Source organism: Neobacillus sp. Soil_C_43, from assembly GCF_057656715.1.
Genome location: NZ_JBDGJV010000008.1, coordinates 173,015 through 213,390 on the forward strand (window position 1 = coordinate 173,015; position 40,376 = coordinate 213,390).

General features: G+C 40.4%; 41 protein-coding genes. 27 read left to right on the plus strand and 14 right to left on the minus strand.

The features are described 5' to 3' along the window. The first annotated feature begins 199 nt into the window (after nt 1-199). The 3 genes from AC3A54_RS12885 (at nt 200) to AC3A54_RS12895 (ending at nt 2,632) form a co-directional block, all read left to right on the plus strand. Nucleotides 200-1,219 carry a polysaccharide deacetylase family protein gene (locus AC3A54_RS12885; RefSeq protein WP_335547831.1) on the plus strand — a complete coding sequence of 340 codons (1,020 nt, stop codon included), beginning with the start codon at nt 200-202 and terminating at the stop codon, nt 1,217-1,219. Between the two features lie 84 nt (nt 1,220-1,303). Further along, nucleotides 1,304-2,317 carry an AI-2E family transporter gene (locus AC3A54_RS12890; RefSeq protein ID WP_335547829.1) on the plus strand — a complete coding sequence of 338 codons (1,014 nt, stop codon included), beginning with the start codon at nt 1,304-1,306 and terminating at the stop codon, nt 2,315-2,317. Nucleotides 2,318-2,398: 81 nt separating this feature from the next. After that, the gene (locus AC3A54_RS12895; RefSeq protein WP_487654746.1) at nt 2,399-2,632 is read left to right on the plus strand and encodes a hypothetical protein; all 234 of its coding nucleotides are present in this window, start codon (nt 2,399-2,401) and stop codon (nt 2,630-2,632) included. Nucleotides 2,633-3,167: 535 nt separating this feature from the next. Here the strand turns inward: AC3A54_RS12895 and AC3A54_RS12900 are convergent. Continuing rightward, nucleotides 3,168-3,875 (minus strand): DNA alkylation repair protein, encoded by a 708-nt coding sequence (locus AC3A54_RS12900; protein ID WP_487654747.1) that lies wholly within the window; start codon nt 3,873-3,875, stop codon nt 3,168-3,170. A 153-nt stretch (nt 3,876-4,028) separates the two neighbouring features. On the opposite strand from AC3A54_RS12900, the gene AC3A54_RS12905 reads away from it, so the two are divergent. Next, a complete protein-coding gene (locus AC3A54_RS12905) occupies nt 4,029-5,003 on the plus strand; it encodes a cation diffusion facilitator family transporter (RefSeq protein WP_487654748.1) in 975 nt (324 codons plus the stop codon). A 43-nt stretch (nt 5,004-5,046) separates the two neighbouring features. Here the strand turns inward: AC3A54_RS12905 and AC3A54_RS12910 are convergent, their stop codons facing one another. Together AC3A54_RS12910 and AC3A54_RS12915 are read right to left on the minus strand one after the other, a co-directional pair. Next, on the minus strand, nt 5,047-5,559 hold the full coding sequence (locus tag AC3A54_RS12910; RefSeq protein ID WP_487654749.1) for an acyl-CoA thioesterase: 513 nt from the start codon (nt 5,557-5,559) through the stop codon (nt 5,047-5,049). Between the two features lie 120 nt (nt 5,560-5,679). Further along, nucleotides 5,680-5,883 carry a spore germination protein gene (locus AC3A54_RS12915; RefSeq protein WP_487654750.1) on the minus strand — a complete coding sequence of 68 codons (204 nt, stop codon included), beginning with the start codon at nt 5,881-5,883 and terminating at the stop codon, nt 5,680-5,682. 334 nt (nt 5,884-6,217) lie between these two features. On the opposite strand from AC3A54_RS12915, the gene nadE reads away from it, so the two are divergent. The 8 genes from nadE (at nt 6,218) to floT (ending at nt 14,708) form a co-directional block, all read left to right on the plus strand. Beyond that, nucleotides 6,218-7,039, plus strand: coding sequence for an NAD(+) synthase (gene nadE, locus AC3A54_RS12920; protein ID WP_487654751.1), 822 nt, complete (start codon nt 6,218-6,220; stop codon nt 7,037-7,039). 229 nt (nt 7,040-7,268) lie between these two features. After that, complete coding sequence (locus AC3A54_RS12925; protein WP_335544713.1) at nt 7,269-8,117, plus strand: membrane-associated sensor domain-containing protein; 849 nt, start codon at nt 7,269-7,271, stop codon at nt 8,115-8,117. Between the two features lie 304 nt (nt 8,118-8,421). Beyond that, nucleotides 8,422-9,843 (plus strand): amino acid permease, encoded by a 1,422-nt coding sequence (locus tag AC3A54_RS12930; protein WP_487654752.1) that lies wholly within the window; start codon nt 8,422-8,424, stop codon nt 9,841-9,843. A gap of 156 nt (nt 9,844-9,999) precedes the next feature. Then, nucleotides 10,000-10,833, plus strand: coding sequence for an amino acid ABC transporter substrate-binding protein (locus tag AC3A54_RS12935; RefSeq protein ID WP_487654753.1), 834 nt, complete (start codon nt 10,000-10,002; stop codon nt 10,831-10,833). Continuing rightward, complete coding sequence (locus AC3A54_RS12940; RefSeq protein WP_487654754.1) at nt 10,820-11,518, plus strand: amino acid ABC transporter permease; 699 nt, start codon at nt 10,820-10,822, stop codon at nt 11,516-11,518. Before AC3A54_RS12935 ends, AC3A54_RS12940 begins: the two co-directional genes overlap by 14 nt. Nucleotides 11,519-11,551: 33 nt before the next feature. Continuing rightward, nucleotides 11,552-12,286 carry an amino acid ABC transporter ATP-binding protein gene (locus AC3A54_RS12945; protein WP_487654755.1) on the plus strand — a complete coding sequence of 245 codons (735 nt, stop codon included), beginning with the start codon at nt 11,552-11,554 and terminating at the stop codon, nt 12,284-12,286. Between the two features lie 340 nt (nt 12,287-12,626). After that, nucleotides 12,627-13,172: an NfeD family protein gene (locus AC3A54_RS12950; protein WP_487654777.1), complete on the plus strand. Its 546-nt coding sequence runs from the start codon at nt 12,627-12,629 to the stop codon at nt 13,170-13,172. A 15-nt stretch (nt 13,173-13,187) separates the two neighbouring features. Continuing rightward, nucleotides 13,188-14,708 carry a flotillin lipid rafts scaffold protein FloT gene (gene floT / locus AC3A54_RS12955; protein WP_487654756.1) on the plus strand — a complete coding sequence of 507 codons (1,521 nt, stop codon included), beginning with the start codon at nt 13,188-13,190 and terminating at the stop codon, nt 14,706-14,708. 235 nt (nt 14,709-14,943) lie between these two features. Here floT and AC3A54_RS12960 read toward each other — a convergent pair whose 3' ends face one another. Then, a complete protein-coding gene (locus tag AC3A54_RS12960; protein WP_487654757.1) occupies nt 14,944-16,305 on the minus strand; it encodes a sensor histidine kinase in 1,362 nt (453 codons plus the stop codon). Nucleotides 16,306-16,478: 173 nt separating this feature from the next. Between AC3A54_RS12960 and AC3A54_RS12965 the strand changes: the two genes are divergently transcribed. Together AC3A54_RS12965 and AC3A54_RS12970 are read left to right on the plus strand one after the other, a co-directional pair. Beyond that, nucleotides 16,479-17,189, plus strand: coding sequence for a response regulator transcription factor (locus AC3A54_RS12965; RefSeq protein WP_308082596.1), 711 nt, complete (start codon nt 16,479-16,481; stop codon nt 17,187-17,189). Next, nucleotides 17,167-18,540 carry a HAMP domain-containing sensor histidine kinase gene (locus AC3A54_RS12970; RefSeq protein WP_308082597.1) on the plus strand — a complete coding sequence of 458 codons (1,374 nt, stop codon included), beginning with the start codon at nt 17,167-17,169 and terminating at the stop codon, nt 18,538-18,540. Before AC3A54_RS12965 ends, AC3A54_RS12970 begins: the two co-directional genes overlap by 23 nt. A 33-nt stretch (nt 18,541-18,573) precedes the next feature. Here the strand turns inward: AC3A54_RS12970 and AC3A54_RS12975 are convergent, their stop codons facing one another. The 5 genes from AC3A54_RS12975 to AC3A54_RS12995 all read right to left on the minus strand — a co-directional run bounded on the left by AC3A54_RS12975 (nt 18,574) and on the right by AC3A54_RS12995 (nt 22,771). Next, nucleotides 18,574-19,332, minus strand: coding sequence for a (S)-benzoin forming benzil reductase (locus AC3A54_RS12975; protein ID WP_487654758.1), 759 nt, complete (start codon nt 19,330-19,332; stop codon nt 18,574-18,576). A 123-nt stretch (nt 19,333-19,455) separates the two neighbouring features. Continuing rightward, a complete protein-coding gene (locus AC3A54_RS12980; protein ID WP_487654759.1) occupies nt 19,456-20,199 on the minus strand; it encodes an ABC transporter ATP-binding protein in 744 nt (247 codons plus the stop codon). Next, a complete protein-coding gene (locus tag AC3A54_RS12985; protein ID WP_487654760.1) occupies nt 20,196-20,894 on the minus strand; it encodes an ABC transporter permease in 699 nt (232 codons plus the stop codon). The genes AC3A54_RS12980 and AC3A54_RS12985 overlap by 4 nt, the downstream gene beginning before the upstream one ends. 72 nt (nt 20,895-20,966) lie before the next feature. Further along, the gene (locus AC3A54_RS12990; protein WP_335544701.1) at nt 20,967-21,833 is read right to left on the minus strand and encodes an ABC transporter substrate-binding protein; all 867 of its coding nucleotides are present in this window, start codon (nt 21,831-21,833) and stop codon (nt 20,967-20,969) included. Next, complete coding sequence (locus AC3A54_RS12995) at nt 21,827-22,771, minus strand: helix-turn-helix transcriptional regulator (protein ID WP_487654761.1); 945 nt, start codon at nt 22,769-22,771, stop codon at nt 21,827-21,829. Before AC3A54_RS12995 ends, AC3A54_RS12990 begins: the two co-directional genes overlap by 7 nt. A 244-nt stretch (nt 22,772-23,015) precedes the next feature. Between AC3A54_RS12995 and AC3A54_RS13000 the strand changes: the two genes are divergently transcribed. Then, complete coding sequence (locus AC3A54_RS13000) at nt 23,016-23,678, plus strand: FMN-dependent NADH-azoreductase (RefSeq protein WP_335544699.1); 663 nt, start codon at nt 23,016-23,018, stop codon at nt 23,676-23,678. A gap of 119 nt (nt 23,679-23,797) precedes the next feature. Here AC3A54_RS13000 and AC3A54_RS13005 read toward each other — a convergent pair whose 3' ends face one another. Further along, nucleotides 23,798-24,580, minus strand: coding sequence for an undecaprenyl-diphosphate phosphatase (locus AC3A54_RS13005; RefSeq protein WP_308082604.1), 783 nt, complete (start codon nt 24,578-24,580; stop codon nt 23,798-23,800). Between the two features lie 203 nt (nt 24,581-24,783). Here AC3A54_RS13005 and AC3A54_RS13010 point away from each other — a divergent pair, with 203 nt between their 5' ends. Together AC3A54_RS13010 and AC3A54_RS13015 are read left to right on the plus strand one after the other, a co-directional pair. After that, on the plus strand, nt 24,784-25,545 hold the full coding sequence (locus tag AC3A54_RS13010; RefSeq protein ID WP_335544698.1) for a DUF4931 domain-containing protein: 762 nt from the start codon (nt 24,784-24,786) through the stop codon (nt 25,543-25,545). 187 nt (nt 25,546-25,732) lie between these two features. Beyond that, nucleotides 25,733-26,902, plus strand: coding sequence for an FtsW/RodA/SpoVE family cell cycle protein (locus tag AC3A54_RS13015; RefSeq protein ID WP_308082606.1), 1,170 nt, complete (start codon nt 25,733-25,735; stop codon nt 26,900-26,902). A gap of 225 nt (nt 26,903-27,127) precedes the next feature. Here the strand turns inward: AC3A54_RS13015 and AC3A54_RS13020 are convergent, their stop codons facing one another. After that, complete coding sequence (locus tag AC3A54_RS13020; protein ID WP_487654762.1) at nt 27,128-28,096, minus strand: ABC transporter substrate-binding protein; 969 nt, start codon at nt 28,094-28,096, stop codon at nt 27,128-27,130. Between the two features lie 246 nt (nt 28,097-28,342). On the opposite strand from AC3A54_RS13020, the gene AC3A54_RS13025 reads away from it, so the two are divergent. Genes AC3A54_RS13025 through AC3A54_RS13045 form a run of 5 tightly spaced genes read left to right on the plus strand, consistent with a single transcriptional unit; the run spans nt 28,343 to nt 32,249 of the window. Further along, complete coding sequence (locus tag AC3A54_RS13025; RefSeq protein WP_487654763.1) at nt 28,343-29,347, plus strand: FecCD family ABC transporter permease; 1,005 nt, start codon at nt 28,343-28,345, stop codon at nt 29,345-29,347. Further along, a complete protein-coding gene (locus AC3A54_RS13030; RefSeq protein WP_487654764.1) occupies nt 29,344-30,399 on the plus strand; it encodes a FecCD family ABC transporter permease in 1,056 nt (351 codons plus the stop codon). The genes AC3A54_RS13025 and AC3A54_RS13030 overlap by 4 nt, the downstream gene beginning before the upstream one ends. Before the next feature lie 36 nt (nt 30,400-30,435). Beyond that, entirely contained in the window at nt 30,436-31,254 is an 819-nt protein-coding gene (locus AC3A54_RS13035; RefSeq protein WP_487654765.1) for an ABC transporter ATP-binding protein, read from the plus strand. Then, on the plus strand, nt 31,247-32,041 hold the full coding sequence (gene fhuF / locus AC3A54_RS13040; protein WP_487654766.1) for a siderophore-iron reductase FhuF: 795 nt from the start codon (nt 31,247-31,249) through the stop codon (nt 32,039-32,041). The genes AC3A54_RS13035 and fhuF overlap by 8 nt, the downstream gene beginning before the upstream one ends. Continuing rightward, the gene (locus tag AC3A54_RS13045) at nt 32,001-32,249 is read left to right on the plus strand and encodes a DUF2573 family protein (RefSeq protein WP_335544719.1); all 249 of its coding nucleotides are present in this window, start codon (nt 32,001-32,003) and stop codon (nt 32,247-32,249) included. Before fhuF ends, AC3A54_RS13045 begins: the two co-directional genes overlap by 41 nt. Before the next feature lie 199 nt (nt 32,250-32,448). Here the strand turns inward: AC3A54_RS13045 and AC3A54_RS13050 are convergent, their stop codons facing one another. The 3 genes from AC3A54_RS13050 to AC3A54_RS13060 form a co-directional block, all read right to left on the minus strand. Beyond that, the gene (locus AC3A54_RS13050; RefSeq protein ID WP_487654767.1) at nt 32,449-32,805 is read right to left on the minus strand and encodes a spore coat protein; all 357 of its coding nucleotides are present in this window, start codon (nt 32,803-32,805) and stop codon (nt 32,449-32,451) included. 16 nt (nt 32,806-32,821) lie between these two features. Next, on the minus strand, nt 32,822-33,100 hold the full coding sequence (locus tag AC3A54_RS13055) for a hypothetical protein (RefSeq protein ID WP_308082613.1): 279 nt from the start codon (nt 33,098-33,100) through the stop codon (nt 32,822-32,824). Between the two features lie 223 nt (nt 33,101-33,323). Then, nucleotides 33,324-33,455, minus strand: coding sequence for a YuzL family protein (locus AC3A54_RS13060; RefSeq protein ID WP_307285483.1), 132 nt, complete (start codon nt 33,453-33,455; stop codon nt 33,324-33,326). A gap of 208 nt (nt 33,456-33,663) precedes the next feature. Here AC3A54_RS13060 and AC3A54_RS13065 point away from each other — a divergent pair, with 208 nt between their 5' ends. From AC3A54_RS13065 to gcvH, 5 genes are all read left to right on the plus strand, one after another. Then, nucleotides 33,664-36,048: a 3-hydroxyacyl-CoA dehydrogenase/enoyl-CoA hydratase family protein gene (locus AC3A54_RS13065; RefSeq protein ID WP_487654768.1), complete on the plus strand. Its 2,385-nt coding sequence runs from the start codon at nt 33,664-33,666 to the stop codon at nt 36,046-36,048. Between the two features lie 177 nt (nt 36,049-36,225). Next, nucleotides 36,226-37,401, plus strand: a complete 1,176-nt coding sequence (locus tag AC3A54_RS13070) for an acetyl-CoA C-acetyltransferase (RefSeq protein ID WP_487654769.1) — start codon at nt 36,226-36,228, stop codon at nt 37,399-37,401. Nucleotides 37,402-37,465: 64 nt separating this feature from the next. After that, complete coding sequence (locus tag AC3A54_RS13075; protein ID WP_487654770.1) at nt 37,466-39,250, plus strand: acyl-CoA dehydrogenase family protein; 1,785 nt, start codon at nt 37,466-37,468, stop codon at nt 39,248-39,250. Between the two features lie 200 nt (nt 39,251-39,450). After that, nucleotides 39,451-39,807 (plus strand): arsenate reductase family protein, encoded by a 357-nt coding sequence (locus AC3A54_RS13080; protein ID WP_335532783.1) that lies wholly within the window; start codon nt 39,451-39,453, stop codon nt 39,805-39,807. A gap of 83 nt (nt 39,808-39,890) precedes the next feature. Then, nucleotides 39,891-40,274, plus strand: coding sequence for a glycine cleavage system protein GcvH (gene gcvH, locus AC3A54_RS13085; RefSeq protein WP_308082618.1), 384 nt, complete (start codon nt 39,891-39,893; stop codon nt 40,272-40,274). Nucleotides 40,275-40,376: the final 102 nt, after the last annotated feature.

Sequence of the window (40,376 nt, forward strand, 5' to 3'; positions counted from 1 at the left end):
TACCTGTTATAATAGATTGGTAAAAAGTGGGGTATATAAGAAATGGGGAAATTTATCAGCTCAAGACTTTTGGAGGATGTGCTGATATAAAAGTTATATTTTAATAGAATTGTAATATTTTTAATAGAATAGTAACAATTCAAGAGAAGCTTCGTCTATAATGAAGAAAGACATAAAACATCAAAGAGGGTAATGAAACATGGGGGATCAAAAGCAAGGATGGACCAAAGGGACAATAGTTATTGTCATTTTTGCAATTGGGTTCTTGTTTGCAGGGGTATTTGTGAACAACTATTTTAAGGCAAAAGCCGCCAGTAAACCTATTACTCAAGAAAAAAATGAATTTATGAATCATCCTGGTCAAACCTCAGAAACTATTGTTCAGAATACCAATGATTTACGGATTGAGAAAGAAATGATTCACAAGAAACAAGAGCAAGCGATGGTTGGGAGAAATAAACAAGAGCGAGAGGCAACTAAGGCTCCTGAAAAAACAACTACTGATACTGCCACAACACAGCCTTCAACACAGCCTACAACACCAAAGGACCAAGAAAAAACAAAACCGCCATCAACGGAAACGAAACCAGCTAATGCACAGCCAGCTGCAGCAGGTAAGAAAACGATATACTTAACATTCGATGATGGTCCAGCTGCGTTTTCTGGGGAAATTATCGCGCTTTTAGAAAAATTCCACTACAAAGCGACCTTCTTTATGATTGACGGCAATATAAGAAGATATCCAAACGCGGTAAAATTGATGGTCCAATCTGGAGAGACAGTGGCACTTCATAGTGTCTCCCACAATCAAAAGGTTTTCTATGCATCTGCCACATCGGTAATCAATGAATTAACCCAAAACCGAAATACACTAAAAGAAGTTTCGGGGGTCGATTCGTATATTATGAGAACACCTTATGGTAGTGTACCAGGCATGACTGCAGAGTACCGGAAAGCGGTTACCGATAATGGCTACTTAATGTGGGATTGGAATATTGACAGCAAAGATTGGTATTATAAAGATGCACGCTATGTGGAGAGTGTCAAACAACAATTAGCAAAGTTAGCTAACCATAATGGACCGATCGTCATTCTTATGCACGAAAGAAAGGAGACGCTGGCTCATTTACCAGCCTTACTTGACTATTTAAGTAAACAGGGGTACGAAGGTAAAGCGATCGATAGCTCCATGACGCCGGTCCAATTTACGGTTAGATAGCATTTAGGTAGGACAAAATGCTTCAGGGTTTGATATAATTAACATGCAGTTAATAGTATAAATAATGGGGTCCGATAATTTCCTATGATAAATAAAATTTTGAACAGCAGTGGTTTTAAGAGAATATCAATTTTTGTCCTAATTGCACTTGTTTTGTATGCGATGCAATCGATGATTAATTTAATCTTACTTACGTTTATTTTTACCTTTCTAATGGATCGGTTAGTTCAATTCATTGAGAGAAAAATACCTCTCAATCGTAAATTGATTGTGGTTACATCTTATGCGTGTATTGTCGGGTTGCTATCCTATGGTTTGGTGATGTACCTGCCAATGATTGCCGGTGAGATTACGGCGTTAATTAAGCAGCTAACCGCTTTTTACACATCAAAGCATGATAATATCTTTTTAAATTATGTAGTCAAGCGAATTGAAGAAATTCAGATCTCTAGTTATCTGGAACAAGGCTTTCAGTTTGTATTAAAATATTTTACTGATATTAGTAAAATTACGTTACAAGTGTTGTTAGCTTTATTAATGAGTTTATTTTTCTTATTAGAAAAACCACGCTTAATCGAATTTACGAAGAAATTCAAGACGAGTAAAATTGCACCGTTTTATGCGGAAATTGAATTCTTCGCTCAGAAATTTGTTCGTACTTTTGGTAAAGTCATTGAGGCACAATTAATTATTGCCGTGGTTAACTGTACTTTAACGACGATTTCCCTATGGCTGCTTGACTTTCCGCAATTAGGCGGATTGTCCATTATGATTTTCATATTGGGATTAATCCCTGTTGCCGGTGTCATTATTTCACTTATACCGCTTGTCATTATTGCCTATAGTATAGGCGGTATGATGAAGGTATTGTATGTGGGTATTGCCATTATGATCATTCATGGTGTGGAAGCTTATATCTTAAATCCAAATTTAATGAGTTCAAAGACGAATCTTCCTGTTTTCTATACGTTCATTGTGCTGATTTTTTCAGAACACTTCTTTGGAATATGGGGTCTGATTATCGGGATTCCAGTGTTCGTCTTCCTATTGGATGTATTAGAAGTGACCGAAACGAAGACGGATGCGAAGAAAACGTAAAAAGGCCCTTGTGTGGGCTTTTTTATTTGTCCTTTTTTCTGATATGCTAGGGGTATGATGTAGTTTTGAGGAGGATGTAAGTTGGGCGAGTGTAAGTTGAACCATACACAAGAAGATGTGAAAAGTAAGTACGAGTCTCAGGCTGAATTTTTACCGGAGGGCATGAAGCAATTATTTGATCAGTTCTTTGCAGGTGAGCATTCTCAGGAGCTTTTGAACGAAGTGTTCCATTTGCTGAAGAAGTATGATTTAGCAACGGCGGACGAGCAAAATACAAGAAATGAGCGCTTGTATTTGGTTTTAAGGAACGTTTAATAGATGGAACATTGGGTCGCGTAGAATTATAAAGCTAAGCGACCCTTTTTAATTTGATTTTTTTGCTCAAAAAGTGTCTACATCGATTTTAGCTCACATTTTTAAGGGAAAAGTAAAAGTAGAACGTATCTACATCGACTATAGCTCGCTTTTTCGAAGGAAAAGTAAAAGTAGAGCGAGTCTAGATCGACTTTAGCCCGTTTTTTTAAAGGAAAAGTAAAAGTAGAGCGAGTCTAGATCGACTTTAGCCAGTTTTTTTAAAGGAAAAGTAAAAGTAGAGCGAGTCTACATCGACTTTAGCCCGTTTTTTGAAGGAAAAGTAAAAGTAGAGCGTGTCTACATCGACTTTAACTCGCTTTTTTGAAGGAAAAGTAAAAGTAGAACGAGTCTACATCGACTTTAGCTCGTTTTTTTGAAGAGAAAGTAAAAGTAGAGCGAATCTACATCGACTTTAGCTCGCGTTTTTGAAGGAAAAGTAAAAGTAGAACAAGTCTACATCGACTTTAGCTCACTTTTTTTAAAATTCCCACTCCACTTAACAGATACAAGTCTTCCGCTTGACCCCAATTTTATCACGCTGCTCAATCTTTTTAATATAATCGGTAGCCAGCGGTACCTTACAGGCAGTGTTTCCAACATCTACATGGACTTTCCCAATTACTCCGGCAACCCGGATTGCTTCTTCGTAAAGATCCAAAACATAAGCTCCAACACAAATGACAAAATTATTCATCACATAACGAACACGATTCTTTTCTGAGTGGATCGTTGTTTCAACCTGTTTCAAGAGCGTGCGTATTTCCGCAAGGTCCAGCTTTTCATCAGGTGTAATCGATAAATAATTAGAATATGTACTCCACCCGGCAACGGCGGTCATCTCTCCTTCTGATTTCATCCATTCCCTTGCCAGTTCCATGGCGAAATTACTTTCAGCCGCCACGCTTGCCACCGTATATTCCGCAAGCATATACCAGTTGGCGTTCTTCACCCACTCCTGAAGCGTTTCTTTTTCTACCAGCTTTGGATTTACAGAAAGTCCTGCTAAATACATAGCGTCATGATTACCTGTGTTGTAAAGTGCCAAAGCTAATTCTTGATCCTTTTTCACGTATTTTATAAGCTTTTTTAAATCTCCCACTTTCACACCAAAGAAAGTTCCCTTCGCACCATGATTCATAAATGTTTTCTTTGTCTGTTCGGATCCAAGTTCCTCGAGCTTTTGCATTAATTCATCTAAGTTCATCTAGCGACCTCAACTTCCTGTCATTTTTATCCATAATAACATTAATTTTAAAAAATTTCCTTTTCCTGAAAAGTCCATCAAGTTATTTATCATGAAATATGTTATTTTTGAAAATAGTAAGAGTACATACTTTAGCAAAGAAAAGAGGATACGATGGGAGAAATATTTCAATTATTAAAGCGTGGAAATAAGTCAGCCATGCTCGCAGCTATTATTAATTCGGTCATTTCAATTATTAAAGGTGTAGCCTTTATGTATACTGGAAATGTCGCGATGTTTGCTGAAACGATGCACAGTTTAGGGGATGCCGCCAATCAGTTCTTTGTTTTTATCGGCTCCGCTTTAAGTAAAAAGGCACCTACAGAAAAATATCCAAATGGATTTGGCCGTTTAGTCAATCTTGTCCTTTTAGGGGCTGTCCTAATCGTTGGAATCATGGCCTTTGAAACAATAAAAGAAGGCTATCACCATGTGGTACATCCAACCGAGTCTGGTGGTTTCGCCATTAATATTATAGTTCTTGCGGTGGCAACGCTTTTGGAAACGTTTGTCCTGTTTAAGGCGATGAAGGAAATCTTGCATGAAATTGAGGTGGAAGCAAGCGGTCTAAGTGTGTTTGGAAAAAGCTTTGCTAATTTGGGTAGAGCGAAGCCTGCCACAAAGCTCGTATTCATGGAGGATTTGGTTGCAACGTTGGGTGGTTTGTTAGCGATAATTGCGGTTGTTATATCTCATTACACCGATTTGCACCAACTAGAGGGAATCGCTTCTATGATCATCGGGGCGATGATGTTTTTCGTGGTGGGTAAGGTGTTTTTAGATAATGCTGCAGGTGTCATAGGACAAGCAGATGAAGAGATGGAGAATAAAATAGGAGCACTTGTTATGGCTGACCCTGATGTGAAGGATATTCAAGGGATTACGGTCATCAAAGAGGGAGAAGACCTTCACGTTGAATTGGAAATTGAAGTGGATCCGAAATTAACTGTTGCAGCTGCCGATGATATTAAGGACCGTTTAGAAGAAAAAATCATGGCTGAAAAAGGGGTCGTGGATGTAACAATCGAGATTGATGAAGAAGATGGAGTCATGACCTGGAAGAGCAAGAGTGAATTAAATCCGGAGTAGGGTTCCTAATAAAAAAGGTTCGCGAAAATTTCGCGAACTTTTTTTATTCCCAAGGCTTGATCGTGGTAAAAACCCCGGCCAGTTCCTTACTGCTCTTTCGATGTTCTTTCCGCTTTTCCGCCCGATCTTTCCCCGTTTCAAATAGCTTCTTCTCTTCCTCTGTTTCAGGAATAATAGAAGGGACCTTTGTTGGCTTACCATTGTCATCTAACGCAACAAACGTTAAAAAGGCGGTGGCTGCAATTTTTCTATCACCTGACATCAGGTTCTCGGCAATGACTTTGACGAAAATCTCCATTGACGAAGTTCCTGTATAGGAAACAAACGTCTCAATGCATACCGAGTCCTTCGGCGTAATTGGGCTGAGGAAATCGACCGAATCAATCGACGCCGTTACGCATTCAGCCCGGGAATGTCTAACCGCTGAAATCGAAGCAATCATATCAATATCACTGATTAACTTACCGCCAAACAACGTATTATGGTTGTTGACATCATTAGGGAAAATCCTGCTCGTTCTTACTACTCTAGATTCATTACAAGTCTTTGCTTCCATTATCATAACTCCTCACTTTTGCACCCCTACAACATAATTAGTAGATGGTCACGGGCATATTTTTTGTTAGTATGGCCACGATAGTAATAGATTATAAACCTATTACCCTTCGATGTGGAATTATTTGTTTACTTCAAAATCCTTGCTTACACTTTGGAATACATGTTTGGATACAATTGTGCAGTGGTCACCAAAGTTAATCGTACAGCCAACTTGTTTACTATTTGCCGTATTACTGTCTTGAACTGTTGGTCCCACATTAATATTTGCATTATTATTGATAGAATTTACTTTGAAACAGCCGATACTTATTGAAAACGACATGCTCATCACTGTCCTATTTTTAATTTATATTTGGCTTTGTTAAACTTGTGTGTTGATATGCGCTCCAGGCGCTTCGCTTTCCGTGGGCGTTTCGGCGAGCCTCCTCGGCGCTTGCGCCTGCGGGGTCTCCCCTGAACCGTACTCCCACAGGAGTCTTCGCGCCTTCCGCTCCAATCAACAGGGTATAAAAATCAGCAATGTTCCTTAACATAGCTTATTTTTAAAAATGAAAGATGATTGTCCGCATACCCAGAACAAGCAGTTAAATAATAAGCGAATGAAACGTAGTTGTGGTACATTACATATATCAATATCTGGTCAGGAGGTACAATCAATGGATTTACAGGCACAAATTATGAAGGATTTACATGTTACTCCGAACATTGAACCAAAAGAGGAGATTCGTAAGAGAATCGACTTTTTGAAAAATTACCTGCTACAAACCAAGGCTAAGGGATATGTACTAGGGATTAGCGGTGGTCAAGATTCTACACTCGCTGGAAGATTGGCACAGTTGGCAGTGGAAGAATTGCGAAGTGAAGGAAAAGATGCTTTGTTTATTGCTGTTCGTCTTCCATATGGCTTGCAAAAAGATGAGGAGGATGCACAGCGTTCATTAGCCTTTATCCGTGCAGACCGTGAGCATGTTTTTAATATAAAAACAGCCGTGGACGAGGTTCAAAATGAATATAACGCTAGCATTGATGGGGAGCCATTAAGTGATTATCATAAAGGAAATGTAAAAGCGAGAATGAGAATGATTGCCCAATATGCAATCGGCGGTATGGAGGGGCTGCTTGTTATTGGGACCGATCATGCAGCAGAAGCAGTGACTGGTTTTTATACCAAGTATGGAGACGGTGGAGCGGACATCCTGCCGTTGACTGGATTAAGCAAACGCCAAGGGAAGGCCTTGCTAATAGAACTTGGTGCAGATGAGCGTCTTTATTTAAAAGTTCCAACGGCAGACCTCCTCGATCAAAAACCTGGTCAGGCAGATGAAACAGAATTAGGAATCACTTATGATGAATTGGATGACTATCTAGAAGGAAAACCTGTCTCCAAAGAAGTGGCTGAAAAAGTGGAAAAACGATATCTCATGACGGAGCACAAGCGTCAGATGCCTGCTACTATGTTTGACGACTGGTGGAAATAAACCAAAAGAGGCTGACTCAAAAACAAAGGTGTCAGACCCCACAATTCAATATCTAGTTAAAACCTAGTGAAATCTAGTCTAGATATTGCATTTTTAGTGGTGTCAGACCCCTTATGAGTCAGCCTCTTTTTTTGTAAAATTCATAAAACAGCTACAAGTATGACCGTCATTTGTAGTCAACTGCTTTTATAATAAAGTAAAACAAGATGTCAAAGGTGGTGTAACCGGTGTGAAAATAACGGAAGGGAGATTTCTAATCTTTTCGGTTTTGGCCATCGTTTTACTAATGATGATTCATGTATTTCAAGCGCAAATTGCTGTCTTTTATAACCCCGCGAACTATGTTGGTTTTCATACGCTTTTAGAGAGCTTTAGCATCGCTATTTCTGCAGCTATACTTTTGTATGGATTGAAAAGCTTTGAGAAGAATCAGTCCAGTCGAATGCTCCTCTTATCTTTTACATTCTTTATAGTAGGGACACTTGACCTGCTCCACACCTTATCCTTTAAAGGGATGCCTTATTTTTTTACTGAAAGCTCTGTCGCGAAAGCCACCTGGTTTTGGGTTTCTGCACGAACTTTTCAGTCACTATTCATTTTAGCTACCCTATTCATTCCTGAACGAAAATTATCAAGGGATTACCGCCCGCTGACTTTACTAGCTGGAATAATCATTGCACTAACTGTCAGCTTCTTAGTTATTTATTATGAAAAAAACTTGCCTATCTTGATGGTAGAAGGTAAAGGAACCACCCTATTGAAAAATGGAATCGAATATGGGATCAGTTTTATTCTTTTTGTCTCTTTAATTAGGACATTGTATCAATATCATCTAGAAAAAAGTGAAGCGATACTTGCGCTGGCGCTTGCTTTTGTTTACTTACTGTTAACCGAGCTAGTTTTTACCATCTATCAAAGTGTATTTGATCTGGATAATTTTTTGGGCCATATTTTTAAAACACTTGGTTTCTATTTCATCTTAAAGAGTTTTTATTTTTCAAATCGGAAGATCGCTGAAGAAGAATACGATGAGGAAGATAAGGATGAAGAAGAGCCGAAAATGATGAGATGGATATAATGGCGAAAACTATCCTATTTTCCATTAACCTCATATTTGATAAACAACATATTGAAGATATAATGGAACTGTTCTATAGAGCATATTCAAATAGTAATGTGATCACGACGTTTGATTACTTACTATTTTTTTTTGGTATTTTCAACGATTTAACACTTTACTAAGATAAAATTTCCTATTGACATAAAGTCTGAATCATCCTATATTAGAAACCGTTGATTATTAATATTTATACAATGAATTGTCGACTTCAAAAATTATTGCACAATAAAAATATACATTTCATCGGAGAGGTGTTAACAGCATGGGGAAAGCAAATAAGTTAGGTTTCTGGGTACTAACCGCACTGGTTGTTGGTAACATGGTTGGTTCGGGTATTTTTATGCTTCCACGTTCTTTATCAGAATCAGCAAGTCCTGCTGGCGTTATTGCTGCATGGCTTGTAACTGGTCTTGGTGTATTAATGACTGCGCTCGTATTCGGAAACTTGGCGGTACGTAAACCTAAATTACAAGGCGGACCGCAAATATATGCAAAAGATTTGTTTAAACAAGGTTCACATGCATCTACTTTATCAGGGTTTATGTCTACTTGGGGTTATTGGATCGGGAACTTAGCAGGGAACGTAGCTATGATTACTACCTTTGCTGGATATTTATCTACTTTTTTCCCGATTTTAACAAGCCAGGCAGACTGGTTCACCATTGGTAACTTTACACTTAAGGTGGGGAATGGTTTAACCTTTATCGTATGTTCTATTCTATTATGGGGAACACACACCATTATTCTTCGCGGGATGGAAAGTGCCGGTAAATTAAACTTTTTAGCTACGGCAGCTAAGGTTGCAGGATTTATCTTATTTATTATCGTTGGTTTGTTTGCGTTTGAAAAAAGTAACATGCTTCCATTCATGGCAGAAAGACTCGATGACGCTGGTCACTCGATTAGTATGATGAAACAAATTAACAACGCAGCAGTTAATACCTTATGGGCATTTATTGGTGTGGAATCAGCAGTCGTTTTTGCCTCACGTGCGAGAAAACAGACAGACGTCAAACGTGCGACAATACTTGGATTAATTATTGCGCTTGGAATATACATCGGAATCAGTACTTTAGTGATGGGGATGTTAGACCAAAACACACTTATTCACTCGGATAAGCCATTAATTGATGCGATTTCTACTGTACTAGGACCAATTGGTGGGAAAGTGTTAGCAGCAGTGGGACTAATCAGCTTATTTGGATCAACGATTGGTTGGTTAATGTTAAGTGCAGAGGTTCCGTATCAAGCAGCAAAACAGGGCTTGTTCCTTCCAGCTTTCTTAAAAGAAAATAAAAAAGGTATACCAGTCTTTTCAATGATTGTTTCAAACGGTTTAGGTCAATTGTTCATTTTCTCTACGATTTCAAAATCAATCTCAGGTGCATTTGATTTTGTTATTGTCATTGCCACTTTATCGTATTTAGTTCCATACTTTATCTCGTCTGTCTATCAACTGAAATTAGTTGTTACAGGAGATACCTATAATGGGGATAAATCCAGAATCACAGATGGAATCATCGCTCTGCTTTCAACCATTTATTCGGTTTGGGTCATCATCGCAGGAACGGCGGATATGAAAACATTCATGTACGGAATGATCCTATTAGCAAGCGGAATACTATTCTACGGACCACTCTTGAAAAAGACAAGGACGAATAAGGCGCAACAAAAGGCCGCATAAATAACTAACCTATCAGGGATTCTCTGATAGGTTTTTTTTATATAAAAAGGGCAAAATAATTTTGATTCCTAACAATTATTTCTTTTGACAGATAGGAATGGATGTAATATGATAATTAAATCCTACAATAACTATCAGGATTAGGGGGTTTTAAGATTGAAAAAGTTAACTGTACTATTTGCACTCTTATTAAGCTTTATGTTTGTTCTATCAGCATGTGGTAAAGACGAGAATGCTGATAAAGATAAAAAGGATTCAGATAAAAAGACAGCTGAAAAAGCTGACGGGGACTTATTGAAAAAAATAAAAGCTGATGGAACGATTACTATTGGTACTGAGGGTACATATCCACCATTTACCTTCCATGATACAAGTGGAAACTTAACTGGATTTGATGTGGAACTTGCACAAGAAGTCGCTAAGCGTCTGGGTGTTAAGGCTGAATTCAAAGAAACACAGTGGGATGCGATGTTCGCCGGACTGGATGCCAAGCGTTTTGATATGATTGCAAACCAAGTAGGAATTCGCCCAGACCGTCAGGAAAAATATAATTTCTCTGATCCGTACATTACGTCATCTGCCGTATTAATTGTAAGCAAGGACAATGATAAGGTAAAAGCCTTTGAAGACATCAAAGGATTAAATTCTGCTCAGTCCTTGACAAGTAACTATGCAGATATGGCGAAAAAACTGGGAGCTAATATTGTTGGTGTAGAAGGCTTCCAACAAGCGGTTGAACTGCTTGCTCAAAAACGTGTCGATGTAACCATCAATGATAAGCTAACATTCTTAGATTTTAAAAAGAGTAAGCCAGATGCACCGGTTAAGGTCGCTGCAACTAGTGATGATGCTTCAACTAGCGGATTTATGTTTAGAAAGAAAAGCGATACGCTTGTGGATGAAGTGAATAAGGTGTTAAAAGATATCATCGATGATGGTACGTATAAAAAAATCTCAGAGAAATGGTTTGGTGAAGATGTACTTAAATAGTATTTTTACTGACCCAGAAAGAGCACAAAAGTTATTTGATATCGCTAAAAGTTCCCTTCAGCCTATGCTGGAGGGAGCTATTTTAAATACGATACCGTTGACCATTATTAGCTTTATTTGCGGATTAACCTTGGCTGTGCTGACAGCATTAGCTAGGATTTCTCATGTAAAGGTATTGCAAAGTATTGCTAGGGTCTATGTTTCAGCGATTCGAGGAACACCGTTGTTAGTGCAATTATTTATTATTTTTTATGGACTTCCTAATCTAGGTGTTACCCTTAATCCATTTATTTCTGCGGTCATTGGATTTTCTCTTAGTGTAGGTGCATATGCATCAGAAATTATCCGGGCAGCGATTCTTTCTATTCCGAAAGGGCAGTGGGAAGCGGGGTATTCCATTGGCATGTCCTATACGCAAGCATTAAGAAGAATTATTCTGCCACAGGCAGCCAAAGTTTCCATTCCGCCTTTATCGAATACCTTTATCAGTCTTGTAAAGGATACATCACTTGCTTCACTTGTGCTCGTAACTGAAATGTTTCGCCGCGCTCAGGAGATTGCTTCAACCAATTATGAATTTTTATTGGTCTATTCCGAAGCGGCACTCCTTTATTGGGTCATTTGCTTTTTCCTTTCCGTCCTTCAAGGTTTTATGGAAAGAAGACTGGATCGATATGGAGCTTAGCATGGGGATTAACGGAAAAAAGGGAGTTTTACGATGATTTCAATTAAAGGTCTATATAAACAATTTGGTCAATTAGAAGTGTTAAAGGGAATTGACCTTGAGGTGGAGAAGGGAAAAGTGGTGGTTGTCATCGGGCCGTCCGGTTCCGGAAAGACGACTATGCTTCGCTGCTTGAATGTGCTGGAAACTCCTACAAAAGGGATTATTTCCATCGAAGGTCAGAGTCTTGATTTTTCAAAGCCAGTTGCGAAAAAAAATATATCCTCGTTCCGGCGATTAACCGGAATGGTGTTTCAAAATTATAATCTTTTCCCACATAAAACGGCCCTTGAGAACGTGATGGAAGGACCAGTGGTGGTGAAGGGTGAAAGTAAAGAGGCTGCTCGAAAAAAGGCTCTGTCTCTATTAGAGAAGGTGGGTCTTGGGGATAAGGTGGACTATTACCCTGCACAGCTTTCAGGCGGCCAGCAACAGCGCGTCGGGATTGCCAGGGCGCTCGCAATGGAGCCAGAGGTCATGCTATTTGATGAACCAACATCTGCGCTTGACCCCGAGCTTGTCGGTGAAGTTTTAAAGGTTATGAAGGATCTTGCCGCAGAAGGTATGACAATGATTGTGGTCACCCATGAAATGCGATTTGCCCGTGAAGCGGCAGATGAGGTCATTTTTATGGACCAAGGTGTAGTGGTCGAAAGAGATAAGCCAGAGGTCATCTTCACCCAGCCAAAAGAAGAACGAACCAGGAAGTTTTTGAATATGATTCAGTAAGGTGCTGTAGCTCGGGGAGCTATGGCACTTTTTTGTTGTTGATATTTCTAGTATTTGGAAAAATAGCCATTACCCTTTGAAAATGAGCCAATCCGATTCAAAAATGAGCCAATCTCCCACAAAATGAGCCAATCTACCCAAAATATAAGCCAATGTTTCCCCAAAATGAGCCAATCGCAAAATTGGCAGGAAAATTGTTCATAATATCTCCTCATCCTACTGCAGGATACTAAGTTTCAATGTTGAATTTATAATTATTAGGTAAATATTTGAAGAAAAATGAAACTTTTTCCACATTCAAACGTAAATATGGTACCTACATAAGAAGGGACTGATGCCTTTGGAACCTTTTAGCATTTCTTTGGAAACCATTTATTTGTATGGCTTGATTATCTCGGGAGTATTAACCATTCTGTATGTCTTGTTTGCAGATGTCTTTCATTTCCACGGAGCGGGTGATGGGGGACTTCACTTTCTCAATCCAGTCTTAATCTTTGCCTTTATCACGGTCTTATCTGCTAGCGGCTATTTGTTTGAAAAGCTATCATCCCTACATTATTTACTCATTTTAGGAATCTCAGCAGTTGCCGCTTTTATGATCGTCACCTTATTAAATGTATTTGTACTCGTACCATTATCCTCTGCGGAGGAGTCTCTGGTCTATAAAGAATCAGACTTAAGGGGACGAATAGGGACCGTAATCACACCTATCCCTGCTGATGGCTTTGGGGAAGTAATGATTGATAGTACAAGTGGAAGAATTGCCAAACCAGCATCAAGCTTTGATGGAGAGCAAATCCCGAATGGAACAACTGTACTTGTCGTGCAGGTAAATAATGGGGTACTTGAAGTCACTGTTCATCAAGAATTAGAGAGTTTTATTTAGAGGGGGTTTTAAGAGATGGAATTTAGCATTATCTGGGTTATTATCGGTATTGTCGCACTTATTCTTATTGCTTTAATTGGCGTGTTTATCACAAAGTATAGAACAGCTGGACCTGACGAGGCACTTATCATAACAGGTAGCTTCCTCGGTAACGGGAGTGTACATGTCGACGAATCAGGAAACAAAATCAAGATTATCCGCGGCGGAGGTAGTTTTATTTTACCAGTATTTCAACAAGCAAAGCCGATTAGCTTGCTTTCTAGTAAACTCGAGGTAACCACTCCTGAGGTCTATACAGAGCAAGGTGTGCCGGTTATGGCTGATGGTGTCGCAATTATTAAAATTGGCGGTTCTATTAGTGAAATCGCAACGGCTGCTGAACAGTTTCTTGGCAAGCCGAAGGAAGATCGTGAAAACGAAGCAAGAGAAGTCCTTGAGGGTCATTTACGGTCGATTCTTGGCTCGATGACGGTGGAAGAAATTTATAAAAACCGTGACAAGTTTTCGCAGGAGGTCCAAAGGGTGGCATCACAGGATCTAGCGAAAATGGGGTTAGTCATTGTCTCGTTCACTATTAAAGATGTTCGTGATAAAAATGGCTACCTCGACTCACTTGGTAAGCCGCGTATTGCGCAAGTAAAAAGGGATGCCGATATTGCTACTGCCGAGGCGGAGAAAGAAACACGGATTAAAAAAGCGGAAGCCGCTAAGGAAGCAAAACGCAGTGAACTGGAGCGGGCAACAGAAATCGCTGAAGCAGAGAAAACGAATCAGCTGAAAGTCGCTGATTTCCGCCGTGAGCAAGATATTGCCAAAGCCCGTGCAGACCAAGCGTATGATCTTGAAAGTGCACGTTCGAAGCAAGAGGTAATGGAGCAAGAAATGCAAATCAAGATTATAGAAAGACAAAAGCAAATTGAACTGGAAGAGAAAGAAATTCAGCGTCGCGAACGCCAATATGATTCCGAAGTGAAGAAGAAGGCCGATGCTGACCGTTACTCTGTTGAGCAATCAGCAGCAGCGGATAAAGCGAAGCAAATGGCGGAAGCAGAAGCAAATAAATACCGGATTGAAGCCATGGCAAAGGCGGAAGCAGAGAGAATCCGCTTAGATGGTTTGGCGAAAGCAGAAGCACAAAAGGCACAGGGTTCAACGGAAGCCGAAATTATCCGCTTAAAAGGTTTGGCAGAAGCAGAAGCGAAAGAAAAAATTGCCGAAGCGTTCGAGCAATTCGGGCAAGCGGCAATCTTGGATATGGTCATTAAAATGCTCCCAGAATATGCGAAGCAAGTGGCTGCTCCATTAGCTAATATCGATAAAATTACGGTTGTGGATACGGGCGGTGGCTCAGGTGAAAACGGCGGTGCCAATAAAATCACCAGCTACGCCACGAATCTAATGGCGAGCCTTCAGGAATCCTTAAAGGCTTCAAGCGGAATTGATGTGAAAGAACTTATTGAAAACTATTCAGGTAAAGGCAATGTGAGAAAAAGTATTGAGGAATTAACAGACGAAGTGAAAAAGAAAGTAGAATAAACAACAAAAACTCCTTATCAATCAGCTTGATAAGGAGTTTTTATTTAGGCTTTGTTAAACTTGTCTGTTGATTTCCGCTCCAGGCGCTTCGCTTTCCGTGGGCGTTTCGGCGAGCCTCCTCGGCGCTCACGCCTGCGGGGTCTCCCCTGAACCGTACTCCCACAGGAGTCTTCGCGCCTTCCGCTCCATTCAACAGGGTATAAAAATCAACAATGTTCTTTTACACAGCTTTTATTTAAATGATTATTTCAAATGTCGTCCCTTCATTCGGGCTGCTAGTTACCTCCACAGTTCCACCATGGGCCTCGACCAACTGTTTCACAATGGCGAGTCCAAGCCCCGATCCGCCAAGAGCCCGGGTTCTTGATTTATCCACACGATAGAAGCGTTCAAAGATGCGAGGTAAATCTTTTTCAGGAATACCTTTCCCTTCATCTTGTAATCGTATATGAATTTTTCCACTAATCTGTTTCGCCCCAAGTCTAATTTTGGTATGAGGCTCCGAATATTTCCGCGCATTATCCAGCAGATTTAGAATGACCTGTTCAAATCGGATCTGGTCAATCGATAAATAAAGATCATCCGGGCAATCAAGAAAAAGGTCCATATGCTGTTCTTTCAGTGCTGGAGAAACTTTTTCAATGATTCCTTGGAAATAGGGACGTAGATGAACCTCTTCCTTTTCAATAGAGAATGTATTTTCATCCATTTTCGCCAAATTAAAAAGTTCCTTTACTAGGTTGGATAACTTCAGTGACTCTTCATGGATAATGTTTAAATACTGTTTCCGATCCTGTTCATTCGTTTCCTTACGTCGAGCGATATCTGCATAGCCCTTAATATAAGTTAATGGCGTTCGCAGCTCGTGTGAGATACTTGCTAGGAATTCATTTCGTTCATTCTTTAAAATTTCTAGATCACTCGCTAAGACTTGAATGGACTCCCCCAGATCCCCGATTTCGTCCTTCCCCAACTTTGGCAAAGAGACGCTGAGGTCACCTTTACTGATTCGTTTGGTCGCCTCACTCATTTTAATTAGCGGATGTGTGACCACTCGGGTCAAAAACACAATGATGATAATCATAAATAATAGAGAAAGCAGTCCTGCAAGCAGAAAATGCTGGTTAAGTCCGGAGATTAAGTCTTTAATTTTTTGTGTATTTTGGAACATGTATACATAGCCATCAATCTGTTGATCAATGACAACAGGACTAATTGAAGCAATATACGTAGCATTTTTCCAATTGTCTTCTAAGATCAGTCCTTCATGTGGTATCTTCTTCGGTGTATTACGGAGAATTTGCTTCATTTCATCCGTTACTTTATTTGATGACATATAAATGGCGCCATCTGGTTTCGTAAGGATTACCTGTGTATCTGTCTGGGCTTCCATCATAGCAATATGTCTAATTGTTTCATCATGGAAGGAAGCCTCTAATACTTCCCGATGGTTATTCCCCCTGGTCTGGAGCGCAGACAATTCCTCATGCACGCGGGAATGAATAATATTATTATGCAAAAAGAACATCGAAATCGTTTCTAGTAGAAAAATGGCTAAGAAGAAAAGCAAGCCTATTTTAAATGATATTTTATTCATTCTATTCAGCACCTCACTCCCCTTAGAATACTACAACATTAGAATAGAAGGGGACTCTTATTGTAGCTAATTTTTAAAAATTGAAGATGTTTTGACTAAGTTGTAGCGAATTTGTGAAGTTACAAAAATCACAGACCCAAGATGATATAGTAAAGATATGGGGAGTGATTATAATGAAAATATTATTAGTGGATGACGAACGTAGAATTATAGAAGTTCTCGAGGCCTACTTAGAGAGAGAAGGCTATGAAATTCACAGTGCTGATAATGGAATAGATGCTTTAAAGAAGGCAAAAAGCATAAACCCTGACTTAATTATATTAGACCTTATGCTGCCCGATATTTCTGGGGAAGAGGTTTGCCGGCTCGTACGGAAAGAATCAGATGTTCCCATTCTGATGCTTACGGCCAAATCGGCAGAGGATGACCGAATCAACGGAATTGTTATGGGTGCAGATGACTACTTAACGAAGCCATTTAGTCCTCGGGAAGTGGTTGTACGCGTTCAGGCAATTTTAAGGCGTGTCAAAAAGACGGAGAAAGTACAACTCCTTGAATTCAACGAAAAAAAACTAGTGGTAGACATTATAAAGAAAGAAGTCAAAGTAAACGGAGAATATGTGACATTAACACCAATCGAATACAAGCTATTAACGAATATGGCGGAAAATCCAGGTCGTGTATACAGTCGAATGGACTTATTAGAGAAAATTCAGGACGAGGGCATGTACTATGAAGGCTATGAACGCAGTGTGGATACACATATTAAAAACCTCCGCAAAAAAATAGAGCAAGATACACGACAGCCGGATTTCATCGTTACTGTTTTTGGGATGGGCTATAAATTTGGAGGGGTACTAGATGCTGCAAACACTCCGGTCTAAAATCCTTTTTTATTTAGTTTTGATTTCTATGATCGGAATCTTAATCGTCAGCTTTTTTATTCAATATGGATTTGAAGAGAGCTTTAATAGTTATTTAGACCACAACAGAGAAAAGAAGATTGATCGGATTATCACGGAAATTGAGAAGGATTATAGGAAGAATGGACATTTTACCAGTGATCCTGTGTATGGTCTGTTGCATGAGCATGCAATGACTGATCAGCTTTATTTTCAATTATATGATCGGTTTGGACAACTGCAGATGGATTCTTCTAACATTCGGAGCATGCTGAATAGCTTCGGTTTGACTGAACCAGCACCGGATGGGGAGGAGTGGCATTCCAAATCCTATACACTGAAGGTGAATAATACCATCATTGGAAAACTGGTGGCCATTTATCCTAAAGGCTTAATTGATGATGAATATACGTTTATCCAATCTATCCAACTCTATATTTACGCAGCGGTATGTTTAACGATTGTTCTAGCCATCGTCTTCAGCATGCTTTTTTCAAAAAAGCTGACATCTGGTTTAAAGAAGCTATCTTTTGCCGCAAATGAACTTCAGCAGCATAATTTGGACATTCGAATCCCATTGTCAGGTCTGCCTACAGAAGTGAAACAAATTGCTATCTCATTTAATAACCTTGCAGAATCCTTGGCGAGGGAAGAAATGCTTCGGAAGCAGTTTACGGGTGATTTGGCCCATGAATTAAGGACGCCCTTAGCGACTTTAAGAAGTCAAATTGAAGCCTTTCAGGACGGAATTTGGGAGCCAACACCACAGCGTTTACAGGTAAGTCACGAAGAGCTGATGCGGTTAGTAAGACTAGTGAATGAACTAGAAAAATTACTCGCTGCTGAAAATCCGCAAATTAGGCTGGAAAAAATAGAATTAGAGGCTGGTAGTGTATTAGAGGCATTGTACGAAATGTTTATGCCTATTTTTAAGGAAAAGGGTGTTCATCTTCACATCGAGGAACCGAAACAAGAGGAATTGTTTGAGGCGGACAAAGACAAGCTCATGCAAATCCTTTCAAACATACTTAATAATGCATTGAAATATACACCAGAAGGGAAGAATGTTACCCTTTCTGTGCAAACGGATAAGGAAGGCTATGTTGGCTTCAAAATTCAAGATGAAGGCTCTGGCATGGCCGAAGATGATATCCCGCATATATTCGAACGGTTCTATCGCGGCGACAAATCACGAGACCGCAAAACAGGCGGGGTCGGCATTGGTCTCTCCATTGTGAAGGCCTTAATGGATGCCCACAAAGGATTAATCAAAGTAAAAAGTAAACTAAATAAGGGAACCAGCATAACCTTATGGTTTCCACAAGAAGACTAAAAGAGGCCTTTGCTAGATGCAAGGCCTCTTTGCTTACTTTAATAGTTCATTAATATTGTACACTTTTCCACTTTCAATATTCCCGCTTAACAGTAAGTCTACTAATGCATTGGCCACGGTGTCTGCCTGTAAGAGAGTATTTTTTTCCTTGAATTCCTTGAAGCGCTCCAAATCTTTAAACGCATCTTTTGAGGAAGAGCGAATGGTAGCTTGCATGTTGGTATCCATGACTCCTGGACTAAAGGCAATGATTTTGTTGTTAGTCTTCAGTTCAGCTTGTTCGAGTGCTGCTGTCTGTGTAAACATATTAATGCCCGCTTTAGAACTGCAGTACACACTCCAGCCTTCGATTGAACGAACGGCTGCCCCGGAGGTTACATTGATGACCTGTACTGCTGTATTTGTGACCTGCGCTTTATTAAAAAAGAGATTGGTTATAATGATCGGTGCAATTAAATTAACTTGGATATTACGGATAATCGGCGTTTGATCTAAATTTCCGACAGTCTGGATCGGTTCGATAACGCCTGCGTTGTTAAAAAGAAGAATCTCTTTAGGATTCTTTTCAAAAATCCAGTGGGCAATCTCCATAAATACTTCCTGTACTTCTTTTTCCAAAGAGAGATTGCAGACATAGTGCTGATAAAATAGGCCATTTTCGGCCGCCAATTGTTTCATTTCCTCGTTTTCTGTTCTAGAAACAGAAACGACGGCAATTTGTTCTTGAATGAGGCGTTTTGCAATCGCTTCGCCTAGCCCCTTTGATGCACCGGTTATAATTGCATATTTCATGGAATGAACTCCCCCTTTAAACCACAGGTTAATATGTATCTGTAAAAAGTTAACTTCTACCATATTTTATTCCTCTCGTCGTTTTTAATCAAACGAAAAAGGCAGCCCTCATGGAGCTGCCGTTTAACGTGCGACGGGAAAGAATTTTTTCCATTCATTTAAGAAGGGAGCGGTGGCGGCATTCGGATGTTCGAGGACCCGAGAAGTGGGGCCGGTTTGCTTCACTTCACCGTTGGCAATAATGGTAAGCTGTTTGGTAAGATAGTGAATCTCCATTAAGTCATGGCTGACAAACACTGCCGTGGTTTTTGCTTCTTCAATAATTCGCTTGAAATCCTCCATTAACCTTATTTTTGTCGGAAAATCTAAAGCGGAAAAAGGTTCATCGAGAAAAAGAATTTCGGGTTCCACAATCATAGCACGTGCTAAATTCACCCTTTGCGCCTCGCCTCCGGATAAATAGAGTGCATTTTTTTTCGTGAGATGCGTGATACCGAATACCTCCATCCAATAAGCCACTTTTTCCTTAATGTCGCTTTTTGGAACCTTTCGTAAGGTTAAGCCAATGGCGATGTTGTGAAAAACAGTTGCATCTAAAAGTAAGGATTGCTGGAGGGCAATTGAGAATTTCCTTCGTAATTCTAGCGGAACATTTCCTTTCGGGATGGACTGTCCACGGTAAAGAATCTCACCGTTCGTTTGATTATCAAGAAAAGCGAGTACCTTTAGCAGTGTACTTTTTCCCGCCCCATTCGGTCCCATAATGCCGACGAATTCCCCTTCATGAATGTGAAACTCAGGAATATTGAGAATGGTTCTACCATGGGCTGTAAAGGTGAGGTTTTTCAGCTCGATTAATGGGCTCATGAAAATCGCTTCCTTTGCTGTAAAAAGGTTAAAATCGCTGTAATCAATAGGGCAACGGTTAATAAAATAAACGAGAGAGCGAGGGCAATATCAAAATTTCCTTTCGACACTTCCATCACAATCGAAGTGGTTAATATACGGGTGTCGCCTTGGATATTACCACCTACCATCATGGCGGCACCCACCTCAGCAATGACCCGGCCAAAGCCAGCCATTACCGCAGCTAAAATTGCAATTTTAGATTGTTTGACGAGGATGACTAATGTTTGCCATTTCGTTGCTCCGAGCGCTTTAATTTGCAGAAGCATTTTATCATTAATTTGCTGAAAAGCAGAACAGGTTAAGCTTGTAATAATGGGTAAAGAGACTAATACTTGGGCCATGACAATGGCTGTGGGTGAATACAGCAGGGACCAATCACCTAACGGGCCGGAGCGCCATAAAAACATGGTAATCCAAAGTCCTGCAACAACAGGGGGGAGACCCATTCCCATATTAATAAATAATAGAAGTAATTTGCGGCCTCTAAATCTAGTTAATCCAAGTAGAATACCAAGGGGAAGACCAAGCAGGGTGCTAAATAGGATGGAAATTAAACAGACCTTTAGAGTCAGCCAAGTAATTTCAAATACCTCAGGGTCACCTGAGAAGATCATTTCAAATGCTTTCTTAAGCCCATCTATTAATAGTTCCATCCTAAGTTGCCCTCCAGGTCTTAAAAGGAGGCTGACCTCAGTGTTTTTAGTCAGCCTCCTCTCTATTAAAATCTACTCAGTATATTTATAAAACAATGATTGACCATAGTCTTTCTTTCCAAAGTTTTCAATGACGTCTTGTGTTTTTGGATCTACCATAAATTCTACAAATTTTTCGGCATCTTTGCTATTAATTTTATCATGCTTTTCAGGATTTACTTGCATTACGTGATAAATGTTCATTAAATCCTTGCCGCCTTCAACAACGATTTTAAGAGTATCTAAGTTTTTTTCCTGAGCAAGCCACGTTGCACGGTCAGTTAGGACGTATCCTTTTTTCTCAGCAGCGACCTGTAAGGTTTGACCCATTCCTTGTCCGGTTGAAACATACCAATTACCTTCAGGCTTAATGTTATCTAATGCCCAAATGCCAAGTTCTTTTTTGTTTGTACCAGAGTCATCACCACGTGAAACAAAAGTTGCTTTAGCAACAGCTAATTTTTTGAATGCTGCAGCAATGTCGTCACCGCTGACACCCGCCGGATTTTCTTTTGGACCAACAAGAATGAAGTCATTATACATGACACGTTTGTAGTTAATGGCGTCACCAGCATCAACAACAGCTTTTTCAGCAGCAGGGGCATGCACAAGAAGGGCATCGGCTTCGCCTTTTGTTCCCATCTCTAACGCTTGTCCAGTACCAACCGCAATGGTTTTTACTTTTACATTATTTTGCTTTTCAAACATAGGGATAAGGACATCTAATAAACCGCTGTCCTGTGTACTTGTTGTTGTGGCAAGAATCATCTCGGTTGGTGCTGCCTTAGGTTCTACTTTCTTCTCCTTAGCAGCAGCATCATTTGTTTCGGATTTTCCGCAAGCGGAAAGGACTAAAAGCATGAAAGCAAATAAAACGATTATGTAGCGGTTTTTTAACATGTGGTTTCCTCCGGTAAACTAGTTTGATAGATCACTTTTCCTAAATCTCCAATAGAGTAACCTTCTAAATCAGTTAAACTATCTTTGAACTCAGGGGATTGTAGGTATTGAATTAACTCCGTCAAGCTTTGTTTGTTTTCATCCGTAAAGCGAAACACAAGATCAAAATTTTCTTGGGCAACTGGAATAAAATCAAGTCCTAAATGACTGGCAGCGGACTGAATTCCAAAGGCAACATCTGCGATCCCTCTACTTATATAGGAAGCTGCAGAAAGATGATTCCATTCTTCATTGTCGTACCCGTTAATTTTACTAGGATTAATCCCATAGCTTGAGAGCTTAGAGTCAAGTAAGAATCTTGTTCCTGCTCCTTTTTGACGGTTGATGAATTGTACATCTTTTCTTACAAGGTCAGGGAAATCAAGAATGCTTTTTGGATTGCCCTTTGCAACGATAAAGCCTTGCTGTCTTGCCGCTAATCGAAGGACAAGGATTGATTCATAGACAAAAAGTTGATGAATAAATGGCAGATTATATTCTTGTGATGTCGGATCTAATAGATGAATGGCGGCGATATCGCATTGACCGCGGTAAAGCATCATAAGACCTTCTAGACTACCTATGTAAGAAGGCTGAATTTGTAGATTTAATGCAGTGCCAGCCTGTTTAGCAAAATGTTCGACAAGAAAATCGTGACTTCCAGATAGTCGAATAGAGAGGGAATGATTACTGAATGTGTTAGATAGACCAGCTTGACTTTTCTTAGCCGGAGCTTTCGTATTCTCTTTATACCTTTCAAGCTCGGCATGTTCAATTCTCATTTTGTTTCCTATTTTAAATGCCTGCAGTTCACCTCTTTTAATTAACTCATAAACCGTATGTTTAGAGATTTGAAAGATTTGGGCCACTTCATCGGGCGTATATGCCTTTTCTTCCATTCGTCACCCTCCTTTTCCAATTCCAAGTTTACTTTATTAAAAGATTATCATAATAGCTGTGATTTTTGTTAAGTTTTGTTAAGTTTTGTTTGGTTTCGTGTAGAATTGTCACGATATGTTCAAAGGGAGCTGTAAATTTCACATAAATATCACAAACTTCACTTTTTGTTCAATGGTGAGCATGGAAGTTTGTTGTAGTATAGTAGTAGAAATATTAAATTGTGGGATAAGGGAAGGGATGTACATGTCGAAGCTTTTGTATATTACGGCTAATCCGAAAAACGATATAAAGCTTTCAAAAGGAATGCAGATTGGGGAAGTATTTTTAGAGGAGTTTAAAAAGGAACAGCCGGATGTTGAAATTGAACATATGCACTTATATAGCATGGATATCCCCCAGATTGACATGGATTTACTATATGCACGTGCAAAATTATCCTTTATGGGATATACAAAAGATCAGCTTACAGAAGAAGAGCTGACAAAAATCGAGAAAATGCATGCACTTGCTGAGCGATTTATTGATGCGGACTACTATGTATTTGTTACGCCTATCTGGAACCTTGGTGCACCGGCCATTTTAAAATCCTTTATGGATTGTTTATTTATTGCAGGAAAAACATTTACCTACTCTGAACACGGTGCAGAGGGCCTTCTTACCGGAAGAAAGGCAATTCACATTCAAACACGCGGAGGCATTTATTCAACTGGAAAAATGGTTGATTTTGAAATGGGCGACCGTTATTTAAGCAAAGCCCTTGAATTCCTTGGCTTTGAATTGATGGAAACCGTTTTTGCAGAAGGAATGGATCATTTTCCAAAAATGATCCCGGAAATTATGGCAAAAGCGAAAGAACAGGCTGCAGAGGCTGCTCGTGAAATGGCAAAACAGACTGAAACAGTATAAAAAAAGGCGGCTCGAGTCATCTCGAGCTGCTTTTTTGTGATTATTATTTATTCTATTTGAGATAATCCATGTTTTATTTGCGATAACAGACCTTTTATTTGCGAAACCGCTCCACCTGATTAAAACTTCCCTGTAAATTGGAAAAACAAGACGATAATTCCTAATGCCCATACATAAATAGCAAACGGTTTTAATGAATTCTTTTTCAAATAACCAATCATCCATTTAACGGCAATATAGCCAAAAATGGCAGAAGAGATAATCCCCACGAGCAAAGCAGACAAGGAGATTTCCTCACCAGCGCCGCCCAACAAATCCTTCGTTTGTAGCACAATCGCACCAGCAATAGCGGGGGTTGATAAGAGAAAGGAGAAATAGGCCGCTGTTTCTCGATCTAATTTCCGCCACAGTGCTGCTACTATCGTCATACCTGAACGAGAGATGGCCGGCATAATGGCTACCGCTTGAAAAGTCCCAATAATCAACGCATCTTTATAGCTAATATCGTCCATTTTCTTATAACCATTTTTTGCTGAATCTGCGAGCCACAGGAATAATCCTGTAACGAGAAACTCCCAGCCAATCGTAACGCCTGTCTTGGAAATTTCATCAATGTAATCCTTTAAAGTAAGACCGAAAATAACCGCAGGGATCGTACCTACAATCAACAAAAAGGTTAACTTACTAAAGGGATTTTTGATGATTTTAATAAATTCATCCTTATAAAAAACGAAAACAGCGAGTAAGGTACCGATATGGAGCATGGTATCGAGTAAAAGCCCCGCTTCCTGTAGCCCAAATAAATTTCTTCCTAAATAAAGATGGCCTGTACTGCTAATGGGCAAAAATTCCGTTAAACCTTGGATAATTCCGAGAATAAGTGCTTCCAGTTTTGTTAACATAGGTCCCCTCTCATTTCTACATATTAATAAGCCTGTACATTTAAAAGATATGCATAGAAAAGCAACTTCATGAAATCCACCTTTATTTTAGGTTTATTTTACCAATTAGGTCAATTGAATTCTCCGACATTTAAACAAAATAAGTGCAAATGAAGGGTCGACTCCCATAAAATAGAACTATAACGTTCGAGAGGAGAAACGCTTTGGAACATACACATCTGCATTTTAATACTTCTATCGGAGTCAAAAAGCCAGAAAATATCCGGAACAAACAACAGGCCTGCCCTTTTTGCGAACGCGACCAACTGACGGACCTTCTAGCGGTGGATGGACCCATCATTCTATTGAAAAATAAATACCCGGTTTTAGAAAATGCATATCAGACCGTCTTGATTGAAACGGACGATTGCCATGCAGAGCTGTCAACTTATTCAAAAGATCATTTGCATCGGTTAATAAAGTTCGGAATCAAGCATTGGCTTGAAATGGAGGAAACTGGCCGCTATCGTTCGGTGATATTTTTCAAAAATCATGGCCCATTATCAGGAGGAACACTAGCCCATCCGCATATGCAGATCGTTGGCTTAAATGATATTGATTATAAAGAAAAAGTTACCCATGAAATGTTTGAAGGGCTTGTGATTGCAGAAGAGGAGGGCACTCGATTTACGCTTTCCACCAAACCACGTGTGGGATTTTATGAATTTAATATCGAGATGAATGATTCGAGGTACCAGGAACCATTTTCGGATTATCTGCAAATAGCGGTTCATTATATCCTGAATCATTTTCCATTCAAGGCAACGAGCTACAATGTGTTTTTTCATCATATTGATGATAAAATTTACGCCAAGGTTGTCTCACGTTTCGTCACCACTCCACTCTACATCGGCTACGGCCTTCCACAAGTCCCAAGCAACCTAGAATGGATGGCAAACGAAGTAAAGCGGATTTACTTTAAATGATAGGTTAAAGCAAAATCTTTAATTGACACTCTGTTGATTGAAGCTTCTTGAGCGGAAATCAACAGACAAGTTTAATGTAGGAAAATAGTATGTAAATAAAACCATTGTCGTTTAGAAGTTGTGATTTGTCCTCTTTAAAAATATAATGGAGGAATGGACAAGTTTTAATATAAGGTGGAGACCTAGTATGACTTCAAATAATAATACAACTTCTAAACTTGATTATAATCTCGTTTTTATACTGATATTACTTTTTCTAGCGAGCTGTTTAGCGATTTATAGCGCCCAGGCAAGCGGTCAATATAAGGAGAACTTCCTATTAAAGCAAATCGTTTGGTACGTCGTTGGTGGGGGAATTATTGCGAGTGTAATGACACTTGACTCGGATCAATTACGAAAGCTAACCTGGTATGCGTATGGATTCGGACTTTTCCTGCTGGCATTCCTGATTGTCGCGCCACCAAGTATTGCACCGGTTATCAACGGAGCAAAAAACTGGTTTAAGGTTCCTGGATTGGGTACCATCCAGCCGTCAGAGTTTGTTAAAATTTTCATTATTTTAGCTCTTTCCCGGACGATTGAGGACCACCATCAGAAAAATCTAATCAAAACGATGCAATCCGATTTTTGGTTGTTAGTGAAGCTTGGAATGGTAACAATGGCACCGTTGATTCTAATCATTAAACAGGACTTAGGAACTTCCCTCGTTTTCCTTGCCATCCTATTAGGTATGATCTTTATTTCGGGGATTTCCTGGAAGCTGCTCACACCGTTGTTTTCAGTCGGTGTCTTGCTTATTGGAACGATTTTTTACTTCGTTCTCTGGAATCCAGAACTACTTGAAAAATATCTTGGAGTAAAGCAATACCAGTTCAATCGGATTTATTCCTGGCTTGACCCGTATAGCTATCAAGGCTCAGATGCCTATCAATTGACCAAATCGTTACTTGCGATTGGATCAGGGCAGACTGGGGGAAAAGGAACAGGTAACCGTGAAGTGTATTTACCGGAAAGCCAAACTGATTTCATTTTTAGTGTCGTCGGGGAGGAATATGGCTTCATTGGAGCGAGTGTGTTAATCAGTTTATTTTTCTTATTGATTTATCACATTACTAAGGTTGGAATGGAAACGAAGAATAACTTCTATACCTATATCTGCGTAGGAGTAATCAGTATGATTACCTTCCACGTGTTTCAAAATATCGGAATGACTATTGGTGTTCTGCCAATTACCGGTATTCCATTGCCATTCATTAGCTATGGAGGAAGTGCCCTTATGGGGAATATGCTCGGACTGGGTCTAATCTTCTCCATACGGTACCATTATAAAAAATACATGTTTTCAACAACAGCATAAAACAGAAGAGAGCGGGGTCATTTTATGGCAGCCCGCTCTCTTTTTTTGTGGCTTCAAAATAGGGGTTTGGCGGAATATAATGAAAGGTTGGCGGAATTCTAGCCCAAGTCGGCGGAATAATTTCAAAAGTTGGCGGAATACCGACCCAAGTTGGCGGAATCTCGCAGCCAGCTATCAAATACAAGAAAAAGACCGCCTACATTCCAGGCGGTCCAAACATTCATGTTATTTTTTAAGGAAGATTTTCTCCACATCATCGAGCATTAGATTTGCAGCAATTACACCACCAGCTGTGTTCCAGATCGCATCGTTTACTTCGTGTACTTCCCCTTTTTTTGCTACCTCTAGGTTTTTGAATAATGGATCAGCAAGCCATTCTTTTGCAAGCGTATTGCCTTTTCCATCACCTGTATCATAAGTGAAATAGAAGAGAATGTCCCCATCCATCGCTGGAATACGCTCTTTCGTTACATTCTTTTCAGCAAAATCATCCACGTTTTGGCTCTCAGGACGAGCAAACCCAAGGTCATTTAAGATCACACCTGAGAAGGTATCTTTATGGTAAATACGAACTTCTCCAGACATAAAACGAACCATAGAAACCTTCATATTCTTTTTGTCACCAAGCTTTTCCTTGATGTCTGAAATTCGGGCATTGTACTTTTCTAATACTTCATTCCCTTTATCTACTTTATTAACAGCTTTTGCATAAAGAGAATAGTTCGCTTTCCAGTCGCCACGTAAAGTTTCGGCAAAAACAGTCGGTGCAATCGCACTTAATTGCTCATAAATTTTTTCTTGACGTATTTTATTTCCGATAATTAAATCAGGCTTCAATGCAGCAATTGCTTCAACGTTTACTTCACTCTCAGTACCCACAACTTTTGTGTCCTTTAACTGGTCGGCGATATGCTCATACCAAGGGTCACCCGTCCAAGATTTAACCGCACCAACAGGAGTGACTCCCATAGATAAAAGGGCTTCTGTTCCTTCGTTTGTAAGAATAACTACGCGTTTTGGTGTACTCTTGATAGTCGTCGATCCCATTGCATGTTCGACCGTATAGCTTTTTTCAGCCGCTGTCTTTGGTGTTTCTTTCTTTTCAGTTGTTTTTTCCTCTGCACCGCCACAAGCTGCAAGTAAGAAAATAGCTAGGATGGAGAAGATAGATAAAAAAGATTTTGTCATTTTCATATGTGTATGTATCCTCCTTGTTAAATGTAAATGATAATCATTTTCAATGACATCTTTATCATAAAATGAACGAATGGAAGATGTCAACGGTTTAATTGAAAATGATTTTCATAATCATTTACGATTTTGTGAACAAACTTTAAAAGGTAAATGAAAATGATTTTCATAGTCATTGACAATCATTATCATTTAGAGATAGACTTAAATTAATTACTACTATAAACATGTTAGAAGGGTTTCAATCACATGCTGTTAAAAAGTACACCATTAAAATGGCTGGGACTAATCACTGCCATTTTGCTAATGCTGTTATTAATGTGTGCCAGTGTCATCTATGGTTATACAGACACTAGCTGGCGGACAGCAATCGAGTCCTATACGAATTATAATGGGTCAAACGAACATATTATTATTCAGACTGTTAGATTCCCGAGAGCATTAATTGCTTCTGCAGTGGGGGCAAGCCTTGCCATAGCTGGAGTTCTCATGCAAACATTAACCAAAAACCCATTGGCATCGCCAGGAATCTTTGGGATTAATGCGGGAGCAGGGTTTGCTGTTGTTGTGGCCATTACTATATTTTCAGTGACAGATCTCCAAGCTTTCAACGGTCTCGCCTTCTTAGGTGCAGCAGTAGCCGCTGTCAGTGTATATGCCATCGGTTCCTTTGGCCGTGAAGGCCTGACACCGATGAAGCTTACCTTAGCTGGAGCGGCAATGTCGGCCATGTTTTCATCTTTTACACAAGGCCTGCTTGTAGTAGATGAAGCGGCACTGGAGCAGGTATTATTTTGGCTTGCAGGGTCTGTTCAAGGAAGAAAATTGGAGACCTTTTTTAATGTCTTACCTTATATTGGTGTTGGCTGGGTAGGAGCCGTGCTTATTTCTGGAAAAATGAATATCTTGTCCATGGGGGAAGATGTGGCTAAGGGGCTTGGGCTAAACACAGGCCTAGTCAAACTAGCCATCGGAGTCATTGTGATCCTACTTGCGGGCGGTTCAGTAGCAGTCGCTGGTCCGATTGGCTTTGTGGGGATTGTTGTTCCTCATATTACAAGATCCATTATTGGAATTGATCATCGTTGGGTGATTCCCTTATCCGGTATTTTGGGAGCCATCCTCTTATTGGCTGCAGATATCGCTGCAAGATATGTCTTAATGCCATCTGAAGTGCCTGTCGGTGTCATGACAGCGGTTATTGGGACTCCATTCTTTATTTTTATTGCAAGAAGGGGGTTCAACGGACGATGAGCAAATATAAAAACTTTCGCTTATTCAATGATAAAATCTCTTTTTTAATCGATAAGAAAGCAGCTACCACTTTTATCATCCTGCTTATTGCAGCCTTCATTGTCTTTGTTATTAGTACAGGGACGGGGGAAATGAAAATTAACCCACTCACGGTGGTACAAGTATTGTTCGGCGGCGGTCCTGAAATGGAAAAGCTTATTATTACCTCCTTTCGATTGCCAAGAATCATTGTTGCCCTAATGGTTGGTATTTCATTAGCGGTGGCCGGTGGTATTTTACAAGGGATGATTCGAAATCCGCTGGCATCGCCTGATGTCCTTGGAATTACTGGCGGCGCGGCTGTTGCAGTGGTTGGATTTTTAGCCTTCTTTAGTGATAAAAATAATGCTTTAACAGTCAGTCTTGCGTGGCTTCCATTAGCCGCCTTTTTGGGTGCTGGGATTGTTGCCTTTTTAGTGTACATCCTTGCTTGGAAAAATGGAATATCGCCTATACGTCTTGTTTTAATCGGGATTGGGATATCCACTTTGATGCAAGCACTAACGACATTGATGATGATCATGGGACCGATCTATCAGGCAAGTCAGGCAAACATATGGATTACAGGTACGGTTTACGGCTCTAACTGGAAAAATGTTGCTACATTGGTTCCTTGGACGATTACGTTCCTCTTAATTGCTTTCTTTGCAGCGAGAACCATTAATATTCAAGAACTAGGCGATGAAGTGGCAACGGGGTTAGGTGGAAAGGTCCAAAAACAACGATTTTTATTATTGATGATTAGCACCGCTTTGATTGGAAGTTCGGTAGCTTTTGCTGGAGGAATTGGTTTCGTTGGTTTGATGGCACCGCATATGGCAAGGCGGTTAGTAGGCTCTTCATTTGGTGCACTGCTTCCGGCTTCTGCACTAATTGGTGGTATCCTTGTTATGACAGCCGATTTGATTGGAAGAACAATGTTTTCACCTATGGAGGTACCTGCGGGTGTGTTTACAGCCGGTATTGGGGCACCATATTTTATCTACTTACTTTTTAAAACAAGAAATGCATAATGGAAGACAAACGTTAACGAAGGAGCTGGCATGAGAATGAATGCGATTGAAACGAAGAATTTATCACTTTCATATGGGGAGACCCTCATTATTAATGAGTTGAATTTGAAAATTCCAAAGGGTGAGATCACCGTTTTTATTGGAGCAAACGGGTGCGGGAAATCTACCCTTCTTCGTTCAATCGCCCGCCTCTTGAAGCCAACTTCTGGCAGTGTGTTGCTCGAAGGAAAAGCCATCGCAAAGCTTTCAACTAAGGAAATCGCCAAAAAGATGGCCATACTACCACAGTCTCCTTCAGCACCAGAAGGGCTAACCGTACTTCAACTTGTTAAACAGGGGCGCTACCCTCATCAATCCTGGTTAAAACAATGGTCGGAGGAAGATGAAAAAAAGGTCAATGAAGCCTTAAAGGCAACCCGTTTAGAGGAGTTAAAAGAAAGAACAGTAGACTCACTTTCAGGCGGACAAAGACAGCGTGCCTGGATTGCCATGACATTGGCTCAGGATACAGATGTTATTCTATTAGACGAACCAACTACTTACTTGGATATGACACATCAAATCGAAATTCTCGATTTACTGTTTGAATTGAATGAAAAGAAAAAGCGGACGGTTGTGATGGTCCTTCATGACCTTAACCTTGCCTGCCGCTATGCTCATAACGTGGTAGCTATTAAAGAAAAAAAGGTGTATGCCCAGGGGAAGCCTGAGCATGTCATCAATTGTGGTCTTGTGAAAAATGTGTTTGGAATGGACTGTGAGGTCACGATGGATCCATTATTCGGAACACCATTATGCATTCCTTATGGCAGGGGAAGATGTATTATCGATAAGGCGGTGGCGATGAATGGATAAAGAGCTGACAGAAAATGAACTTCTTGTATTGGAGAAATACAGGCTGGGCAGTAAAAGTGCAGATTCTTTTCCTATTGCCTCCCTGCTTGATGAGTCATTCCTTAAAGATTTTCTTGAAAAGTTAGCTTTGACCATCGGAGCACCTTCCACAAAGGTTGCTGCATCCATTTTTATTAAAAGATATGCTTTTTTAGCGGTAACGGTCCTTTATAGTATGAGTGTTTGGAATAAAAAGCTGAATGTATCAGTAGATAATGTATCAATGGAGTCTCCTGAACAGGGGAAAGCCTGGCTCCCGTCTTTTTCGTTGAAGGAGATGACTACACAGGATTGGAATGGAGAAAATCGCACTCAATGGCGTGATACCGTGCTCCGTGACCTGTTCGCCAACAACATTTATCCAATCATTATGGCATTAGAAAAAGCTGTTGGTATATCCAAGTTAATTCTGTGGGAAAATATTGCTGTTTACTTGTTTTGGCTCTATGAAAAAGAATTAAAAGACAACGAGAATAGTAATGTAGCAGACGACTTCCGTTATTTGTTACTAGAAGCAGAAGGTTCTTTATTTGGCCAATATAACTTGAATCCCCTGCAGCGATATGATGCTGAAAAGACCTATGTAGAAGAAATGAATGAAGAGATTCGTCTACGAAAAACGTGCTGTTTCTCTTATCAACTGCCAGCAGGAAAACGCTGTAAAGTTTGCCCATGTACGCATGTAGCTAAGGATGGAAGGTGTCATGATGGAGAAAGTATTTGTTCAGCAGTTCGAAGCTTTGCTTGAAAAGTACAGCGAGCTTTTGGTGGGAGAATCCACCGAAGAGGTTAAGGAAAAAGTGAAGGCGTGGGCCTTGTATACCCATATTGCAAAGTCTATGCCTGCTTTAGCTAAGCATTGGAATGAATTGTACCCTGATGGGAAAGAAGAAATAAAACAGATTGTTGGCGAAATTAAGCAGATGAACGAAAAGCATCGGAAATCAGCTCAATAAGTACATAAAAAACCCGGAGGCGGCGCCTTCGGGTTTTTGCTTAAATAATAATAATGTTTAAAATTCGACTTCGAGAATTGTCCAGCTCCAGCGCCTAGCCCCTCGGGTCAAATAACCTTCTGCAATAAAAGTCAAAGAACGACTTTTTTTGCAGAAGAACATTTGCCTGTCGGGGCTGACCAAGGCGCTTGCGCTTTTCTTATTGCATAGTGGTATTGCCGCCGCCATGCTGTGGCAACTGGTTGGTATAACCTTGGAACTGCTGGTACGATTGCTGAAGCTTTTGTTGATCGGCAGCTTCAATTGCATACCAGCCTTTTCTAAACATAAGGTCGTAAAGGTCGCGCTGACATTGCTGTGTTTCAGTAAAAATCTGCATAACATCCTGATACAAGCCTTCGTGGCTAGCTTCATGCAGTGCCATAGTGTAAGCCGTAGTCATATATTTTTCCGTAGACAGGATATCATTAATAAAATCACGATCGTTCATTTGTGGAGTCTTCGGCACCTGTGATTCAGGGTTTTGAATTTTTTGCTGGTTTTGGTTTTGATTCATCAGTCTGTCCTCCTTCTTATTGCATATTATTTAATGGCTGTTGCTGGCCTGAATGCATGCCTAGGTGGCCCAAAAGCTGTTGATAGTGACGCTCATGCATTTGACAAACCTTTTCTGCTTCCGCTTTAATTTCAGGGTCTTGGCACTGTCCGGCAAAGAAGTGCGCTTTCTTCGCTGAGAGCAAATTCCATGACATCATATCGGTTAAATAAAGAGCATCCTTTGTAGATACTACACCTGGAGGCTGTTGCATGGTCGCTTGTTGGTTTTGCATGTTCATATTTTGTTGCTGCATTGAGAATCCTCCTATTAGTTTTGTTATTTACTTACTTTTTTGTTCTTTTGAACTTGTCTGTTGATTTCCGCTCCAGGCGCTGCGCTTTCCGTGGGTGTTTCGGCGAGCCTCCTCGGCGCTATCGCCTGCGGGGTCTCCCCTGAACCATACTCCCACAGGAGTCTTCGCGCCTTCCGCTCCAATCAACAGGGGATAAAAATCAACAATGTTCTTTAAACAAAGCCTACCTTTTAAACTGATTGTTCTGGCTGTTTTTTTTGTCTAGGTGGGCTTCTTCATTTCCTGGCCCGCCATTTCCCTTGACACTAGCCGCACTAACTCCAGCTTTGGAAGGGTTCTTCTTCATTTTCGCCATCTTTATCACCTCAAGAATAGGATGCCCAGTGCTTAGAAATTATGTAAGAGGAGACAAATGTTCAAAAAAATTTCAAATTTCCGCTATTATTGATTGCACAAATTTTCTAAATATTTTATTATAAATAATAACAAAGCTCATTCAGAAATATTTTTTTTGACTAAAAAATGAATGAGTATTCATTCAAAGTTTGAAGGGGGAGACAGTGTTGAACCAATTAATTAAGAAAGCAGCTGTCCTAGGATCAGGAGTAATGGGCTCAGGGATTGCAGCACATCTAGCGAATATCGGAATTCCTACACTATTATTGGATATTGTGCCACGTGAATTAACGAAAGAGGAAGAAGCTAAAGGACTTACATTACAAAATAAACAAGTTCGCAACCGAATCAGTGCGACTGCTATTCAAAAGCTATTAAAGCAAAAGCCGGCCCCACTGACCTCCAAGAAAAATCTTGCTCTCATTGAAGCAGGAAACCTTGAAGACGATTTAGTGAAATTGAAAGATGTCGACTGGGTCATCGAGGTAGTCGTTGAAAACTTAAAGGTTAAACAGCAGGTTTTTGAAAAAGTGGATCAATTCCGTAAACCTGGAAGTATCATTAGTTCGAATACATCTGGTATCTCTGTCGAGGCGATGGTTGAAGGCCGCTCAGAAGATTTCCAAAAGCATTTCTTAGGAACACATTTCTTTAATCCACCTCGTTATTTAAAGTTACTCGAAGTTATTCCAACTCAGTACACGGATCCAGAAATTCTTTCCTTTATGAAAACTTTCGGTGAGGATGTACTTGGAAAAGGCGTGGTAGTGGCTAAGGATACGCCTAATTTTATTGCCAACCGTATCGGTACGTATGGTCTTCTAGTCACTGTTCAAGAAATGTTAAAGGGCGGCTTAAGTGTTGGAGAAGTTGATTCCATCACAGGTCCGCTGATTGGCCGGGCGAAAAGTGCAACTTTCCGTACATTAGATGTAGTCGGATTAGATACCTTCTATCATGTTGCCAACAACGTCTATGAGAAAGTGGATGGCCATGAGAAAGAAGTGTTTGAAATTCCTACTTTTCTTAAGGCGATGGTGGAAAAAGGCTGGCTTGGCAGCAAGTCCGGACAAGGGTTTTTCCTGAAAAAAGGAAAAGAAATTCTTGAGCTTGATCCAAGCACATTGGAATATGGACCACGTAAAAAGCTGACAACTCCATCTGTTGAATTAGCAAAACAGGAAAAAGGCTCAGGGAATAAATTGAAAGCGCTTGTTTACGCCAATGACAAGGCGGGGCAATTTTTATGGAATACGACCAAGCAATCGCTTTTGTACTCAGCGAAGCTATTAGGTGAAATTGCCGATGATATCGTAGCCATTGACCGTGCCATGAAATGGGGCTTTGGCTGGGATAAAGGACCGTTTGAGACATGGGATGCGATTGGTGTTGAAAAATCGGTTAAAAAGATGCAGGAAGAAGGAATGGAAGTACCTGCTTGGGTGACGGAAATGCTTGAAAAAGGCTTTACCTCTTTCTATATCGAGGAAAACGGTGAGTCATTTTTCTATCATAACGGTCAATATCGTTTAGTAGAATTTAATCCGAAGGTAATTGACCTTAAAAAGATTAAAAACCAAAAAGGTGTCATTAAGAAGAATAGTGGGGCGAGCCTAATTGACATTGGCGACGGTGTAGCACTCCTAGAGTTCCATTCACCGAATAATGCCATTGGTCTTGATATCGTGCAAATGATCAACTTTGCTGTGGATGAGGTGGAGAAGAATTATAAGGGCCTTGTCATCGGTAACCAAGGAAAGAACTTCTGTGTAGGTGCGAACCTCGCCATGATGCTGATGGAAGCACAGGATGACAATATCTATGAGCTTGATTTAGTGGTCCGTCATCTCCATAGCGCATTATTAAAAGTGAAATACAGCTCGAAGCCAGTGGTAGCAGCGCCATTTGGTATGACACTTGGCGGCGGTGCAGAGGTTTGTCTGCCAACGGCACATATTCAAGCATCATCAGAAACCTATATGGGGCTTGTTGAAGTCGGTGTCGGCCTGCTTCCAGGCGGTGGCGGAAACAAAGAGCTTTATATTAAGCACTTAGAAAATCTTCCAAGCGGTGTTCCGTTTGATTTGCAAAACGTCGCAAACAAAGTGTTTGAAACGATTGCAATGGCTAAGGTTTCTACATCCGCTGAAGAAGCACGCGAAACGAATTTCTTAGACGGATCTGATGGCATCAGCTTTAATGGGGATCACCTGTTGTATGATGCGAAGCAAGCCGTTCTTGCCTTACATGAGCAGGGCTATAAGCCAAGAGTACGTAAAAAGGTTCCGGTAGTAGGTGAAACCGGTTATGCAACTCTTTTACTAGGTGCAGAAGCGATGCGCTTATCAGGCTATATCTCCGAGCATGATCTGAAAATAGCTAAGAAAGTTGCCTATGTGATCGCCGGTGGAAGAGTGCCATTTGGAACGGAAGTAGATGAGCAATACCTGTTAGATTTAGAAAGAGAAGCGTTCTTAAGTCTAATCGCAGAGCCAAAATCACAACAACGTATGCAGCACATGCTGGTAAAAGGAAAACCGTTACGTAACTAGAAAAGCGGAAGCGTCTTGTTCAGCCCCGACAGGCAAATGTTCTTCGGTGAGAAAAGTCCGCCTTTTGACTTTTCTTGCCGAAGGTTATTTGACCCCGAGGGGCTAGGCGCTGCAGCTGGACAGTAATCAAAGTTAAGTAGATATTTTTCTAATTCGATAGAAAGCGAGGGAACTTGCATGAGAGAAGCGGTAATCGTGGCAGGAGCCAGAACCCCGGTGGGTAAGGCAAAGAAAGGAACGCTTGCCCATGTTCGTCCTGATGATTTGGGAGCATTGGTGGTAAAAGAAACATTAAGACGTGCAGGAAACTATGAAGGAAATATTGATGATTTAATCATTGGCTGTGCCATGCCTGAAGCAGAACAAGGCAATAACATGGCTCGTAATATCGGGGCACTTGCAGGTCTTTCGCATACGGTCCCTGCCATCACAATCAATCGCTTCTGTTCTTCAGGACTACAAGCGGTTGCCTATGCAGCGCAGGGCATTATGACCGGCCAAATTGACACAGCAATCGCTGGCGGAGCTGAGTCAATGAGTATGATCCCTATGATGGGGCATGTGGTTCGACCAAACATTAAGCTTGCAGAAACGGCACCGCAATATTACATGGGAATGGGCCATACAGCAGAAGAAGTGGCTAAGAAATATGGCATTAGCCGTGAAGACCAGGATGCCTTTGCGGTAAGAAGTCATCAGCGTGCAGCCAAGGCAATTGCTGAAGGAAAATTCGTCGATGAAATCGTACCAGTAGATGTGACCATTCGTACTGTTGGTCATGACAATAAACTAGTTGAAAAAACAATCCAATTTTCACAAGATGAGGGCGTTCGTCCAGAAACAAACCTAGAAACCTTAGGTAAACTACGTCCTGCGTTTTCTGTAACAGGAAGCGTAACAGCAGGTAATGCTTCACAAACAAGTGACGGAGCTGCTGCATTAATGGTCATGGACCGTGAAAAAGCGGAATCACTTGGTTTGAAGCCATTAGCTAAATTCAGATCGTTTGCAGTTGGAGGCGTGCCACCTGAAATTATGGGTGTTGGCCCAGTGGTCGCTATTCCAAAAGCAGTGAAGCTAGCTGGATTGGAATTATCCGATATTAACTTGTTCGAATTGAACGAAGCGTTTGCTTCCCAATCGTTGCAAGTCATTCGTGAGCTAGGCTTAAATGAAGAGATTGTGAATGTAAATGGTGGTGCGATTGCTCTTGGACATCCGCTTGGATGTACAGGTGCGAAACTAACCCTTTCACTGATTCACGAATTAAGACGCAGAAACGAGCAATTCGGTGTAGTAACCATGTGTATCGGTGGCGGTATGGGCGCTGCTGGAGTATTTGAACTCTTGTAATGAAAAAGGACCAGGGGGAAGAGAGACTTAGCCCCTGGCTAATCAAAGATTAGGAGGAATAGAGATGGCAAATCAAACAGAAAAGATTATTAAAGGCGGAAGCTTTTTAATTGAGGATGTATCTTATAATCAAGTATTTACACCGGAAGATTTTTCAGATGAGCACAAAATGATTGCTAAAACAGCAGAAGACTTTGTGGAAAACAAAGTACTACCACAAATTGAACACTTAGAAAACCATGAGTTTGATCGTACAGTAAAGCTTCTAAAGGAAATGGGGGAGCTTGGTCTTTTAGCGGCTGACGTACCAGAAGAATTTGATGGTCTAGGTCTAGATAAAATTACTTCTTCATTAATTACTGAAAAAATGTCTAGGGCTGGCGGATTCTCACTTTCTTATGGTGCCCACGTTGGTATTGGGTCCTTGCCAATCGTATTATTCGGTAACGATGACCAAAAGGGCAGATATTTACCTGGCCTTGCTTCAGGTGAAACGCTTGCAGCTTACGCATTAACTGAGCCAGGATCTGGTTCTGATGCCCTTGGTGCTAAAACAACAGCGAAGCTTAATGCTGAAGGCACACACTATATCTTAAACGGTGAAAAACAATGGATTACAAACGCTGGTTTTGCAGATGTATTCGTCGTGTATGCAAAGGTGGATGGTGAACACTTCACTGCATTCATAGTGGAAAGAAACTTCCCAGGCGTTTCAACCGGCGCTGAAGAGAAGAAAATGGGGATCAAGAGTTCTTCCACTCGTACTCTTATTTTAGAAGATGTTCCTGTACCAGTTGAAAACCTATTAGGTGATTTTGGTAAGGGCCACGTCATTGCCTTTAATATTTTAAATATCGGCCGCTATAAATTAGCTGTTGGCGGTGTAGGCGGATCGAAGAGTGCCTTTGAAATGACTGTAAAGTATGCAAATGGCCGCAAGCAGTTTAAAACGCCAATCGCTCAGTTCAACTTAACAAAAGAGAAATTTGGTACAATGGCATCCAAAATTTATGCAGCAGAAAGTGCTGTTTACCGTACAATCGGATTATATGAGGATAACCAAGGTAAGCTGACTGATGAGGAAGCGAAAGACATTAAAAAGGTGGCCAATTCAATTGCAGAGTATGCGATTGAGTGTTCATTAAACAAATTTTTTAACAGTGAAGTGTTAGATTATGTCGTTGATGAAGGCGTTCAAATTCATGGCGGATATGGTTTCATGCAAGAGTACCCAATCGAGAGAGCATACCGTGATTCTCGTATTAACCGCATTTTCGAAGGTACCAACGAAATCAACCGTTTGTTAGTATTAGGCACGTATCTGCGTAAAGCTATGAAGGGTGAGCTTCCATTATTCCAAAAAGCAATGGCACTTCAAGAAGAACTTATGATGCTTATGCCTGAGGAGCCAGGTGATGAGCCGTTAGCACAAGAAAAATATTTGGTGAAAAATGCGAAGAAAATTGGTTTACTTGCAGCCGGTTTAGCCGCACAAAAATACGGCAAGGCGATTGAAAAAGAACAAGAAATATTCGTAAACATTGCTGATATTGTTTCTAATGCGTATGCTATGGAATCTGTCGTATTACGTACAGAAAAAGCAATCGCTAAAGACGGTGTGGAGAAGAGCAAACAAAAGCTTCTTTACACACAAATTTTCTGTCAAGAAGCATTTAATAAAATCGAAGCAGATGCGAAAGAAACATTGGTGGCCGTTGAACACGGTGATACTCTTCGCATGATGTTATCTTCCCTTCGCAAATTTACTCGCCATACGCCAATTAACGTGATTGCGAAAAAGCGTGAAGCAGCAGACGTGCTTATCGAAGCAGAACGCTATATCGTTTAAAATGAAATCAGGGCTCCCTTTTTCTCAAGGGGGCTTTTTATTTTTTAAAATAATATATAGATAAAGAAGGAGTATTTACGAAATTAGTCGAATTTTTATTTGGAACATATTTTTTGCATTAGGATTTTGAAAAACGTTATGATAATATTCAAATGACGTGAATACGTCATTGAATGAAGTGGGAAAAGGCGGTGAAACTTATGTCGATGACTTTTTACTGGTATCCAAAATGCGGCACATGTCGAAACGCTAAGAAATGGCTGGATGCCCATCAACTTTCCTATGAAGAAGTACATATTGTGGAACATCCCCCAAGTCGTGAGCAACTGCAGGATCTTTATCAAAAAAGCGGACTAGAACTTAAAAAATTCTTTAATACGAGCGGTATGAAATATCGTGAATTAGGTATAAAGGATAAGATGAAGTCAGCAACTGACGAAGAGCTGCTAGACCTACTTGCCTCCGATGGGATGTTAATCAAGCGGCCGATTTTAACTGATGGCGAACGAGTCACCGTAGGCTTTAAAGAAGAAGAGTATGAAAAAATGTGGCAATAAGCCTGCTCTTCCTTTCCTGACTCATGGTAATCGATTTTATTCGATGATAGATTTTAGAAAAAACAATGGAGGGATTTAAGCGAATGAGTACACCAAAAGAGTTACGTTATTCAGAAGAACATGAATGGGTAAAAGTTGAAGGGGAAAAGGTGCGCGTTGGTATCACTGACTTTGCACAGCATGAATTAGGAGATATCGTATTCGTAGAACTACCTGAAGTTGGTACTGAAGTATCAGCTGACGAGCCATTCGGAAGCGTTGAATCTGTTAAAACAGTTTCTGAGCTATATGCTCCTGTAAGCGGAAAAGTGGTAGAAGTAAACGAAGACTTAAATGACAGTCCTGAATTTGTAAATGAATCTCCATATGAAAAAGCATGGATGATTGTCATCGAACTTTCTGATAGCAGCGAAGTAGATAAGCTAATGACTGCTGAACAGTACGAAGAAATGGTTAAAGAAGACTAATCATCATCATTAGAAAAGCACCTTTTGATCTGACCCAATAAAGTTAGACAAAATATTTCTATGCAACTTTTAAGACTTGAGTTCGGTACTCCACCGGACTCA

Coding starts and splice junctions, on each gene's coding strand:
- AC3A54_RS12995 (WP_487654761.1), bottom strand. CDS start 22,771: ATGGAAGAAAAGGCATATACGCCCGATGAAGTGGCCCAAATCTTTCAA.
- AC3A54_RS12890 (WP_335547829.1), top strand. CDS start 1,304: ATGATAAATAAAATTTTGAACAGCAGTGGTTTTAAGAGAATATCAATT.
- AC3A54_RS12945 (WP_487654755.1), top strand. CDS start 11,552: ATGATTTCAATTAAAGGTCTATATAAACAATTTGGTCAATTAGAAGTG.
- AC3A54_RS12980 (WP_487654759.1), bottom strand. CDS start 20,199: ATGAGCCCATTAATCGAGCTGAAAAACCTCACCTTTACAGCCCATGGT.
- AC3A54_RS13075 (WP_487654770.1), top strand. CDS start 37,466: ATGGCAAATCAAACAGAAAAGATTATTAAAGGCGGAAGCTTTTTAATT.
- AC3A54_RS12975 (WP_487654758.1), bottom strand. CDS start 19,332: ATGAAATATGCAATTATAACCGGTGCATCAAAGGGGCTAGGCGAAGCG.
- AC3A54_RS12965 (WP_308082596.1), top strand. CDS start 16,479: ATGAAAATATTATTAGTGGATGACGAACGTAGAATTATAGAAGTTCTC.
- gcvH (WP_308082618.1), top strand. CDS start 39,891: ATGAGTACACCAAAAGAGTTACGTTATTCAGAAGAACATGAATGGGTA.
- AC3A54_RS13060 (WP_307285483.1), bottom strand. CDS start 33,455: ATGGCGAAAATGAAGAAGAACCCTTCCAAAGCTGGAGTTAGTGCGGCT.
- AC3A54_RS12970 (WP_308082597.1), top strand. CDS start 17,167: ATGCTGCAAACACTCCGGTCTAAAATCCTTTTTTATTTAGTTTTGATT.
- fhuF (WP_487654766.1), top strand. CDS start 31,247: ATGGATAAAGAGCTGACAGAAAATGAACTTCTTGTATTGGAGAAATAC.
- AC3A54_RS13045 (WP_335544719.1), top strand. CDS start 32,001: ATGGAGAAAGTATTTGTTCAGCAGTTCGAAGCTTTGCTTGAAAAGTAC.
- nadE (WP_487654751.1), top strand. CDS start 6,218: ATGGATTTACAGGCACAAATTATGAAGGATTTACATGTTACTCCGAAC.
- AC3A54_RS13030 (WP_487654764.1), top strand. CDS start 29,344: ATGAGCAAATATAAAAACTTTCGCTTATTCAATGATAAAATCTCTTTT.
- AC3A54_RS13070 (WP_487654769.1), top strand. CDS start 36,226: ATGAGAGAAGCGGTAATCGTGGCAGGAGCCAGAACCCCGGTGGGTAAG.
- AC3A54_RS12900 (WP_487654747.1), bottom strand. CDS start 3,875: ATGAACTTAGATGAATTAATGCAAAAGCTCGAGGAACTTGGATCCGAA.
- AC3A54_RS12910 (WP_487654749.1), bottom strand. CDS start 5,559: ATGGAAGCAAAGACTTGTAATGAATCTAGAGTAGTAAGAACGAGCAGG.
- AC3A54_RS13050 (WP_487654767.1), bottom strand. CDS start 32,805: ATGAATCAAAACCAAAACCAGCAAAAAATTCAAAACCCTGAATCACAG.
- AC3A54_RS12960 (WP_487654757.1), bottom strand. CDS start 16,305: ATGAATAAAATATCATTTAAAATAGGCTTGCTTTTCTTCTTAGCCATT.
- AC3A54_RS13000 (WP_335544699.1), top strand. CDS start 23,016: ATGTCGAAGCTTTTGTATATTACGGCTAATCCGAAAAACGATATAAAG.
- AC3A54_RS13035 (WP_487654765.1), top strand. CDS start 30,436: ATGAATGCGATTGAAACGAAGAATTTATCACTTTCATATGGGGAGACC.
- AC3A54_RS13005 (WP_308082604.1), bottom strand. CDS start 24,580: ATGTTAACAAAACTGGAAGCACTTATTCTCGGAATTATCCAAGGTTTA.
- AC3A54_RS12915 (WP_487654750.1), bottom strand. CDS start 5,883: ATGTCGTTTTCAATAAGTATCGGCTGTTTCAAAGTAAATTCTATCAAT.
- floT (WP_487654756.1), top strand. CDS start 13,188: ATGGAATTTAGCATTATCTGGGTTATTATCGGTATTGTCGCACTTATT.
- AC3A54_RS13080 (WP_335532783.1), top strand. CDS start 39,451: ATGTCGATGACTTTTTACTGGTATCCAAAATGCGGCACATGTCGAAAC.
- AC3A54_RS12885 (WP_335547831.1), top strand. CDS start 200: ATGGGGGATCAAAAGCAAGGATGGACCAAAGGGACAATAGTTATTGTC.
- AC3A54_RS13015 (WP_308082606.1), top strand. CDS start 25,733: ATGACTTCAAATAATAATACAACTTCTAAACTTGATTATAATCTCGTT.
- AC3A54_RS12940 (WP_487654754.1), top strand. CDS start 10,820: ATGTACTTAAATAGTATTTTTACTGACCCAGAAAGAGCACAAAAGTTA.
- AC3A54_RS12990 (WP_335544701.1), bottom strand. CDS start 21,833: ATGTTAAAAAACCGCTACATAATCGTTTTATTTGCTTTCATGCTTTTA.
- AC3A54_RS13020 (WP_487654762.1), bottom strand. CDS start 28,096: ATGAAAATGACAAAATCTTTTTTATCTATCTTCTCCATCCTAGCTATT.
- AC3A54_RS13025 (WP_487654763.1), top strand. CDS start 28,343: ATGCTGTTAAAAAGTACACCATTAAAATGGCTGGGACTAATCACTGCC.
- AC3A54_RS12985 (WP_487654760.1), bottom strand. CDS start 20,894: ATGGAACTATTAATAGATGGGCTTAAGAAAGCATTTGAAATGATCTTC.
- AC3A54_RS13055 (WP_308082613.1), bottom strand. CDS start 33,100: ATGCAGCAACAAAATATGAACATGCAAAACCAACAAGCGACCATGCAA.
- AC3A54_RS12930 (WP_487654752.1), top strand. CDS start 8,422: ATGGGGAAAGCAAATAAGTTAGGTTTCTGGGTACTAACCGCACTGGTT.
- AC3A54_RS12905 (WP_487654748.1), top strand. CDS start 4,029: ATGGGAGAAATATTTCAATTATTAAAGCGTGGAAATAAGTCAGCCATG.